Annotated in this window: 52 protein-coding genes and 2 tRNA genes (1 of these 54 running past the window's edge); 23 read left to right on the top strand and 31 right to left on the bottom strand. The window is 70.4% G+C overall.

From position 1 onward, the window contains the following. Positions 1-198: the start of a helix-turn-helix domain-containing protein gene (locus tag VM889_07310; protein ID HVL48346.1), read on the bottom strand. It extends 438 nt beyond the left edge of the window; 198 of the gene's 636 nt are visible here — the first part of the coding sequence; it begins with the start codon at positions 196-198; its stop codon lies off the left edge, out of view. 124 nt (positions 199-322) lie between these two features. Here VM889_07310 and VM889_07305 point away from each other — a divergent pair, with 124 nt between their 5' ends. Next, positions 323-1,624 (top strand): aminotransferase class V-fold PLP-dependent enzyme, encoded by a 1,302-nt coding sequence (locus tag VM889_07305; protein HVL48345.1) that lies wholly within the window; start codon positions 323-325, stop codon positions 1,622-1,624. 29 nt (positions 1,625-1,653) lie between these two features. On the opposite strand, the gene VM889_07300 is transcribed toward VM889_07305, so the two are convergent. Beyond that, on the bottom strand, positions 1,654-2,061 hold the full coding sequence (locus tag VM889_07300; protein ID HVL48344.1) for an Lrp/AsnC family transcriptional regulator: 408 nt from the start codon (positions 2,059-2,061) through the stop codon (positions 1,654-1,656). 22 nt (positions 2,062-2,083) lie between these two features. Next, positions 2,084-3,229 carry a site-2 protease family protein gene (locus VM889_07295; protein ID HVL48343.1) on the bottom strand — a complete coding sequence of 382 codons (1,146 nt, stop codon included), beginning with the start codon at positions 3,227-3,229 and terminating at the stop codon, positions 2,084-2,086. 109 nt (positions 3,230-3,338) lie between these two features. Between VM889_07295 and VM889_07290 the strand changes: the two genes are divergently transcribed. Continuing rightward, a complete protein-coding gene (locus VM889_07290) occupies positions 3,339-3,656 on the top strand; it encodes a PRC-barrel domain-containing protein (protein ID HVL48342.1) in 318 nt (105 codons plus the stop codon). A gap of 97 nt (positions 3,657-3,753) precedes the next feature. On the opposite strand, the gene VM889_07285 is transcribed toward VM889_07290, so the two are convergent. Then, positions 3,754-4,332 carry a hypothetical protein gene (locus tag VM889_07285; GenBank protein HVL48341.1) on the bottom strand — a complete coding sequence of 193 codons (579 nt, stop codon included), beginning with the start codon at positions 4,330-4,332 and terminating at the stop codon, positions 3,754-3,756. 121 nt (positions 4,333-4,453) lie between these two features. After that, positions 4,454-4,684: a hypothetical protein gene (locus VM889_07280; protein HVL48340.1), complete on the bottom strand. Its 231-nt coding sequence runs from the start codon at positions 4,682-4,684 to the stop codon at positions 4,454-4,456. A 144-nt stretch (positions 4,685-4,828) separates the two neighbouring features. Here VM889_07280 and VM889_07275 point away from each other — a divergent pair, with 144 nt between their 5' ends. The 4 genes from VM889_07275 (at position 4,829) to VM889_07260 (ending at position 10,094) form a co-directional block, all read left to right on the top strand. Further along, positions 4,829-5,131, top strand: a complete 303-nt coding sequence (locus VM889_07275) for a hypothetical protein (GenBank protein HVL48339.1) — start codon at positions 4,829-4,831, stop codon at positions 5,129-5,131. Positions 5,132-5,234: 103 nt separating this feature from the next. Continuing rightward, on the top strand, positions 5,235-7,667 hold the full coding sequence (locus VM889_07270) for an amino acid permease (protein HVL48338.1): 2,433 nt from the start codon (positions 5,235-5,237) through the stop codon (positions 7,665-7,667). 53 nt (positions 7,668-7,720) lie between these two features. Next, the gene (locus VM889_07265) at positions 7,721-9,232 is read left to right on the top strand and encodes a hypothetical protein (protein HVL48337.1); all 1,512 of its coding nucleotides are present in this window, start codon (positions 7,721-7,723) and stop codon (positions 9,230-9,232) included. Between the two features lie 49 nt (positions 9,233-9,281). Then, a complete protein-coding gene (locus VM889_07260) occupies positions 9,282-10,094 on the top strand; it encodes a DUF72 domain-containing protein (GenBank protein HVL48336.1) in 813 nt (270 codons plus the stop codon). On the opposite strand, the gene VM889_07255 is transcribed toward VM889_07260, so the two are convergent. Then, positions 10,095-11,828: a right-handed parallel beta-helix repeat-containing protein gene (locus tag VM889_07255; GenBank protein HVL48335.1), complete on the bottom strand. Its 1,734-nt coding sequence runs from the start codon at positions 11,826-11,828 to the stop codon at positions 10,095-10,097. 78 nt (positions 11,829-11,906) lie between these two features. Next, entirely contained in the window at positions 11,907-13,616 is a 1,710-nt protein-coding gene (locus VM889_07250) for a right-handed parallel beta-helix repeat-containing protein (protein ID HVL48334.1), read from the bottom strand. A gap of 103 nt (positions 13,617-13,719) precedes the next feature. Here VM889_07250 and VM889_07245 point away from each other — a divergent pair, with 103 nt between their 5' ends. Next, positions 13,720-15,060: a hypothetical protein gene (locus VM889_07245; GenBank protein HVL48333.1), complete on the top strand. Its 1,341-nt coding sequence runs from the start codon at positions 13,720-13,722 to the stop codon at positions 15,058-15,060. Between the two features lie 48 nt (positions 15,061-15,108). Next, the gene (locus VM889_07240) at positions 15,109-15,234 is read left to right on the top strand and encodes a hypothetical protein (GenBank protein HVL48332.1); all 126 of its coding nucleotides are present in this window, start codon (positions 15,109-15,111) and stop codon (positions 15,232-15,234) included. A 154-nt stretch (positions 15,235-15,388) separates the two neighbouring features. Here VM889_07240 and VM889_07235 read toward each other — a convergent pair whose 3' ends face one another. From VM889_07235 to VM889_07195, 9 genes are all read right to left on the bottom strand, one after another. After that, the gene (locus tag VM889_07235) at positions 15,389-15,814 is read right to left on the bottom strand and encodes a hypothetical protein (GenBank protein HVL48331.1); all 426 of its coding nucleotides are present in this window, start codon (positions 15,812-15,814) and stop codon (positions 15,389-15,391) included. 33 nt (positions 15,815-15,847) lie between these two features. Further along, positions 15,848-16,804: a fibronectin type III domain-containing protein gene (locus tag VM889_07230; protein HVL48330.1), complete on the bottom strand. Its 957-nt coding sequence runs from the start codon at positions 16,802-16,804 to the stop codon at positions 15,848-15,850. A 290-nt stretch (positions 16,805-17,094) separates the two neighbouring features. Continuing rightward, positions 17,095-17,167, bottom strand: a tRNA-Gln gene (locus tag VM889_07225). A gap of 133 nt (positions 17,168-17,300) precedes the next feature. Continuing rightward, positions 17,301-17,468, bottom strand: coding sequence for a hypothetical protein (locus tag VM889_07220; GenBank protein ID HVL48329.1), 168 nt, complete (start codon positions 17,466-17,468; stop codon positions 17,301-17,303). 88 nt (positions 17,469-17,556) lie between these two features. Continuing rightward, complete coding sequence (locus VM889_07215) at positions 17,557-18,465, bottom strand: aminotransferase class IV (GenBank protein ID HVL48328.1); 909 nt, start codon at positions 18,463-18,465, stop codon at positions 17,557-17,559. Then, complete coding sequence (locus tag VM889_07210) at positions 18,462-19,841, bottom strand: anthranilate synthase component I family protein (protein ID HVL48327.1); 1,380 nt, start codon at positions 19,839-19,841, stop codon at positions 18,462-18,464. Before VM889_07210 ends, VM889_07215 begins: the two co-directional genes overlap by 4 nt. Positions 19,842-19,865: 24 nt before the next feature. Continuing rightward, on the bottom strand, positions 19,866-21,527 hold the full coding sequence (locus tag VM889_07205; protein HVL48326.1) for a hypothetical protein: 1,662 nt from the start codon (positions 21,525-21,527) through the stop codon (positions 19,866-19,868). A gap of 58 nt (positions 21,528-21,585) precedes the next feature. After that, on the bottom strand, positions 21,586-23,025 hold the full coding sequence (locus VM889_07200; GenBank protein HVL48325.1) for a ferric reductase-like transmembrane domain-containing protein: 1,440 nt from the start codon (positions 23,023-23,025) through the stop codon (positions 21,586-21,588). 121 nt (positions 23,026-23,146) lie between these two features. Beyond that, the gene (locus tag VM889_07195; protein ID HVL48324.1) at positions 23,147-23,788 is read right to left on the bottom strand and encodes a PadR family transcriptional regulator; all 642 of its coding nucleotides are present in this window, start codon (positions 23,786-23,788) and stop codon (positions 23,147-23,149) included. Positions 23,789-24,005: 217 nt separating this feature from the next. Between VM889_07195 and VM889_07190 the strand changes: the two genes are divergently transcribed. The 8 genes from VM889_07190 to VM889_07155 all read left to right on the top strand — a co-directional run bounded on the left by VM889_07190 (position 24,006) and on the right by VM889_07155 (position 29,653). Beyond that, the gene (locus tag VM889_07190) at positions 24,006-24,239 is read left to right on the top strand and encodes a hypothetical protein (GenBank protein HVL48323.1); all 234 of its coding nucleotides are present in this window, start codon (positions 24,006-24,008) and stop codon (positions 24,237-24,239) included. Positions 24,240-24,313: 74 nt separating this feature from the next. Next, positions 24,314-24,490 carry a hypothetical protein gene (locus VM889_07185; GenBank protein ID HVL48322.1) on the top strand — a complete coding sequence of 59 codons (177 nt, stop codon included), beginning with the start codon at positions 24,314-24,316 and terminating at the stop codon, positions 24,488-24,490. An 87-nt stretch (positions 24,491-24,577) separates the two neighbouring features. Then, on the top strand, positions 24,578-25,249 hold the full coding sequence (gene rpe / locus VM889_07180) for a ribulose-phosphate 3-epimerase (GenBank protein HVL48321.1): 672 nt from the start codon (positions 24,578-24,580) through the stop codon (positions 25,247-25,249). A gap of 135 nt (positions 25,250-25,384) precedes the next feature. Further along, complete coding sequence (locus VM889_07175; GenBank protein ID HVL48320.1) at positions 25,385-26,284, top strand: CPBP family intramembrane glutamic endopeptidase; 900 nt, start codon at positions 25,385-25,387, stop codon at positions 26,282-26,284. 63 nt (positions 26,285-26,347) lie between these two features. Further along, complete coding sequence (locus VM889_07170; GenBank protein ID HVL48319.1) at positions 26,348-27,448, top strand: CofH family radical SAM protein; 1,101 nt, start codon at positions 26,348-26,350, stop codon at positions 27,446-27,448. Beyond that, positions 27,445-28,284: a menaquinone biosynthesis protein gene (locus VM889_07165; protein HVL48318.1), complete on the top strand. Its 840-nt coding sequence runs from the start codon at positions 27,445-27,447 to the stop codon at positions 28,282-28,284. The genes VM889_07170 and VM889_07165 overlap by 4 nt, the downstream gene beginning before the upstream one ends. Then, the gene (mqnC, locus tag VM889_07160; protein HVL48317.1) at positions 28,281-29,465 is read left to right on the top strand and encodes a cyclic dehypoxanthinyl futalosine synthase; all 1,185 of its coding nucleotides are present in this window, start codon (positions 28,281-28,283) and stop codon (positions 29,463-29,465) included. Before VM889_07165 ends, mqnC begins: the two co-directional genes overlap by 4 nt. A gap of 62 nt (positions 29,466-29,527) precedes the next feature. Continuing rightward, positions 29,528-29,653 carry a hypothetical protein gene (locus tag VM889_07155; GenBank protein HVL48316.1) on the top strand — a complete coding sequence of 42 codons (126 nt, stop codon included), beginning with the start codon at positions 29,528-29,530 and terminating at the stop codon, positions 29,651-29,653. Here the strand turns inward: VM889_07155 and VM889_07150 are convergent. Next, entirely contained in the window at positions 29,650-30,555 is a 906-nt protein-coding gene (locus tag VM889_07150; GenBank protein HVL48315.1) for a UbiA-like polyprenyltransferase, read from the bottom strand. The two genes, VM889_07155 and VM889_07150, sit on opposite strands and share 4 nt — an antisense overlap. A gap of 85 nt (positions 30,556-30,640) precedes the next feature. On the opposite strand from VM889_07150, the gene VM889_07145 reads away from it, so the two are divergent. After that, positions 30,641-31,072, top strand: a complete 432-nt coding sequence (locus VM889_07145) for a hypothetical protein (protein HVL48314.1) — start codon at positions 30,641-30,643, stop codon at positions 31,070-31,072. Here VM889_07145 and VM889_07140 read toward each other — a convergent pair whose 3' ends face one another. Next, positions 31,073-32,914 (bottom strand): menaquinone biosynthesis decarboxylase, encoded by a 1,842-nt coding sequence (locus VM889_07140; protein HVL48313.1) that lies wholly within the window; start codon positions 32,912-32,914, stop codon positions 31,073-31,075. 88 nt (positions 32,915-33,002) lie between these two features. Here VM889_07140 and VM889_07135 point away from each other — a divergent pair, with 88 nt between their 5' ends. Further along, entirely contained in the window at positions 33,003-33,839 is an 837-nt protein-coding gene (locus VM889_07135) for an MqnA/MqnD/SBP family protein (protein ID HVL48312.1), read from the top strand. A gap of 108 nt (positions 33,840-33,947) precedes the next feature. Beyond that, a complete protein-coding gene (locus tag VM889_07130) occupies positions 33,948-35,288 on the top strand; it encodes a hypothetical protein (protein HVL48311.1) in 1,341 nt (446 codons plus the stop codon). On the opposite strand, the gene VM889_07125 is transcribed toward VM889_07130, so the two are convergent. Then, complete coding sequence (locus VM889_07125) at positions 35,289-37,052, bottom strand: hypothetical protein (GenBank protein ID HVL48310.1); 1,764 nt, start codon at positions 37,050-37,052, stop codon at positions 35,289-35,291. A gap of 160 nt (positions 37,053-37,212) precedes the next feature. Here VM889_07125 and VM889_07120 point away from each other — a divergent pair, with 160 nt between their 5' ends. After that, positions 37,213-39,528 carry a DNA polymerase domain-containing protein gene (locus VM889_07120; protein ID HVL48309.1) on the top strand — a complete coding sequence of 772 codons (2,316 nt, stop codon included), beginning with the start codon at positions 37,213-37,215 and terminating at the stop codon, positions 39,526-39,528. A 6-nt stretch (positions 39,529-39,534) separates the two neighbouring features. Here the strand turns inward: VM889_07120 and VM889_07115 are convergent, their stop codons facing one another. Next, positions 39,535-40,437, bottom strand: coding sequence for a hypothetical protein (locus tag VM889_07115; protein HVL48308.1), 903 nt, complete (start codon positions 40,435-40,437; stop codon positions 39,535-39,537). Between the two features lie 100 nt (positions 40,438-40,537). On the opposite strand from VM889_07115, the gene VM889_07110 reads away from it, so the two are divergent. Beyond that, complete coding sequence (locus VM889_07110) at positions 40,538-40,876, top strand: nucleotide pyrophosphohydrolase (protein HVL48307.1); 339 nt, start codon at positions 40,538-40,540, stop codon at positions 40,874-40,876. Between the two features lie 58 nt (positions 40,877-40,934). Here the strand turns inward: VM889_07110 and VM889_07105 are convergent, their stop codons facing one another. The 11 genes from VM889_07105 to VM889_07055 form a co-directional block, all read right to left on the bottom strand. Continuing rightward, positions 40,935-41,357, bottom strand: coding sequence for a NusA-like transcription termination signal-binding factor (locus VM889_07105; protein HVL48306.1), 423 nt, complete (start codon positions 41,355-41,357; stop codon positions 40,935-40,937). A 55-nt stretch (positions 41,358-41,412) separates the two neighbouring features. Then, positions 41,413-41,715: a 50S ribosomal protein L30e gene (locus tag VM889_07100; GenBank protein HVL48305.1), complete on the bottom strand. Its 303-nt coding sequence runs from the start codon at positions 41,713-41,715 to the stop codon at positions 41,413-41,415. Positions 41,716-41,814: 99 nt separating this feature from the next. Further along, complete coding sequence (locus VM889_07095; protein HVL48304.1) at positions 41,815-42,828, bottom strand: hypothetical protein; 1,014 nt, start codon at positions 42,826-42,828, stop codon at positions 41,815-41,817. Positions 42,829-42,839: 11 nt separating this feature from the next. Continuing rightward, on the bottom strand, positions 42,840-43,436 hold the full coding sequence (locus VM889_07090; GenBank protein ID HVL48303.1) for a hypothetical protein: 597 nt from the start codon (positions 43,434-43,436) through the stop codon (positions 42,840-42,842). A gap of 234 nt (positions 43,437-43,670) precedes the next feature. Further along, complete coding sequence (locus tag VM889_07085) at positions 43,671-45,386, bottom strand: hypothetical protein (protein ID HVL48302.1); 1,716 nt, start codon at positions 45,384-45,386, stop codon at positions 43,671-43,673. 259 nt (positions 45,387-45,645) lie between these two features. Further along, entirely contained in the window at positions 45,646-47,919 is a 2,274-nt protein-coding gene (rpoA2, locus tag VM889_07080; GenBank protein HVL48301.1) for a DNA-directed RNA polymerase subunit A'', read from the bottom strand. 2 nt (positions 47,920-47,921) lie between these two features. Then, positions 47,922-50,693: a DNA-directed RNA polymerase subunit A' gene (locus tag VM889_07075; GenBank protein HVL48300.1), complete on the bottom strand. Its 2,772-nt coding sequence runs from the start codon at positions 50,691-50,693 to the stop codon at positions 47,922-47,924. Between the two features lie 8 nt (positions 50,694-50,701). Further along, on the bottom strand, positions 50,702-52,525 hold the full coding sequence (rpoB, locus tag VM889_07070; GenBank protein HVL48299.1) for a DNA-directed RNA polymerase subunit B: 1,824 nt from the start codon (positions 52,523-52,525) through the stop codon (positions 50,702-50,704). A 2-nt stretch (positions 52,526-52,527) separates the two neighbouring features. Then, the gene (locus VM889_07065; GenBank protein HVL48298.1) at positions 52,528-54,099 is read right to left on the bottom strand and encodes a DNA-directed RNA polymerase subunit B''; all 1,572 of its coding nucleotides are present in this window, start codon (positions 54,097-54,099) and stop codon (positions 52,528-52,530) included. Next, a complete protein-coding gene (locus VM889_07060; GenBank protein ID HVL48297.1) occupies positions 54,100-54,342 on the bottom strand; it encodes a DNA-directed RNA polymerase subunit H in 243 nt (80 codons plus the stop codon). A 157-nt stretch (positions 54,343-54,499) separates the two neighbouring features. Next, positions 54,500-54,573 (bottom strand) — tRNA-Lys (locus tag VM889_07055). Positions 54,574-55,218: 645 nt separating this feature from the next. Between VM889_07055 and sucC the strand changes: the two genes are divergently transcribed. Both sucC and sucD read left to right on the top strand, forming a co-directional pair. Further along, positions 55,219-56,388, top strand: coding sequence for an ADP-forming succinate--CoA ligase subunit beta (gene sucC, locus VM889_07050; GenBank protein HVL48296.1), 1,170 nt, complete (start codon positions 55,219-55,221; stop codon positions 56,386-56,388). 1 nt (position 56,389) lies between these two features. Then, the gene (gene sucD, locus VM889_07045) at positions 56,390-57,466 is read left to right on the top strand and encodes a succinate--CoA ligase subunit alpha (protein ID HVL48295.1); all 1,077 of its coding nucleotides are present in this window, start codon (positions 56,390-56,392) and stop codon (positions 57,464-57,466) included. The last annotated feature ends 205 nt before the right edge of the window (positions 57,467-57,671 follow it).

Below are 57,671 nucleotides of genomic sequence, written 5' to 3'. Positions count from 1 at the left end.
GACGCCGGGATGCTCCTGCAGGGTCTTCGCGACCGCCGCGAGCGTTTCCGCGGACTCGGCCCGGACGGAGAGCACGTCGCGCGCGCGACCCTCGAACGGGACGGAGGAGCGCAGCGCGAAGGAAACGCTCGGCCACCGCGCGCTCAGGTCCGTCGCCCAGCACCCGCGATGCGCGATGTCGAACGAGAGCCGGAACATGGGCCTGCGAACGTCCTCCGGCCCCTTCAAGATAGGCCCGTCCTGGCCGGGTTGGGCGACCGCCCGTCCGGCCCCGACCCTGGCCGGGGGAAATGGAAAGGTCCACGGTCGCGCCTCCACGCGCATGGATATCGCGGCCATCCGCGACGCGTTCCCCGTCACCCGCGCCCGCGTGAAGGCCCCCGACGGTCGGGAGCATCCGCTCGTCTACCTCGACCACGCCGCAAGCACCCACGCGCCCACGCCCGTCCTCGAGTACGTCCAGCGCTTCATGTCGGAGACGTACGCGAACGTGCACCGCGGCGCCCACCAGCTCTCGGAGCGCTCGACGGACGCCTTCGAGGACGCGCGCGAGACCATCCGCCGCTTCCTCAACGTGCCGGACGACCGCGACATCGTGTTCACGCACAACACGACGAGCGCGCTCAACCTCGCCGCGCACCTCGCGCACCACGACGCGAAGCGCCTCGGCCGCGACGGCGCGACGATCACGTCGTGCCTCGAGCACCACTCGAACCTGCTCCCGCACCGCGCGCGCGGCCCGGTCGAGTGCGTCGGCATGACGCCCGAGGGCCGCCTCGACGTCGCCGACCTCGAGCGCCGCCTCGCGAAGAATCCGAAGACGCGCCTCGTCGCGATCACCGCCGCCTCGAACGTCACGGGCTTCCGCACGCCGGTCGACGAGATCCTCGCGCTCGCCGCGCGCCACGATGCGCCGACGCTCATCGACGGCGCGCAGGTCCTCGCGCACGGCGGCCTCGACTTCTCCTCGCTCCCGAACGGCGGACCCCAGTACTTCGCGGCCGCGGGCCACAAGGCGTACGCGCCGTTCGGCTGCGGCTTCCTCGTCGCCCCGCGCGCCGCCCTCGAGGCCGCGCCGCCGTTCCTTCCCGGCGGCGGCACCGTCCGCCTCGTGACGGACACGGAGACGTACTGGACCGAAGGCGTCGAACGCCACGAGGGCGGCACGCCGCCCGTTGTCGGCGCGGTCGCGCTCGCGGAGGCGCTCCGCTTCATCGAGCGCGCGGGCCGCCACGAGGCCGAGGTCCGCGAGCACGCGCTCCTCGCGCGCCTCCTCAAGGGCATGAGCGGGATCGACGGCGTCCAGGTCCTCGGCTCGACGAGCGACCGGGACCGCGTAGGCGCCATCTCGTTCATGGTGGACCACCTCCCGCCGCCCGTCGTCGCGAAGCGCCTCAACGACACGGCCGGCGTCGCCGTGCGCCACGGCTGCTTCTGCGCGCACCCCTACCTCCTGAAGCTCCTCCAGGTTCCCGACGACGACCCGCGTCTCGTCCACCTGCGCCACCACCCGGCGGGCGACGAGGACCCCGGCGCCGTGCGCGCGAGCCTCGGGCTCTACACGAACGAGTCGGACGTGAACACCTTCACGCGCGCGCTCGGCGAGATCGCGGCCGCGCGATAGGGGCAGCCACCCCGCGGGCGCGCGACTCCTCAATACTCCTTGAGGATGAGGCGACTGCGCGTCGCCTGCGTCTCCTTGAACTGCCGGATGCGCTCGATGATGTCGTTGAGCGCCGCGGTCGACGGGACGTCGACCATGACGAGGAGGTCCTGCTCGCCCGTGACTTCCCACACGCGCTCGACGCCCTCCCATGTCGCGATCTGGGACGAGAGCGTCGCCGTGTTGACGTTGGTCTCGATTCGGACCTCGATGAGGGCCTTCACGTTCTGGCCCGCCGTCTGGATCGTGAAGCGGCGGATGATGCCCTCGTCCTGGAGGCGCTTGACGCGCGCGCGGATGGTCCCTTCGCTCGTCCCGAGGACCTGGGCCATCGCGACGAAGGATTCGCGCGCGTTGTCCTTGAGGATGCGCAGGATCGCCGTGTCCAGGTCGTCCACGCGGTGGGAGCCGCCCCGCGGCCTATGAAACGCTCGGTCCGAGCCCGGCCGTGCGGTCGACCTCGAGGATGTCGATCGCGCGCACGAGGTCGGTGCGCGAGACGAGGCCCGCGAGATGGCCGTCCTCGGCGAGGACGAGGACGGGTTCCTTCCCCTCGCGCGAGATGAGGCGGAGCGCGTCCGCGGCGGGCGCGTGGAGGGGGAGGCTCGCGAAGTCGGCGCGCATGACGTCGCGCACGAGGAGCGCGTCGCGCTCGAGGGGCGTGACCTTCGCGAGGTCGTGGAGGCCCACGACGCCCACGGGCCGGCCGTCGTCCGCGACGGGGAGGACGACGTGGCGCGTCTCGAACATGACGTCGAGGGCCCGGTGGACGGGGTCGTCGGGGCGCGCGAGGGCGACCTCGCGCGTCATGATGCGGTCGACCTCGAGGTCGCCGAGGGTGCTCTTCGCGCGCATGCTCGACTCCTCCTGGGTCGCGCCCGCGTAGACGAGGAACGCGATGAGGAGGAGCGTCCAGCCGCCCTGCGTGAACGTCACGAAGCCGACGCCCGCCATCGCGAAGGCGAACACCCGACCCACGCGGGCGGCCCACTTGGTCGCGGCGAGCGCGGGGAGGCGGAACGCGAGGAGGGCGCGCAGGACGCGGCCGCCGTCCATCGGGAAGGCGGGGACGAAGAGGTTGAAGGCGCCGAGGACGACGTTGAGGAATCCGAGGCTCTGCACGAGCCGCGTCGCGCCCGGCGTCACCTCCGGCACGAGGCCCGCGAGCGCGACGGCGAGGATGGGAAAGCCGAGGGCGAAGCTCACGAGGGGTCCCGCGGCCGCGATCGCGAGCTCCCGGCCGGGGGTCTTCGGATCCTCCTCCATCGAGGTCACGCCGCCGATGGGCAGGAGCGTGATGCCGCTCACGGGCACGCCGAGTCGGCGCGCGACGAGGGCGTGGCCGAACTCGTGGAGCGTCACGGAGACGAAGAGGAGGACGGCGAGCGTCCCGCCGAGCGCGAGGCCGCGCGCGTCGACGGCGCCGTCGCCGGGCGCGGGGAAGGTGCCGGCGGCGATGAACCAGGCGAAGAGCGGCAGGACGACGAGAAGGGTCCAGTGGACGCGCACCGGGATGCCGGCCACGCGGACGAGGGTGATGCCGCCGAAGGCGCCCCCGGAGGGCATGGGGTTCCTTCGCCGTCGCGAGGTAAGGCGCTTTCGTCTTCCCGGTCGCGCGAAGCGAAAAACAAGCGTCTTATACCGCCGCCCGCGTTCCCGAGGAGCGGGATGCACCTTGGAAGAGATCACTCGCTTTGTCAATCTCCACGTCTACACGGCGAACGGCACCTTCGTCGGTGACGTGAAGAACGTCATCCTCGACGTGAGCAACCGCAAGCTCGACGCCCTCCTGCTCGGCAAGACGAACCCCGCGCTCGTCCAGGGCGGCGTGGACATCGCCGTGCCGTACCGCTGGGTGCGCGCCTTCGACGACATCCTGCTCCTCAGCTACTTCCCCGCCCACGTCGACCTGCCCCCGGAGGCGACGGGCGAGGTCCGCCGCGGCGACGCGGAGGCCGAGGACGAGGAAGAGACCCTCGTCGCGGTCCGCTGAACCCATCGCGAACGAAACCATCGGCGCCGCAACGCGGCGCCCGACTCTTTTTCACGACCTCGAATGGACGAGCGGCGGCCCCGCCGCGCGTTCGCGCTCAGGCCTCGCCCCAGAGGCCGACCTCGCCGTCGCGGATGAGCTCGCGCACGGCCCGGTCGACGCTCGACGTCCAGCGGAACGTGAAGATGCGCGACCCGAGCCAGAGGCCGAGGCCCGCGCCGTTCGCGGCCGAAAGCGCGAGGCCGAAGGCGGCGGCGGCCGCGACTTCCCACCAGAGCGCGGCAAAGAGCGCGACGTTCGCGACAAGGGCCGCGCCCGCCACGAGGCCCCACGCGGCGGCCGGGAGGGGCGCCTTGCCGCGAGCCTTGCGGTCGACCTCCGCGACCGAGGTGCTCGAGACGCTGAAGCGCATCCATGCGCTCCAGCGCGCGCGGAGCGACTCGCTCCAGGCCGCGGTGCGCCGGCGCGCGAGGAGCACGCCGAGGACGGCGCCTGCGACGAGCGCGACCGTGAAGAAGCGGCTCGCCCAGCCGTAGAGCGGCTCGTCGGCGAGCTCCGCGAGGAAGAGCCCGAGGAGGGCGAGGACGCCGCCCGCGACGAGCGCCCGGATCGCGTGCCGCCGTTCAAGGTCGAGAATGTGGAGGAACTGGTCCGTGACGCCGCGTGGCATGTGCATCCCCAGGGCTTGCGCCCGTCGTGAGACGCGGCTCTCGCGTCAAGAGCTTTGTGAAAAGGATCGGGGCCGGCCGCCGAACGGCCGACCCCAGGATGGACGCCTCGCCTCAAACGCGTGGGCGTCAGTTGTTCTTGGCGCGATACAGGTTCGCGCCGACGACGCCGTCGAGCTTCGCCATGTGGCGCGCCGTCGGCTCGATGGACTCGCGGGGGCACTCGATCTTCACCGCGATCGCGGAGCCGAAGAGGATGTGCTTCCCGGTGACCTCGGGCAGGCGTTCCAGTCGATCGTACACGTCGCGTTCCCGGCCCGGTTGGGTCTGAACGAGAAGGAATCCGCTGCTCATGTGCATCCCGGCGCCGTGGGAGGATGGCGGCGATTATAACCATTCTCCTTTCGAGCACGTCCCCAGGATGACCGGGGGACACGCCGCGTCCCTCCGACCGCGCGCGCCGCGCGCGATCGAAATCAACAGCTTGAAGCCGACGTCCTCGCCATGGAGATGCGGGATGCGCACATGCACATGGTGACGTCACGCTTCGACCGGCGCGACACGAAGAAGATCCTCCTCTACGTCGACCTCGCGGTGATCCTCGTCTTCGCGGTGTCGCTCGTCCTCCTCGTCAAGGACGCCTACGCGGCCGGCTTCTACGAAGCGAGCGCCGCAGGCGAGCGCCTCGGCCAGAGCCTCTGGTTCATGGCGCGCGAGACGGCCTTCCTCGTCGCGAGCCTCGCGTGGATCTTCTTCCGCTTCTTCAAGGACAAGCTCGTCGAGATCCAGAACCCCTGGAACGCCTGATCGCGAAGCCGGCCCGCGCGCGACGCGCGGGCCCCGATTTTTCTCCGCGCGCGATCATCGCGGCTAGACAGACATAAAAAGGGCTTCGCTCTTCCCCGTTTCCGTGTCCACCCCCGAGGCCGGCGGCGGGACGGGCGCCCCGTCGCCGTCCCACGCGCGCGAGGGCCCTTCCTATCCTCGCCCCGCGGTCCCGCGCGCGCCCGCGGACGATCCGTCGCGCCACGTCGAGGGACGTCCCGACGTCGAAGAGGTGAGCCTCGCCCGCGAGATCACCCTCATGGACGCGACCATGATGGGCGTCGGCGCCCTCATGGGCGGCGGGGTGTTCGTCCTCCTCGGGCTTGCGGCCGGCGTCGCGGGTCCCGCCGCGCTCCTCGCCTTCTTCCTGAACGGCCTCATCACGATCCCCACCCTCATGATCTACGCCGAGCTGGGGAGCGCCTACCACGACGCGGGCGGCGGCTACCTCTGGGTGAAGGACGCCCTCGGGCAGCCCTTCGGGTTCCTCGGCGGGTGGATGGGGTGGTTCAGCCACGCGGTCGCGTGCGCCCTCTACAGCATCGCCTCCGCCGCGTTCATCCTGTTCGTCGCGGAGGCCGCGGGATGGGTCCATGGCCACGACGAGAACCTCATGAAGATGATCGCGGTCGGGGTCGCGACGTTCTTCGTTTTCCTGAATTATATCGGCGTCAAGGTCAGCATCAAGAGCGAGAACGTCGTGAACACGCTCGTCCTCGTCGCCGTCCTCGGCTTCATCGTCGCGGGCCTCTGGGCGGTCTCGCAGCGCCTGCCGCTCGTCGCGGACAACTTCGACCCCTTCTTCATCGAACCCGGCCTCGGCGGCGCGCTCTCGACCACGATCCTCGCGATGGGCGTCACCTTCGTCGCGTTCGAGGGCTACGAGATCATCAGCCAGGCCTCCGAGGAGATCAAGAACCCGACCCGCAACATCCCGCGCGCCATCTGGTACTCGATGCTCATCGTGTGGGGCATCATCCTCCTCGTCACCTTCATCGCGATCGGGGCGGTCCAGGCGCCCGCGGGGCTCGCGACGTGGGAATGGCTCGGCGGCCTCAAGGAGCGCGGCCTCATCGAGGCCGCGTCCCAGATCATGCCGCTCGGGTCGACGCTCATCGTCGGATCCGCCCTTCTCCTCCAGCTCACGGCGCTCAACGCGACCATCTACTCGTCCTCCCGCGTCTCGTTCGCCATGGGCCGGGACGGAAACCTCCCGACGTGGTTCGGGAAGATCCACCCCGTGCGCCGGACGCCCCACCTCAGCGTCTGGGCCTCCGGCGTCATCATCGTCGGCATGGCGCTCCTCCCCATCGAGGCCGTCGCCGCCTCGACGAGCCTCATGTTCCTGCTCCTGTTCGTGCTCGTGAACATGAGCTACGTCAAGCTCAGGAACACGATCCCCCGGGAGCGATTCGGCTACCGCGCGCCGCTCTTCCCCGTGATCCCGATCCTCGGCATCATCGGGAACGCGGGCCTCGCGCTCTATCTCTACCTCTACGAGCCCATCGCGTGGTACGCGTCCATCTTCTGGATCGTGGTCGGCCTCGGCGTCTACTACGTCTACGTCAAGCCCCGCGAGGAGAAGCAGAAGGCGCACGCCCTCAAGGCGTCCATCGTGCACCGCACGCACGCGCCCGTCCGCAAGAACTTCCGCGTGCTCGTGCCCGTCTCGAACCCCGCGACGGCGCGCGTCCTCGCGCGCACGGCGGGCGACATCGCGCGGAGCCTCGACGGCGAGGTGCTCCTCCTCAACGTGGTCGTCGTTCCCGAGGTGACGCCGCTCTCCGAAGGCCGCGCGTTCGCGCAGGCCGCCGCGCCCGTGCTCCACGAGGCCGCGCGCGCGGTGCCCGAGGGGATTCCGGTGCACACGCTCGTGCGCATCGGCCACAACCTCCCGAGCGTCATCGAGGAGACGGCGGAGCAGGAGGGCGCCTCGCTCCTCCTTCTCGGCTGGCGCGGGTCCGGGCATGTGCGCGACTGGCTCATGGGCTCGCCGACGCACACGCTCGTCGAATACCCGCCCTGCGACGTCGCGGTCCTCCGCGTGAAGAGCGAGCGCACGATGGGCGACGTCCTCATCCCGACGCACGGCGGCGCGCACGCCCCGCTCTCCATCCGCCTCGGCACCGCCATCGCGAAGGGCCACGGCGGTCGCGCGACGCTCTACCACGTGATGGGCATCGACGAGGAGGGCGCCGGCGCCCGCATGGCGCGCGGCCAATCGCTCCTCGAACAGAACGCCATCCCGGGCGTCGAGGCGCAGCTCGACCTCGACCGCGCGCCCCGCGTCATCAGCCGGCTCGTCGAGAAGTCGAAGGAGTACGGCCTCGTCGTCGTCGGCGCGACGACCGAATCCGCGTGGCGCAACTATCTCTTCGGCCACAAGACGGAGGAGGTGAGCGACCGGGCCCACGGGAACGTCCTCATGGTGAAGGCGCACCACGGCCCCGCCGCGCACCGGACGCGCCAGTTCTCCCGCCGCCTCAAGGCCATCCGGCGCTACCTCATGCCCAAGTAGCGGGCAAGGCGGGCGCCACAAGGTTCATGCTGTCCCTCCCCGGGTGACGAGGCGTGTCCCGCGTCCTCGCCGTCCTCGCGCTCGCCGTCCTCGCCGCCCCCGCCCTCGCGGGCTGCGTCGCGCCCGACCCCGGACCGGTCGGCGGGCTCGACCCGACGGGCCTCCCCGCGAACGAGGCGCTCCCCTACCTCGACATCGCCGAGGGTCACGACCACGCGGACCTCGCCTCGCACGACGCGGGCTGGAACCTCGACGTCGTTGCGTGGTCGCTCTACGGCCACGACCCCCAGGCGCCGGGCCGCTACAACCAGGTGCACCTTGCGGGCGACCTCGCGCTCGTCTCCGCCTACGCGATCCCGCCCTCGAACAAGCCGGGCCTCATCGTCGTCAACCTCTCCGACCCGCTCGCGCCCCTCGTCGTCGGCACGTGGGTGAGCGAGTTCACGACCACGATCGACGTGCACGCGACGAAGGACGGCCGCTACGTCGCCCTCGCAGGGCACCGGCACGCGACGGTCAACCCGCCCCCGGGCGTCGCGCCCGGCTGCACCTCGGTGCCGCTCCCCGGCCGAGCGCCCGTCCTCTGTCCGCCCTTCGTTCCCGCAGGCGTCACCCTGCTCGACCTCGCGGAGCCCGCGAAGCCCAAGAAGGTCGCCGAGTGGGTCTCGGCCCCCTCCGGCGCGCACACGGTGAAGCTCCACGAGATCGGCAACAAGGTCTACGCGTTCATCGCCTCGTACGGGCTCTCGTACGTCGACCGCATGGCAAGCGCGGTCGAGATCGTCCAGTTCGACAGCGGATTCCCGGGCGGCTTCCGCCCCGTCACGCGCCTTTTCCCCTCGGAATCGAGCGGCGGCCGCGTGTTCGTCCACGACATCTTCGTGCAGCGCCACCCCGCGACCGACCAGACGATCCTTTACGTCGCGTACTGGGACGGCGGCGTCCTCGTCGCCGACGTGAGCGACCCCTCGAAGCCGCGCGAGCTCGCCGCATGGAAGGACTTCGACGTCGCGGAGTACGGCAACATCCACTTCGTGCAGCCGATGCCCGGTCTCGTCGACGGCCGGCACTACACCGTCGCCGCGCCCGAATACGCCTCCGCGCAGCACGCGGGCGAGAGCTACGTCCTCGACACGACGGACCCCGCGAAGCCGAAGCTCCTCGCGAAGTGGCACCTCCCCGGGAACCCGCTCAACCCCGAGGGCTACCTGCACTCGCCGCACAACTTCGACCTCACCGCGGACGGGAAGCTCGTCATGGGCCACTACCACGCGGGCGTGTGGGTGCTCGACCTCAACCCGGTCTTCCGCGCCGCGGGCGGGAACGCGACCGCCGAGGCCGAGGGCGCGAACGCGACGGCGGAGCCGCGCGTCCTCGCGTACCGCTTCCCCGTCCCGCCGAACGGCACGAACGTGACCGTAAGCGACTACGCGCCGCACGTGTGGAACGCGCAGTGGCGCCACGACGGCCTCGTCGTCGCCTCGGACGTCATCACCGGCCTCTACGTGATGCGCCTCGCGGACGTCGCGGACGACGCCGTCGCGCCGTACGCGGCCCACGTGTGAGGCGCGCGCCACCGCCAAGCTCATGACCGCGCGCCGCCTCGACGGATCCGTGACGAGGCGCCTCCGCATCGGCTGCTCCGGGTGGGGCTACGACGACTGGCTCGGCGTCTTCTACGCAAGCGGCACGCCCGCGGGCGAGTATCTCGAGCGGTACGCGCGCGTCTTCGACGTCGTCGAGGTGGATTCGAGCTATTACCGCATGCCCACGCTCGAGCAGACGGAGCGTTGGGCCCGCGCGACGCCCCCCGGCTTCACGTTCGCGCTCAAGTTCCCGGGCGAGATCACCCATGAGGCGAAGCTCGAGAACGTGGAAGGCGCGGTGGCCGCGTTCCTGCGCGTCCTCGAACCGCTGCGGCGCGCGGGAAAGCTGGGACCGCTCCTCGCGCAGTTGCCCGCGAGCTTCCGCGCCGAGAAGGGACGCAAGGCGCTCGAGGCGTTCCTCCCGCTCGTGCCGCGCGACCAGCCTCTCGCCGTCGAGCTCCGCCACGCTTCCTGGTGGACGGACGAGACGTACAAGGCGCTCGAAGCGGCGGGCGCGGCGCTCGCGTGGAGCGTGAACGCGGACGCGCCGACGCCGCCCGTCGCCACCGCGGACTTCCTCTACGTGCGCTTCATCGGCGACCGCGAACTCACGCGGTTCGACCGCATCCAGCGCGACGGCTCGAAGGCGATGGAGGAGATGAGAGAAAGGATCGCGGAGGAAGGCCGGCGCGCGGGCCACGTCTTCCTCTTCGCAAACAACCACTACATGGGCTTCGGCCCGGGAACGGCCGCGCGGCTCGCCGAGGTCCTCGGCGAGCCGGCGATCGACCTCGCCCCCGCCGCCCGCCCGAAGGGGCAGCGGGGACTCGGCGATTTCTGATCAGTCCGCGGGCGGCGACGTCGCATACGGCACGTAGGTGACGCCGTCCGAGACGCGATCGCCCGTGCCGAGCGGATTGAGGGCGTGACGGGGACCCGTCGAGGCGCCCCACCAGCCGTGGCGCGCGTCCACCTTCGACGTCGCGTCGAGGTTGCGGACGCCGAACTCGCCGTTGCCGACCCACGATCCGCGAAGCGCGGAGGTCGCGCCGGCGGCATTGCGGAGCCCGTCCCGGGCGTTCCCGTGGCCCTTCGGGCCGTCGAGGACGAGGTCGCGACAACCGACCTCGACCGCGAAGCCGTCCTGGTTGCCGCTCGCCACGGGCTTCACGAGCGTCGCGCGCTCCACGTTCGCGACGCGGAAACCGGCGCCGCCGTTCGCTTCGGACGTCGGCTCGTGCGCCGTGATCCGCGCGGCGTCGGCGATCGAGAAGCCGTCGCGTCCGTTCGAGCGCGCCTCGCCCGTTTCGAGGACGAGGTCGGCCCCCGCGATCGAGAAGCCGTCGAGCGCGTTCGAGGCCGCCGTGTTCTTCGAAAGGCGCGCGTTCGAAACGCCCGCGCCGAGCGCGAAGCCGGAGGCGCCGTTCGATTCCGCGAGGTTGTTCTCGACGACGAGCGCGGACCCGCTCGCGAGCCGGACGCCGTCGCCACCGTTTCCGGCGATCGTGTTCGATAGGATCGTCACGTTGGAGACGCCTTCGCCGTACACCCCGTGGCCCGCGTTCCCCGTGATCACGTTGCCCTCGACGGGGATCGATGAGGCGCCGACGAGGCGGACGCCGTCGCGGCCGTTGCCGCGGATCGTGTTGCCCGTGATGTCCATCGGGGCCGCGTTGCCCTCGATGCGGACGCCGTCGAAGACGTTGCCGTGGATCGTGTTGTCGCGCACGAAGCCGCGGGCGTTGCGGATGAGGATGCCCGTGCCCCAGTTCGAGATGTCGTTCCCCCCGATGATGGGGGACATCGTGTCCACCACCGAGATGCCGGTGCCCGGCGGGTCGGCCTTGTCGACGATCTCGTTGTTCGTGATGATCGATTCGCTGCGCTCGTGCCAGATGCCGTAGGAGCAGCCGACGAGGCGGTTGCCGTCGATCGTCGGGTCGGAGTACCAGTCGCGGATGCAATACGTGCCGCCCTCGAACGTGTTTCCGCGGAGGACGGGGAAGCCGCCCGTCTGGTTCACGCCGACGCCGTTCGCGAGGAACGTGTTGCCCGAAAGCGTGATGCTCGTGTGGAGGAGATGGACCGCGAGCGGAATGGCCTCGAACGTGTTCCCGGTCACGATCGCGAGCTCCGTCGCGATCGACGCGCCCTGGCCGCCCTTCAGATGGGCGCCGTCGAGGCGGAGGTGCGACCCTGGATCCGCGACCACGCGGTACGAGGAGGAGAGACTTTCGGGCTGAAGCGTGCTGTCGAGGATGCGCAGCGTCCCGCCCGCAAGAACGTGGAAGCCGTTGCTTCCGGAAGCGAACAGGGCCGAGGCGTTCGAGACGAGCGCAAGACCGCCCGACTCGATCGTGACCTTCCCCGTGAACTTGTACGTGCCGTCCGACCAGTTCCCGAACTCGCCCGCGCGGATCGTGTGCGATCCGACGGTCGGAACCGACCCGCCCTGGTGGTGCTGGCCGCCGCGGTCGTTCGGGTTGTTCTTCGGCTTGTCGGGCTGGTGGAACGCCGCGGCGGTCGGAACCAGCACGAGGAGCGCAATAAGGAGGGCCCAGGATCGGGAACGCATGGTCAGCCTCACCGGCCCAGCATCCCGGAACCGGTTTAGCCGTTCTCGATCAGCCATTTGATCGCCGACAAAACGTTCTCAATTCAAGCGGCCCGGCGCGAACGGCGCGAAGAGGACGCCGGTCGAGACGCGATCGCCCTTGCCGACGGTCGCGGGCGCCACCGTAGGACCCGTCGGCGCGCCCCAGTATCCGAGGATCGCGTCGACCACGTTCAGGGCGTCGAGGTTCTGGATGCCGTATCCGGCGTTGCCGACCCAGGCGCCCTCGCGCGCGCTCGTCGGGCCCGCGAGGCTGCGCAACCCGTCGCGCGCGTTCGCGTAGGCCGTGGGCCGCGCGAGGACGACGTTCTCGTTGCCGTGCTCGACGAGGAAACCGTCGCGGTTCATGTTCGCAAGCGGCGCGGTCATCGAGACGCCCTGCGTGGCGGCGAAGCGGAAGCCCGCGCCGCCGTTGCTGTACGCGCGGGGCGCCTCGCCCGTGACCTCATAGGCGTTCACGACGGCGAAGCCGTCGCGGCCGTTCACGCCGGCCTCCCCGCCTTCGAGGTGGACGGAGGCGCCCCGGATCTCGTAGCCGTCGAGCTTGTTGTACCAGGCAAAGTTCCAGTCGAGCGTCGCGGTCGAGACGGCGCCGATCACGAACCCCGTGCCGGCGTTCGAGCGCGCCATGTTGCCTTCGAGCACAAGGTTGTTCCCGGGCGAGATGCGGACGCCGTCGCCGCCGTTTCCCGAGAACGTGTTGTCGCGGACCTCGGTCGACGCGATGAACGCGGCGTAGAGTCCGTGCCGACCGTTGCTTCCGACGCGGTTGTCGGTGACGGGGACCTTGGACACGAACGAGAGGTGAATGCCGTCGCGGCCGTTCTTGTAGATGTGGTTCGACGTGATGTCCATCGGCGCGGAGTTGCGCTCCACGCGAACGCCATCGAGAACGTTCCCGTGGATTGTGTTCTCGCGGATGTAGGCGCGGGCGTTGCGGATGAGGATGCCCGTGCCCCAGTTCGAGATGTTGTTCCCGCGGATCACGGGGGACATCGTGTCGACGACCGCCATGCCCGTTCCCGGCGGGTCGGCCTTGTCGATCATCCGATTGTTGACAAGCAGGGATTCGCTGCGCTCGTGCCAGATGCCGTACGAGCAACCGAGCATCTCGTTCCCGTCGATCGTGGGGTCCGAGAGCCAGTCGCGCACGCAGTACGTGCCGCCCTCGAAGCGGTTCGCGCGGAGGACGGGAAATCCGCCCGTCTGGTTCACGCCGACGGCGTTCGCGAGGAAGGTGTTGCGTTCGACCGTGATGCTGGTTCCGACGAGGTGCAGCGCGAGCGGGATCGACTGGAACGTGTTGTCGTCGACGGTCGCCTTCGACGTCTCGACGCGCACGCCCTGCCCGCCCGTGACGGTGCTGTTCGCGAGCACGAGCGTCGATCCGGCCTCCGCGAGGACGCGGTATGCGCTTCCCGCGGCGGGGTCGAGCGTGGACCGGAGGACGTCGAGCGTCCCGCCCGACCGGACGAGGAACCCGCCGCTTCCGGCCGCGAACTCGGCCGCGGCGTCGAGGAGCGTCGCGCGGCCGCCCATTTCGATCGTGACCGTGTGCTGGAAGCGGAAGGACCCGTTCGACCAGATCGCGTGCTCCCCGCGCTTCACGACCGTCGTGTTCACCGGGACCGGGTTCAGCGTCGAAAGCCGCTCGAAGCCCCCTTCGGCGAGCGCGACGGGCGCCGCGACGAGGACGGTCGGGACGACGAGGATGAAGACGGCGAGCGACGCCTTCCCACGGATACGCATGCTTCAGCTCCCGGCGCCTAGCGATCGGGGCCCTTCATGAAGGTTTGCCCCCGCAGGCCGGAAGGCTGCAACGCCTTATGCGCGACGAGCGCGCTTGCGCCGCGTGGACCTCGACTGGAGCGCGGGGAATCTCCTCGGCCTCACCGCGGGGGCCCTCATCCTCGGCGTGGGCGCCTTCATCCTGGTCGCGCGGCCGAACGCGTGGCTGAACCGCGGGTTCTTCCTCCTCGCGCTCGCGGACGGCGGGAGCACGGTCATCTTCGTCCTCCGCAACATGACGACGGACCCCGTCCTGCGCGTCTATCTCATGAGCGTGTACTGGTACTTCTTCATCGCCTTCCTCGCGGCGCTCGCGCTCTTCGGCCTTCTCTTCCCGCGCCCCCTGTTCGGCGACGATGCGCGCGGTTGGCTCGTCGCTTCGGCGCTCGCGCCCGCCGGCGTCCTCGTGGGCGCCTACGCATGGGACCACACGCTCTTCTGGGCCCCCGTCGTTCGTCCCGGGGGCGACGTCGCGTTCCTCTACACGCCGCTCGGAAACCTGCTGCTTGCCGCCTTCGTGGGCGCGACGGCGCTCGTCATCGTGAAGCTCGCCTACGGCCTCGTGCACGACCGCGCCGCGAGCTGGCGCCGGCAGGGGGCGTACGTGCTCGGCGGCATGGTGGTCGCCTACGTCCCGTACTTTACGACGTCCTTCGTCGCGTACGCGCTCGTGAACCCGCAGTTCTACTTCCTCACGCGCGCCGACGTGGGCCTCCTCTATGCCCTCTTCGGCGTCCTCGGCCTCGTGGCGCTCGCCGTCGCCGTCGTCGTCCTCCGGCTCGACGACGACGCCTTCCGCGCGGAGCGCCGATTCCTCCTCGCCGCCTTCGCGGCCGTCCTCGCGCTCACGCTCGCCTCCGCCGCGGTCCCGACCGGCCTCGTTGCCGACCTCCTGCAGAACGTCGCGCTCCTCGCCTACCCGATCCTCCTCGGCTACGCGATCGTGCGCTTCGAGGTCTTCGACATCGACGCGCGCGTGCGCCGCGTCGCCGCCGCGACGCTCGGCGGCCTCGTCGCCGCGGGCGCGTTCATCGTGCTCGAGAACGCCTTCGAGGGCGTCCTGCAGGAGAACCTCGCGGGAATCCTGCCTGGAGAGTTCGCCGCGGGGTCGCTTGCGGCGATCGGCGCGACCATCCTCTGGTCCCCCGTCTCGAAAGGCGCCGACAAGCTCGGCCGCCGCCTCTTCCCCGACCTCAAGGGCGAAGCGCGCCGCAGGCGCCAGCTCGAGATCTACCGCCACGGCCTCGAAGGCGCGCTCGCGGACGGCATCCTCGTCGACCGCGAAAGCCGCACCCTCCAGGCCCTGCGCGAGAGCCTCGGCGTGACCGACGCGGAGCACGCGGCGATGGTCGCGGAGATCACCTCGCGCGACCGGCGCGAGGCCGCCGTCGCGACCGCTGCGTGAGCCGTGATGCCATCCTTCTTCATGCTCCCCCACGCGTTTCGCGCTCGCGTGCCCAAGCCCAACGAGAACCGGCCGGGAGCCCGCAACCCGAACATGCCCATGGGCAACCCCATGGAGGAGCGCGAGCGCGAGCGCGAGAAGGGGAAGAGCGGGAAGCCGCAGAAGAACCGTTAGAAGCCGACGCACACACGCGCGGGCGGCGGGGCCGTCCGCGCGGGGAATTTTCAGATCGAGCCTTCACGCGGACGTCTCGCTTTCGGATCCCACCTCGCGCTCGGCGGCCGCGGACGCGGGGCGCTCTCCGTCGCGCGCGGTCCGACGAGGGCCGTCAGATCCGGATCGTCGCGACCTGCGGCTCGACGAAGCAGACCTCATCGGCGTCGAGGCAGCGGAAGGCGACCGCGTAGGTGCCTTGTTCGAGGATCGCAGAGGCCTCGCGCGCGCGGGCGACGGGTTCCAGGCAGGCCCAGCGTTCGACCGGCTCGTCGGCGCGGGATTCGGTCGCATCTGCCGCGAGGATGAGACATCCGGCCACGGTCCCAGTGACGTTCGTAGCGAACCAGGACACGTTCGACGGGTGGAGGAACTCGAACTCGAAGAATTCGGCGTGGTCGGGCGGGATGGTGATCGGCTCGAGCGGGCCGCGGATCGTCTGCGAAGGCGCGAGCGGTTCGGGCGCTGCGAGGCAGCCGGTGAGGACCAGGGACAGCATCAGGGGGATGACCTTGAGCCTGGAAACCTCGATGCGGACCATCTTCCCGCCATCCTCAAGTCACTCCGTACACGGTCAATCCCAACGGGCGCCCCACGCCCACGACGGGTCCGAGGAACAAAGGCGATACCAGGGGGGAGAGGGAATGAGAAACCCATAAAGAATGCTGGCCCCCACCCATTGCACTTGTCTCGTCGGCGAACTCAAGCCTCCGCGGTCGTCGAAGTCGCGTTCGAAACATGCGATCGAGCCCGTCGCCATCACCCCGAATCCCGCACCTTCCGTCAGCACCGCTTCGTGAGTGCAGGCCTTGTTCGGCCCGGAAGCTTCGAGGCCGCCGTATTCCACCTTCGCGCAAAATTCGAAGCGCCCCACGCGCCCGAAGGCGGGCCACGTCGTCTGGTACTCGAGCGTAGCGTTCGGCGCAAGGAGGCCCGCTTGCCGGTAGCCCACGAGTTCGCACGTTTCCAGAATCGCGCCATCGCACGCCCACACGGTGAGGTTCGTCTTCATGACCGTCGCGCCCGCGCCAAGGTTGGCGACCGTGACTTCCACGAGACGGTCGCCGAGCGGGTTCTCGCTGCCCGCGACCGCTGGTTCGCAAACGCTGAGGCAGTAGAAGCTGGGCGAAATGTCGAGCCGCGTGACGACGAGATCGGGAACGGGCGGCACGGTGAGCGTGACGGGGGCGCTCGGCGCGCTCTCGCCGAAGCGGTTCTCGGCCGTCACGTAGTAGCAGTAGGTGGTTTCGAGCGCGACGCTCTTGTCGACGAGGGTGCGCGCGGATTCGCGCACGGCGAGAAGCGAGGCCGCGTCGCAGGTCGGGGACCCGCGGTAGACCCTGTAGGCGAGCACGGGCGCGCCGGACTCGGTGGCAGGCGCGGTCCAGAAGAGGGACACGTGCTTCGGCACCGCGGTGGCCGTGACGACGGGCGGTTCCGGCGGCTGGCCCGCCTCGACCGTCGAGAGCATCGTGGGCGTGAGCGTCAGGAGTGCGATGGCCGCCGCGAGACGGAAGGGGCGCGACGTCAAGGTGAAGCCTCCAGGCCACGGAACGGATGTGAACATATGAAAGTATTGAGAGTCGTCGAGGCCGCGAGCGGAGGGTTTGACGCGAACCAACCCTTTTCGCTCGCTCCGCTCGCAAAAGCGTTGACGGAAAAGCGCCAACCCTGGCGGGGCTGGCGCAGCCATCTTCGATGGCTGAGTATAGCCCCGACAGGATCCGAACCAACCCTTTTCGCTCGCTCCGCTCGCAAAAGCGTTGACGGAAAAGCGCCAACCCTGGCGGGGCTGGCGCAGCCATCTTCGATGGCTGAGTATAGCCCCGACAGGATTCGAACCTGTGTCGCAGGATCCAGAGTCCCGAATCATTGGCCACTAGACCACGGGGCTGATGAGAACGTCCGGCCGGGGCCGGGCGGTGGCGCCGGATATTCGCTCGCCGTAAATAGCCCTTCCGGTGGCGGGCGGGCGTGGTTGGAAGAAAAGGACGCGGAGGCGCGAGGGCCTCCGCGTTGGGCGGTCATCAGTTCGCGCGCTTGAGCCAGCCGCCCTGCTGTTCGGCCATCGCGACGTGGGCGGTCCACGCCGCGAGGTCGGCGAGGACGCGCTCCGCGACGTCCCCGTCGAACCGGAGCGTCAGCTCCAGGAACCCGGCCTCGGTTTCCACTTTCGAATCGGCGATCTTCAACACAACGAAACCTCCTTGACGTGGCCGTCTTGCATCCCAATCCCATCCGGCGACCCGAACCGGGTCGCACGCGGCGAAAGGCGCCCCGACCTTAGTTAATGGTTTCCCAAACTCCCCTCGCCCCCTGCGAAAGCGACTGTTTCACATGGAGCCGGTAGAGGTCCGCGATGCGGCGCGCGACCGCGCCCACGCGGCCGTCGCCCACGGCGCGGCCGTCGAGGCGCGTGACGGGGAGCACCTCGCCCACGCTCGCGGTGAGGAGGATCTCGTCCGCCGCGGCCGCTTCCCGCGGGTCGATCGCGCGCTCCTCGACCGCGAGGCCCTCGGCGCGCGCGAGGCGGAGGACGTCCGCGCGCGTGAGGCCGTCGAGGATGCCGGTCGCGAGGTCGGGCGTCGCGAGGGCGCCGTTTTTGACCAGGAACACGTTCGCGGTGGTCGCTTCCGCGAGGCGGCCGTCGGTCGAAAGGAGGAGCGCCTCGTCGGCGCCGCGCCGCTCGGCTTCGCGGCGCGCGAGCACGTGAGGGAGGTAGGCGAGCGTCTTCGCGCGCGGGTCGAGCACCTCGGGGGGCGCGCGGCGCGGGCGGTCGAGGAGGACGGCGCGCAGGCCCTCCTCGTAGAAGCGCGCCGGATAGGGGACGGGGATCACCGTCGCCACGAGGGTCGGCGCCGCCGCTTCCGCGCGCGGGCCCGCCACGCCGCCCGCGACCCCGCGCGTGAGCGTGACGCGCAGCATCCCGTCCTCCTCCGGGCCCCACGCCTCGGCGAGCGCGCGCACGACGGCGGCGGGCCGCGCAGGGGCGCGGTCGAGCGGGATGTCCAGGAGGCGCGCGCTCGTCGCGAGGCGCGCGAGGTGCCGGTCGAGCGCGTACGGCAGGCCCGCGTAGAGGCGCATCGTCTCGAAGCAGCCGTCCGCGAGCGTGAAGCCGCGGTCGAGGACCGACACGCGCGCGGCGGCGGCGTCGACCACGTTCCCGTCGACCCACGCGAGGGCGCGCCTCATCGGGCGACCCCCAGGGCGTCGAGGACACCTTTCGCCTTCGCGAGCGTCTCCGCGCGCTCGCGCGCGGGGACGGAGTCCTCGACGATGCCCGCGCCGACCCTGAGGTGCGCGCGGCCGTCCTTGACGACGAGCGTGCGGATGAGGATGTTGAGGTCCATCGAGGCGGGCGCGAGGTAGCCGAGCGCGCCGGTGTACGGGCCCCGCCGCTCGCCCTCGAGGTCGGCGATGATCTCCATCGCCCGCACCTTCGGCGCGCCCGTGATCGTGCCCCCGGGGAAGGTCGCGCGCCACGCGTCCACCGCGTCGGCGCCGTCCGCGAGGTCGCCCACGACCCGGCTCACGAGGTGGTGGACGCTGCGGTACGTCTCGACGAACGCGAGGCCGTCCACGCGCACGCTCCCGAAGCGCGCGACGCGGCCGAGGTCGTTCCTCGCGAGGTCGACGAGCATCGCGTGCTCGGCGCGCTCCTTCTCGTCGCGCGCGAGCTCCGCCGCGAGCGCGCGGTCGGCCTCCGCAGTCGCGCCGCGCGGGCGCGTGCCCGCGATGGGACGCGCCTCGACCTCGCGGCCCGCGACGCGCGCGAGGCGCTCCGGAGAGGCGGAGAGGACGTGGAAGTCGCCCGCGTCGAAAAACGCGGCGAACGGGGCCGGGTTGCGCGCGCGCAGGCGCGCGTACGCGGCGACGGGGTCCTCGACGCCGAGGACGACGAGGCGCTGGCTGAGGTTCGCCTGATAGACGTCGCCCGCGGCGACGTGCGTTTTCGCGCGGGCGACGGCGGCCTCGAACGCGGCGGCCGGGGGCGGCGTGTCGAGCCGGCACGGCCCGAGGGCGGGGACGGCGGGAGCGGGGCGCGCGAGGCGCTCGTGCGCGTCCGCCGCCGCGTCCTTGTCGCGCGCGAGGAGCCAAGCGCGGCCACCCGCGTGGTCGAACGCGAGGACGCGGTCGTAATCGCCGAGGAGGACATCGGGGACGCCGAGCGGGTCCGCGCGAGCGGCGGGGACGCGCTCGACGAGCCGGAGGGCCTCGTACGCGAAGAGGCCCGCCGCGCCGCCCGCGAAGGGCGCGGGCGCGTCGCCCGCGTCGAAGCGCGCGGCCGCCCCGCGCACGAAGCGCGCGAGCGCTTCGCCGGCATCGCCCGCGACGGCGCGGCCGTCGACCTCCGCGCGTCCGTCGCGGATCGCGAGGACGCTTCGCGGCGCCCAGGCGACGAAGGACCAGCGACGCAAGGCGCGCTCGGCGTCGGTCGTCGCGGCCTCGGGCGTGGAATCGAGGAAGAGGGCGCGCTCCCCGGGGCGGTGGACCTTGAGGAAGGCCTCCCACGCGGTGAGCGCGTCGGGAAGGCGTTCCACGAGGAGCCCGGGGGTCGGGGCCGTCACGCGCGGGGAGACGTCACCGTCTCGTTAAACCTGCGGCCGTGGCTTGAAGCCCGCAAGCCACTCCGTGGGCGGCGCGCCGCGGGCGACGCTCGCCCAGAAGCGCTCCGCCGTGGGCGCCGTCTCGGTTGCGCCGGACCCGGCCGCAACAAGGACGGCCGCGCGCGGCGCGTCCCAGGGAAGCGACGGGCGCGGGGCCCACGGGAGGGTCCAGCGCGTCTCGGGCGGCGTCGCTTCGCCGAAGAGGTCGCCGAGGCGCTCGGCGCGCGCGGCGGGGAACTGGACGCGGCGCACCGGGTGGGGTCGGCGCGCGGGGCCGAGGAGGGTGACGAGCGTCTCGGCCGCGGGTTCCGGGAAGCGCACGCGCGGCGTCGCGAGCGCGGGCTTCGCGGCGCCGTAGAGCGCGACGAGCGCCTCCGGCGCGGGCGGCGGGCGGGCGCGCGGGGGCGGCGACGCGGCCCCGAGGAGCGCGACGAGCGCGGCGGGCTCGCTCGCGAAGCGCGGCCCGGGCTGCGGGCGCTTCGCTTCGCCGAAAAGCGCAAGGACGACGTCGGGCGCGGCCGCGAGCGCGCGCACGCGGCGCGGCGGGAGGCGCGCCTCGCCGACGAGCGCGACGAGCGCGTCGTAGGCGGGCGGCGGCGCGGCGGGGCGCGCGGGCGGCGCGGCCTCGCCGAGAAGCGTCGCGATCGCGGCGTCGTCGGGCTCAAAGGCGACGGCGACGGGCGCGGCCGCGACGCGGGGTTCGGGCGCCACGGGCGCGGGAACCGTTTCGGGCTCGGTGGCGCCGACCGCGGGCGCGTCCATTCCGAGCGGGGCGAGCGCGACGGGCGGCTCGCCGGCCTCGAGCGCTTCGACGAGCGCGAGCGTCTCGGCGGGGTCGAACGCGCGGTCGGGGAAGTCGGGCAGCGCTTCGAGGACGGGCGCGGCGCCCGTCTCGAAGAGGACCTCGGCGAGCGTGGGCGCGGGCGCGTCCGCGTCGTCGTCGGCGACGTCGTCCGCCGCCGCGACGCCCGCGAGCGCGGCGTCGGCGACCTCCTCCCAGGGGGTCGTGTGCACGAGGTCGCCGAGCGCGGCGACGGCGTCGACGGGCGCGGCCGCGACGGCCGGGGGCGCGTCGAAGACAGCTTCCGAGACGAGCGTGAAGGGCTCCGCGGCCTCGAGAACGGCAGGCGTCTCGAACGCGGGCTCCGGGATGAGCTCCGGCATCGGCGCCGGCGCGGCTTCGGCCGCGTCCGGGACGGGCGCGAGGAGCGGCATGGGCTCGACCGCGGCAAAAAGCGGGATGGGCTCGGGCAGGTCCGCGGGCTCGATCGTGAACTCCTCCGCCGGGTGCACGGCGACGTTCGCGGCGAGGGCCGCGTCGAGCGCGGCCGCGGCGCGGGCGGCGGCGCCGAGGGGCGAGAGGTCAAAGGCCTCGACCGGTTCCTCGGGAATATCGAAGAGGCGCACGCCGAAGCGGTCGGCCCAGCGGCGGGCGTCGCCCTGGATGGCCCCGGCGAGGCCGGGCGCGACGCCCGTGGAGAGGGCGCGCACGTAGGCGTCGACGACGGCGGTGGCGGTGATGGGGGCGTCGAGGAGGCGGACGGCGACGCGCCGGCCGGACTCGGTCACGAGAAGGTCCCCGTCGGCGAGGCGCTCGACGGTGGCGCCCGAGTCCCCAAGGTGGCGGACGAAAGTCTCCGCTCGCATGTGCATCCCACCTCAGGGACGAACGGAGTCCGCCTTCAAGGTGTCGATGTGGTTCGCGTCAGTTCGCGCCGCTCACCCCGAACATCTCGCGGATGCCCGCGAAGTGCGTGCCGTCGAGCACGAGGTGCGCGAGCACGAACACGACGACGGCGACGCCGAGCGCGAAGTGCACGTAGCGCCAGCGCTCGAAGCCCCATCGCGCGACGAACGACTTCTGCATCGCGCCCGTGACGCCGAGGCCGATCATCGCGGCGAGCGCGAGGCCGCCCCAGAGGGCGCCATGGCTCCAGTTCCAGAACTGCTCGACGAGGAAGAGCAGCATGTGGATGGAGGCGACGCCGAGGAGGCTGAAGCTCGTCGCGTTGTGCCAGAGGACGCGACGGCGGGGGCCGAGGACGCGGTTGAAGACGGAGACGCTTCCAGGCCCGAAGGTGCCGCCGAAGACGAGCGCCGGAATGAGGAGGATGGAGCCCGCGAAGCCGAGGGCCTGGCCCCAGGAGCGGAGCACGGGTCCGGCGTCGCGCGTGACGCCGATCCTCACCTGGGTGCCGACGAGGCGCTCCTTGCCGATCGCGAAGGTGAGCGTGTCCCACTTCGTGAAGTTCCCGTAATCTTCCGCGTTGGGGTCGCTGTGGAGGTTGTGCGCGACGCCCATGCCGCCGTAGATGAGGTTCACGGTCGAGGTCGCGTTCGAGGCCTTGAGCTGGAACCGGAAGGTCGCGGACCCCCCGGGCGGAATCTCGCTCGGCCCTTTCACGACCTGCATCGGGACGCGGCTCGCGTTGTAGTAGACGCCCGTCGTCAGATCGAACTTGCCCTCCGGGGGAAGGCCGCGGAAGTACACGACCGCGGTCCACGACCCCGTGCCGCCCGCAAGCACGTCGGCCTGGGTGAGCTTCAGCGCGTCGTGCGTGTTGCCGCGCGTCGCGGTCGTCGTCGGGCCCTGACCCTTGAGCTTGCGCGCGCCGGGCGAATCGATGACGGCCCCGTCGGGCGTCTTGATCCCGACGAAGAAGTTGTTGTTCGAGAGGGCGCCCGGCTCGCCGACGACCGCGAGGGTGATCTCGGTCGCGTTCTCCTCGACCTCCAGGGGGAATGTCTTCTCGGTGACGCGTTGGGGGTCGGCCGCGACGACGCCCGGGATGCGGTGGATGACGGGGTCCTTCTCGCCGAGGAAGGAGATGCCCTCGGCGCGGCTCACGTTCACGAGCGCGCGCGGCTCGAGCAGCGTGTGCAGCCAGGGGTTGACGAGCGTGATGTTGAAGGTGAAGACGCCGCCCGCGGGCACCTCGATGAGGGGCTCGGGGACGAGGTCCATGCTGCGGAAGCCCTCCTCGCGGTGGTGGCCGTAGCACTGCGCGTCCGAGACTTCGCCCGCGGGGTCGCGGAACGCCTTCGAGGCGTTGAGGGCCCCGAGCGCGGGCGAGGCGAGGAAGCCGACGGCGACGACGGAGAAGACGAGCATCGCGACAAGACGGCCGCGGCGGGTCGACCTCACGGACGCGCTACCGGGAGGCCGCACTAAAAGGCTGTCGGGCGCGTCGTGAAACGATGGTTCGGCAGGCCTGGGTCTTCCGAGGTCAGGAGGAACGATGCCCCGGGGCGCGGCGCGCGAACCGTCAGCGGCCGTCGGCGCCAAGCGCGAGCGCGTCGAGCGCCTTCGCGCCCTTGTAGACGGGACACAAGGGGCAGTAGTCGTAGGCGCCCATGGGGCACCCGGTGAGGACGAGCGCGAGGCGCCCCGTCCGGGGTTCGCGCTCGACGGCGACGCGCGCGGTCGCGCAAGGGTAGGGGGCCCCCGCGGGCGGCGGGCCGTCGACGGCGACGCGCGCGGCGGAGGCGGCGGGGACCGCGGTCGCGGGCGGCGCGGTCGGAAGCGACGCGGTCGACGGCGTGGACGCGGGCGCGGCCTGAACGGGCGGGGCAGCTTCCGGCGGCGGAGCCACGCTCCAGAGGCGACCGAGCGCGTCGCGGAACGGGCGCGGCATGCGCCGGTACTCGCCGAGCGCCTCGACGCCGAGCTCGGTGATCTCGTACCGCGTGCGGCCGCGCGTGTCCTCCGGGTCCTCGACCGCGCGCACGAGGCCCTCGCTTTCGAGCCTTTGGAGAAGCGGGTAGATGCGGTTGCGGTTCGGCTCCTCGCCGAAGATCTCCTCCATCTCCTTGAGGAGGGCATACCCGTGCTTCGGGGCGGAGGACAGGCTGTCGAGGACGAACGCCTCGAGAAGGCCCCGCATGACCTTCGGGCCGACCTCCGCCATGTTCCCGGCTTGGTAGGTCCAGAATTTATACCTTCTCTCCCCACGCGGGTGACACATATTCAAGTCTCCCCTGGAGGCCGTTGAGAACTGGAACAAGACCCGTCCTCTCAGTTACAACAGGTCAAATCTTGGGGTGAATGAGAACGTCCAAATAGCCACGATGTTATAGAACGGTCCCCAACCGCTTCGCGGATGGGGAACAAGGGAAGGGTAGGCAATGACTGAACTGGAACAGGGCGATGCGGGCCGCATCGTGGACGCCAAGGAGATCAAGGTGAAGATCCCCGTGGACTACCACATCAAGCTCCACACGCTCAAGGTTCTCAAGGGCCAGAGCATCAGCGACACCGTCGAGATCGCCCTCCAGAAGTACTTCAAGGACTTCGGCGAGAACGAGGGACGCGACTACCAGGCCGTGGCGGAGCGCGCCCTGCGCGTGTTCCAGTCGTGAGTTCCCGTCCCGAACACGTGAACTAACCCATCCGCTTATCCTCGCCGCGGTCGCATCGGCCGAGCGGGAGAAGCATGGGATTCTCGACCACCATCACCGTTCCGACGAAGGACGTCAAGCAGTTCATGAACGTGCTCGCGCACGCGGGCGCGGTCGTCCTCGACACGGGCGAGCGGATCCACACGGACGAAGGCGTCTCCGCGGAGGCGTACCTCAACGTCCTGTTCCTGCCGCGCGAGTCTTCGAACTGAGCCTCCGGGCCCGCGCGGCGTCGTACGGCCGCCGCGCGCCGCGCAAGGGGCGAAGCCATAACTAGCGGACGGGCGATGGCCGGGTCGATGACCCCGGCCCCACGCCCGGTCAAGGTCGCCCCGTCGATCCTCGCCGCCGACTTCGGACGCCTCGCCGAGGACGTCCGGCGCGCGGACGCGGGCGGCGCGGACTGGATCCACGTCGACGTCATGGACGGCCGCTTCGTGCCGAACATCTCGTTCGGGGCCCCCGTCATGGCCGCGGTCCGGAAGGCGACCGCGAAGCCGTTCGACGTCCACCTCATGATCCTCGAGCCCGAGCGCTACCTCGCGGACTTCGCGAAGGCGGGGGCCCAGATCATCACCGTGCACCAGGAGGCCTGCCCGCACCTCCACCGCACGATCCAGATGATCCACGACCTCGGCTGCAAGGCGGGCGTCGCGCTCAACCCGTCCACGAGCCTCTCGACGGTCGAGGACGTGGTCGGCGATCTCGACCTCCTCCTCGTCATGACCGTGAATCCGGGGTTCGGGGGCCAGAAGTTCATCGCCTCCATGCTCCCGAAGATCGAGCGCGCCCGCGCCCTGCTCGATCGCGCCGGGAGCGGCGCCGAGCTCGAGGTGGACGGCGGCGTCACGGCCGAAAACGCGCCGCTTGCCCGCAAGGCGGGGGCGACCGCGCTCGTCGCCGGGTCGAGCGTCTACGGGAACAAGGGCGACCTCGCGCCCGTCATCCGGGCGATCCGCGGCGACGGGTGAGCGCGCACGCCCGACCTCACCTACTGGCAATATCAGGCGGCGCTCGTCACGCTCGCGTGGATCGGCGGGTTCCTCCCGCTCTTCCTCGGCTGGCGCAGGGAATGGCGCTGGAGCCAGGCCGTCGGCCTCGCGCTCGTGCTCTCGCCCTTCATCCGGATGGCGCTCAACGTCTACGAGACGATCGACCTCCTCTTCCGGTACACGGTCCTCCAGCCCATCCCCGAGCAAGTCCTCTGGGCGAGCGCGTGGCGGCACTATGTCGACTACCTCGTCATCCCCGCCCTCGGCCTCCTCCTCGTCGCGAACCGGTTCCCGTTCGTGCAGACGCGCGACGCCCGGGCGAGCCTCGCGGCGTGGGGCGCGGCGCTTCGCGAGCAGGGCCTCCGGTGGCGCTTCGGCGCGGTCCACGACACCGCGAACGGCCTCGCCCTCTTCCTCGTCCTTCTCGTCGCCTACATCGGCTCCCTCATGGTGGTGCTGAACGCGCTCAAGGGCGTCGACCAGGGCGACGAGACGCGGGTGTTCGAGAACCTCACGCCGCCCCTCATCCTCGTCCTCGCGCTCGCCGCGGGCCTCACCGAGGAGTTCGTGTTCCGCGGCATCCTCATGAACGCGCTTGCGCGCTGGATGCCGCTCGGACTCGCCGTGACGCTCCAGGCCGCGTTCTTCGGCCTCGTCCACGCCGGGTACGGAACGATCAGCCACGTCGTCGGGCCTTTCGTCTTCGGCCTCGCGATGGCGTGGGTGACGCTGCGGCTCGGCCTCGTCCCCGCCATCATCCTCCACACGAACGTGGACGTCCTCGCCTTCAGCCTGCACGTCGTCGGGAAGAAGCCGGAGGTCCTCTGGTTCGTCATCCTGCTCGTCGTCCTCAACGTCGCCGCCGCCTTCGTCGTGCGGGGCGACCCGTACCGGGCCCTCCTCGGCCGCCCCACGAAGCGCCTCGCGGACCGCGAGGCGCCGCCCGTCGCCGCCCCCGGGACCATCACCGTCGCGGGCGACCGCGAGGCGGTCCTCGTGCCCTTCGACGGCTGACCCCCGGAATTCCGTGGATCGCGGTCGGCAAGGCTTAAGGCGGCCGTTCCCTTCCGCGTGCCCATGAGCCAGGCCCTCGACCAGGCGGCGCGGCGCCTCGAGCGCCGCGAGCGCCTCCCGGACGACGAGGCCGAGGCCCTCTTTGCGGAGCGCGACGTCCTCGCCCTCGGCGCGCTCGCGGACCGCGTCCGTCGCGCGCGGCACGGCGACCGCGTCTACTACCGCGACGACCTCAACCTCAACCACACGAACGTGTGCGCCGCGGACTGCGGCTTCTGCGCGTTCTACCGCAAGCCCGGCGAGAAGGGCGCCTACGTGCTCTCGCTTTCGGACATCGAGGCGAAGGCGCGCGCGGCCGTCGAGGCCGGCATCACCGAGTTCCACGTCGTGGGCGGCATGACGCCCGAGTGCGACCTCGAATACCTCGAGGCCATGTTCCGCGCGCTCAAGCGCGTCGCGCCCGAGGTCGAGATCCAGGGCATGACGGGCGTGGAGGTCGACTTCCTCGCGAAGCTCGAGAAGCTTTCGATCGAGGCGACGCTGAAGCGCCTCGTCGCGGCGGGCCTCGATTCGATCCCCGGCGGCGGCGCGGAGGTCTTCCACCCGGAGGCGCGCAAGCGCATGATGGCGACGAAGATCGCGGGCGACCGCTTCCTCGAGGTCCACGAGACGGCGCACCGTCTCGGGATCCCCACGAACGTCTCCATCCTCTACGGCCACGTCGAGACGCCCGCGGAGCGCATCGACCACCTTCGCCGCATCCGCGAGCTGCAGGACAAGACGGGCGGCTTCCGCGCCTTCACCGCGCTCCGGTGGAATCCCGAGAACACGGCGCTCCACGCGAAGACGGGCGCGCCGGGGTCGACCGCGTTCGACGACCTGCGCATGGTCGCGATCGCGCGCCTCTACCTCGACAACGTCGACCACGTCAAGCTCCCGTGGATCACGATCGGGAAGCCGATGGCGCAGGTCGCGTTGAACTGGGGCGTCGACGACATCGGCGGCTCCGCGTTCGAGGAGCGCATCCTCGACGCGGCCGGCGCGCGCACGTGGGCGCTCGTCAGGAACTCGGACGTCCCGCGCTACATCCGCGAGGCCGGCTTCGAGCCCGTCTACGCCTATGGTTCGTACCGGACGATCCGCCGCGAGGAGGCGGTCGCGTGACGCGCCTCGGCATGATCGACTTCCTGAACTCGCGGCCCGTGTACCACGCGCTCGTGGCGGGCCACGTTCCGCGACCCGTGGGACTCGAGCTCGTGCGGGGCCCGCCCGCGGCGCTCAACCGCGCGCTCGTCGAAGGCGCCGTGGACGTCGCGAGCGTTTCGAGCGTGCATTACGCGCGCCACGCGGACGACCTCGTGCTTCTTCCCGGCCTCTCGATCAACAGCACGGGCTTCGTGCACTCCGTGAACCTCGTCTACCGCGGAAGCCGCGAGACGCTCCGCGGAGGCCGCATCGCCGTCACCGACGAGTCCGCGACGAGCGAGGTGCTCCTGCGCATCCTCCTTCGCGAGTCGCTCAAGGTCGACGCGACGCCGTTCCAGACGACGGTCGACCCGGAGGAGATTGGCGTGTCGGTCGAGGGCGCGCTCCTCATCGGCGACCAGGCCCTCCGCGCCGCGCTCGCCTACCCGCACCTCGGGCGGACGGACCTCGGCGACGCCTGGACCGCGCTCACGGGAACGCCCATGGTGTTCGGCCTCTGGTGCGCGCGCCGATCGTGGGCCGAGGCGAATCCCGCCGCCTTCCGCGAGGTGCGCGACGCGCTCGTCGCCTCGAAGGCGTGGGGCGACGCGAACCGCTTCGCGATCGTCGAGGCCGCGCGACGCGACCTCCAGTTCGCCTACTCGCGCGCCTTTCTCAGCGCGTACTTCCGCGACCTGCGCTACGACCTCGGCGCGAAGGAATCCGCGGGCCTCGCCGCGTTCTTCGAGCGCGCGCACGCGATCGGCGCGATCCCTCGCCCGCCGCGCGTCGTCGTCCCGGAGGCCGCGCCGTGACGGCGATCGCGCGCGTGCTCGGCGAGGTCGCGCGCGGCGAGCGGCGGCTCACCGACGCGGAGGCCGCGGAGGCGTGGCGCGCCCCCTTCCACGTGCTCGCCCGCGCCGCGAACGCCGCGCGCGAGCGCGTGACGGACCCGCGCGTCGTCACGTACGTCTGCGACCGCAACATCAACTACACGAACGTCTGCAACGCGTTCTGCAGCTTCTGCGCGTTCTACCGCACCGAGAAGGACAAGGACGCCTACGTCCTCTCGATCGACGAGATCCTCGCGAAGGTCGAGCCCCTCGTGGCGCTCGGCGGCACGCAGGTGCTCCTGCAGGGCGGCCTCAACGAGAAGGCCGCGCTCGGCTACGTCGAGGACGTCTTCCGCGCCGTGAAGGCGCGCTTCCCGACGGTGGACCTCCACAGCCTCACCGCGACGGAGATCGACTTCTTCGCGAAGACGGAAGGCATCACGCACGAGGAGGTCCTCCGCCGCCTCAAGGCCGCGGGCATGCGCTCGCTTCCGGGCGGAGGGATGGAGATCCTCTCGGACCGGGTGCGCGCGCGGGTTTCCCCGCTCAAGTCGCCCGCGGACGTCTACATCGACATCCACCGCACGGCGCACCGCCTCGGGATGCCCACGACCGCGACCATGATGTTCGGCATGGGCGAGGCGCTCGAGGACCGCATCGAGCACTGGCGGCGCGTGCGCGCCCTCCAGGACGAGACGAAGGGCTTCACGGCGTTCATCCCGTGGACGTTCCAATCCGACGGGTCCACCGCGCTCAAGCACCCGACCGCGACCGCGGACGAGTATCTGCGCGTGATCGCGCTCTCGCGCCTCTACCTCGACAACATCGCGCACGTCCAGAGCGGGTGGGTCACGGAAGGCCCGAAGGTCGCCGAGGTCGCCCTCGCGTGCGGCGCGGACGACTGGGGCGGGATCCTCATGGAGGAGAACGTGATCAGCGCCGCGGGCACGCTCTTCGGCATGAACCCGGCCGCGTGCCGGCGCGCGATCCGCGATGCGGGCTACGTCCCCGCGCAGCGCAACACGTACTACGAGATCCTCAAGCGCTTCGACGCGCCGACCGAGGACGAGCGGCCCGTTCCCCCGGGCGACCGCCTCGCGGTGCACCTCGGCGCGGTCGGGAACCGGGGCCGGCCCGCCCGCGTGACGCTCGGCGGACGGTGAGCGGCGAACCTTCGCCGCCCGTTCCAGAGGCCTGAAGCACGACCGCTCCCGGCCCGCGCCCGATGTATCGCTTCGAATGCCGCGCGTGCGGGTCGGCCTGGACGCCCGTGCCGCCGCCCGATCCGGATTCGATCCGCTCGTGCTTCAGGTGCGAGGATCGCGACATCGTCGCGTGGCCCATCCTCTAAAGCCCGAGAAGGAGGCCCGCGAGGACGATCCAGCCGATCCCGGCGTTCACGTTGAAGAACGCCTTGTTGAGCGCGACGGGGTCCTTCGGATCCGCGATGAGGTGCTCGTACGCGAGAAGGCCCGCGACGAGCGCGACCGCGACCCAGTACGGCCACGCGAGCGCGAGCACGAGGCCGGCTCCGGCAAGCGCGAGGACCGTGAGCGCGTGCAGCGCCCTCGCCCACGCGCGCGCGCCCGCGACCCCGAAGCGCGCGGGGATGCTGCGGATGCCGTGAGCCCGGTCGTGCTCGACGTCGAGGAGCGCGTAGACGACGTCGAAGCCCGCGACCCAGAAGAAGGCGGCGAACCCGAAGAAGACGCCGAGCCACGTGGCGTCGAAGCTCCCGGTCACCGCGAGGAAGCCCCCGCCGGGCGCCGAGAAGAAGGCGAGGCCGAGGACGAAATGGCAGGCCCACGTATGGCGCTTCGCGTACGGGTAGGCGAAGAAGAGGCCGACGAGGAGCGGCGCGAGCGCGAGGCAGAGGGGGTTGAGGAGCGCGGCCGAGACCGCGAGGACCGCGAGCGACGCGGCCGCGAGCGTCCACGCCGTCGAGAGGCCCATCGCGCCGGAGGCGAGCGCGCGCGAGGCGGTGCGAGGGTTCGCCGCGTCGATTGCGCGGTCGAGGATGCGGTTGAGCGTCATCGCGAGCGTCCGGGCGGAGACGGCGGCCGCGAGGACGAGCGCGAGGAGGCGCGCGTTCTCCCAGGAGGCTTCGAGGGGCCGTCCGACGGCGACGAGGCCGACCACCATGCCCGCAAGCACGAACGGAAGCGCGAAGAGCGAGTGCTCGATCTTGACGAACTCGAGGATCGTTCCCAGGGACGTCCGTGTCCGGGCGCTCGCGGCGGGGAGAACGGCCACGGCCAGGGGAGGCCGGTCCGTCCCTTGAAACCTCCCCCGGGCCGGGGTCGAAAGGTTCACGTCAGGGCGTGCGAGAACGAGGACCATGGGCGCGCTCGACCCCGAGGCCTTCGACCGCCACGTCCGCATCCAGGGCGACCTCCACCTCGACGCGGCCGAGGGCGTCCAGGTGTCGGCGACGTGCGTCGACGTCGCGGCGCGCGGCTCCTTCCGGTCCCCGGAGGGGCCCATCCACCTCTTCGTCGAGACGAGCCTCGGCGAGGTCCGGCGCCTCGCGAAGGACGGAGGACCCGCGTGGTCGTTCGTCGGCGAGGCCGCGGGCCCCGACGCGGCGACGGCGCGCCTCGCGCTCGCCGCGACCCCCGACCTCATGACGCGGCTCGCGGAGGCGACGCCCGCGCTTGAGGGCGAGCCCCAGGCGCGCGACCTCCTCGCGTCCGCGGGTTGGCTCGAGGCCGCGCTCGCGCTCGCCGCGTACGAGCCCGTCGAGCTCGCGCTCGAGACGTGGGAAGCGTGATCAGACCGGGTCGCGGAAGCGCTCCGGGAGGCCGTACGCGCTCCACCGCGCGGTGACCTTCGCCTTCGTCGCGTCGTCCATCACGACGAGGCCAGGCCACGGGTCGCGGCCGCCCTCCTCGGGCCGCTTGCGCGTCGCGTCGAGGCCCACGCGGGGCCGGTCGCCCCGCGCGCCGGCGCCGTCGCGCCGGAGAACGAGGTCGCGCGCGGGGTCGAGGTTCGCGAGCGCGTGGAAGAGCGCGAGGTACTCGTTCTCGACGGGCACGTCCGCGTCGAGCACGACGACGAGGTCGTCCGTCGCGACACCCGCGTCCCAGAGCCGGTCGAGCGCCGCGCGCGCGGCGCCGGCCTTCTCCTTGCGCACCGCGACGAGGAGGAGTCCCGGCCCGGGCCGGTGGACGGCGACGGCCCCGGGAAGCGTCGCGCGGACGCGCGCCCCTGAGGCGGGCTCGCCCGCGCTTTGCGGCGCCCGCGGCGCCTCCGCGCCCACGGGCCGCGTCGCGTCGAGGCCGAGATGCGACCCGAGGTCGGGGAAGGGCGAGGCGTGGTCGAGCGTGTCCGTCGGCATCTGGTCGAGCACGAGCAGATCGCGGGCGGGGTCGAGGCGCGCGACGGCGCGCAGGAGGGCGGCGCGCGCGTCCGAGATGTCCTCGTCGCCGTCGTAGACGACGAGCACCTTCTCGAGCGCGATCATGCCCGCGCCCCAAAGCGACATCATGGCCTTGCGGGCGTGGCCCGGGTAGGCCTTCTTCACCGAGACGAGCATGAGGTTGTGGAACCCGCCCGCCACCGGCATGCGCATGTCGACGAGCTCCGGGATCTGGAAACGCAGGAGGTGCAGGAACATGCGCTCGGTCGCGCGGCCGATCGCGGCGTCCTCGTGCGGCGGCACGCCGACGACGGTGGACGGATAGATCGCGTCCTTGCGCATCGTGATCGCCGTGACGTGGAATGCGGGGAAGTCGTCCGCGAGCGAGTAGAATCCCGTGTGGTCGCCGAACGGGCCTTCGCGGCGGAAGGGCTCGTTCACGTCGACGTGGCCTTCGAGCACGATTTCCGCGGAGGCAGGGACCTCGAGGTCGTTCGTGACGCACTTCACGATCTCCGTGCGGCGCTTGCGGATGAAGCCCGCAAGGAGCAGCTCGTCGATCCCGGGCGGAAGCGGCGCCGTCGCCGCGTAGATGAGCGCCGGGTCGCCGCCGAGCGCGACCGAGACGGGAAGGCGGTCGAGGCCCATCGCGCGCGCCTTGTCGAGGTGCATGCGGCCGTGCTTGTGGGTCTGCCAGTGCATCCCGGTCGTATTCCTGTCGAACACCTGCATGCGGTACATGCCGATGTTGCGCTCGCCCGTCTCGGGGTCCCTCGTGAACACGAGCGGGAGCGTGACGAAGCGTCCCGCGTCCTCGGGCCAGCACTGCTGGATCGGGAGGCGCGCGAGGTCCACCGCGTCGCCCGTGAGCACGACCTCCTGGCACGCCGCGCGGCGCACGCGCTTCGGCGGCACGCGGAGGAGGCCTTTGTACTTCATCGCGAATCTCCAGGCTTCGCCGAGCGAGCGCGGCGGCCTGGGCTTGAGGAGCGAGGCGGCCTCGACGCCGATCTCCTCGGGCGCGCGCCCGAGCGCGAGCGCCATGCGGCGGTCGGTGCCGAGGGCGTTCAGGAGCACGGGGATCCCGGACCCCTTGGGGCGCTCGAAAAGGAGCGCGGGCCCGCCGCGCTTCACGACGCGGTCGTACACCTCCGTCATCTCGAGGACGGGGTCCACTTCCGCGCGGACGCGGACGAGCTCGCCCTCGGCTTCGAGGGTGTCGATGAACGCGCGGAGGTCCCGGGGGCCGGCCACGCTCCGCGAAGCCCGGTCGGCCCCAAATAGCCTTTCTCGGCGCGGACGATTCCGGGACCTTCAAGGCGGGTCCGGACGTTGCGTCGCCGTGGCCCGGGCCGTCTCGTTCGCGCACAGCCCCGACCCCGACGACGCGTTCATGGCGTGGGCGCTCGCGACCGGGCGCGTCGCCGACCCGGCCGTCGCCGTCTCCGTCGCGGCGCGCGACATCGCGACGCTCAACCAGGAGGCGCTCGCGGGCGCGGGGCCCGACGTGAGCGCCCTTTCCGCCGCCACGTTCCTGCGCGTCGCGGAGCGCTACACGCTTCTGCGCCACGGCGCCTCGTTCGGCGAAGGCTACGGGCCCATCGTCGTCGCGCGCGCCGGCGCGCCCGTCGACTGGAAGGGTCTCGTCGCGATCCCCGGACCCTCGACCACGGCCGCCGTCGCGCTCGCGCTCGCGAAGCCCGGCCTCCGGACCGTCACGCGTCCGTTCGACGCGATCCTCGACGCGGTCCGCGACCAGGAAGCGGACCTCGGCCTCGTCATCCACGAGGGCCAGCTCACCTTCGCGAAGGAGGGCCTCGCGAAGGTCCTCGACCTCGGCGCCTGGTGGCGCGACGAGACGGGCCTCCCCCTCCCGCTCGGCGTCGTCGCCGCGAAGCGTGCGCTCGGCGACGCGCTCGCGCCGGCAAGCCGCGTCCTCAAGGCCTCGATCGAGGCGGGCCTCGCCCACCGCGCCGACGCGCTCCGGCACGCGCGGTCCTTCGGTCGCGGCCTCGACCGCGAGGAGACGGACCGATTCGTCGCGATGTACGTGAACGCGCGCACCCTCGACATGGGCGACGACGGCCTCGAAGCCCTCCGCGCCTTCGCCCGCCGCGCGGCGGAGGCCGGCCTCCTCCCGACGGGCGCCGACCGGTTCTCGGTCGAGCCGCGCGATTGACCCGCGCGGGGCCGGGTACCTGGGCCGTCCCAGGAATTCTTATCCCCTCGCCACGCGCGTCCAACCTGAACGCCTCGTCTGGCTGGCGAGGCAAAGGGTGAGGTTGGCATGAACACTCCAGCGTACGCGCTCGCGCTCGCGGGCCTGCTCCTCGCGAGCCCAACGGCTATGGGCGCCGGCGACTCCCGGTACGACTCCGAACCCGCGCTCGTCTTCCTCGCGCCACGCGAGGACCTTCCGCCGCCGAGCGCGAGGCTTCTTCTCGAAGGCGCCATGGTGGCGGTCCGCATCCACAATCTCGATCGCGTCGAGACCGCCCGCATCGGCGACCTCGACCTGGGCTCGCACGAAATCCGTCGCAGCGACGCCGCCTTCACGTTCGCCTCCGCGCGCGGCGTCGCGGACCGCATGGGCGGCGGCGTCGTCCTTGCGGTCGAGCGCCTCGCGAACGCGGCGCCGTACCGATACGCCTTCGAAGGCGAGGGCGAGCCGCGATTCTCGAGCGCCGCAGACGTGACACCGCGCCACGGCGCATGGCGCGAGCTGCCCCGCGACGCCTTCTCGTCGGACGTGGGAAGCGACCACGTCGTGCTCGACGCCCGGGAGGGCCGCCACGTCGTCGAGGGGACCTTCGCGGTCTATGTCTGGGACGTCGAGTTCAACCTCGCGAACGCGGGCGAGACGCGGGCCGTCAAGACCGGCGTGACCTGGGCCGCCCCCACGCCGCTCTCCTCCGTCGAGCGGTGGACGTGGGCGCGCATCGAAATCGCGGACGGCCGTCTCGTCCTCGACGGTCGCGCCGCGGTCGAGGCGCGCGGCGACGTCTTCACGCTGACCGACGCGACGGGGTCGACGCGCTTCGAGGCTGTCGGGGGACGGCTCGCGGGCGGCCCCGTCGCGTCCGCGGACCGGCGCGACGCGGCCCTCGTCGCACCGGCGGGATCGGGGCACGGGATCGATCTCGGCCTCGTCGCGCTCGCGGTCGCGCTCACCGTGCCGGCGGGCGCCGCCGTCGCGGTCCTCGCGCGGCGCCGCGCTCCGACCCCGGCGCCCGCGTCCACCGCCGACGCCGCGTCGTTCCTCGCGCGCGGCCGCGCCGCGGCCGTCGAGCGCGACTTCGCGACCGCGCTACGATGGTTCGACGCCGCCCTCGCGCTCGCGCCCGACCTCGCCGTCGCGCACCTTTCGCGGGGCCTCGCGCTCGAAGGCGTGGGGCGCGCGGACGAGGCGGCCGAAGCCGTCGCGCGCGCCGCCGCCGCGACGCCGCCCGACGCGTGGGCCCTCTACCACCACGCGCGCCACCTCGCGATGCGCGGCGCGACGGCGGACGCGCTCGCGCGCCTCCAGCTCGCCGCGGGTCTCGACCCCGCGACGGGGGCGCGGGCGCAAACGGAGCCCGCGTTCGAGGCCCTCGCGGACCACCCGATCTTCGCGGCGCTCGGGGGATGATCAGACGAGGGACGCGACGTGGTCGCAGTCCCAGACCTCATCGCGAGCCGGAGCTCCGTCGTCGACATAATCGATCGAGGCGCGCTCCGTGCACATCCTGAACGGGATGCCCGCAGTCCCCTGCGGGAAGAACACTGTCCGCGAGAACGAACTCCAGTAGTGACCCTCCATCGCTGGGTTGGGATCCACGTAGAGGCCGAATGGGCGGTTTCCGGTGACGTGCCAGACCGAGGTGTCGCGATCGACCTGTTCGCGGTTCTGGAGCGACGGGTCGCAGGGGTTGGTGCGCGCCGAATATCGCGTGCCGACGGAGGGAACGCCCACGGTTGTCCCGATCACGACCCCGGCGGGACCCCAATCGCGGTCGGGCGTGAAGAACACGCAGAGGAGGCCTTTCAACGCGCCGTTCTCGTTGATGGCATAGTGCGGCCTGAACTCGCCCCGCGAGCGACCGTAATCGTCCGCGAGGGGCCGGTTGCCGTATTCGTGCGGATCCGGCGTCGAGGCGGTGCCGATGTAGCCGTCCCGGTTGAGATCCTTCCAGGCGCCCGTGAAGATCTCGATGTTCAGCCAGCCCGGCATGTGGGCCTGATCGCTTCCGGGAGATACTCCGACCATGGGCTTGTGCGTCTGCGAGCCGGCGGGGATGAAGTAGCTCGGGATGAGATCCAGCCACCCGCGGTAACCGTCCTGGAACGCGCTCAACCGGCCCGACGCGCTCGACGCGTGCGGACCCGAGGCGTCTGTGGACGTTTCCTGGGGATACTCCGCGAAGAGCGCGCCGAGGGCGGGCCCGGCCGCGCGCTGGCCCTCGGGCGAAAGGGGTAGGGGGGGCACCCAGCAGTTGTTGGGGCAGAGGAGGTTCACCGCGGGCGGCGGAAGCGCGTCGACGAATGGCGCGGCGATTGCGCCGTAGAGGCTAGCGACGGGCGCGGGCGCGACCGCCGGATAGCGGTCGATGTCGGCGAGGCATCGCCCGATATCGCAGAAATATGGGAGGCCGTCCATTTGCGGCACGAATGTTCCGTTCGCGACCGTCGTCACGACGAACGTGCGGAGGATGCTACCGTCGTAAAAGAAGGCGTAGGTGTTGGTGCTGACGAAACCGCGTCGTTCGATGGCGTCGGACCCGGTCGCGCCCGGCGTGTTCGTGTTGTACGTGAAATCAGCCTCGTCCTCGGAAGGCATGACGGCCGCATCCTGCGTCGGATGGTTCCCGGGTTCCACGAACGCTGCGATGGGCACGTGCGGGATGCCGAGCATCTCGTTGTCGGGAGCCGCGCTCTGGCGGTTTCCGGTCGCGCCCGGATAGACGTGGATGCGCACGTCGAGCACCCCGTCGCGGTTCTTGTCCTCCCACACGCCGTACCACGCGGTCCACCATCCGCGGCCCGGATGGATCACGGCGGGAACAGCCCCGCCCGTTCCGCGCTCGGTCGAGAAGCGCTGCATTGACGAGACCGAATACCCCACGTTGCTCCCGTCTGCGTGAAGGGTGGCGGGCGGCGAGTCCGGAAGCCCGTCGCTTGCGAAGAACGCGTCGAGGATGCGGATCCCAGTCACTTCCGCGTCCGGCGTCAGAACCCCCGGCGAGGACCGGCGGAGTTCGAGCGGACATGCGGGAGACGGGGTGGGTCCCTGGAAGGCTTCGACCACGCAGTTCAACTGGCCCTGGGCGTCGAGCTCAGCGCGGTTGGTCTCAAAAGCCTCGACCCGCATCTCGCCGATGCCGGCGGCGAGGGCGAACGGGGCGAAAACGGCCATCGATGCGAAACCTGCGGCGACAAGGACGGACGTGGAGCGGATCATAGGCCTCCCGACTTGTCAGGAGGCAGACGGATACATGATCGTTCGCCTGCTTCGTCAGCCACCTTCGCCCCACCCCCCCGGCCAGGGTTTTCCCCCGGAGGCGCCGATCGTCGCCGTGGACGGCTTCGTGCTGGACGCGCACCCGGACCCCGGGAAGCGGGCGATGGTGCTCTGGGTCAAGGACCGGGAGGGTCGCGTCCACGCGTTCCGCGAGCCGTTCACGCCGCGCTTCTACGTGCGCGGCGCCGAGGCGGACCTTGCGGACCTCAAGCGCGCGCTCGAGGCGAGCCTCCCCGCCCTCGGGCCGCTCGCGTTCGTCGAGCGCACGTGCGGCCTCGAGTTCGCCTCCTCGCGCCTCCTCGAAATTCCCGTCCCGGACCACGACCAGGTGCATCGCCTCGCGGCGATGGTGGACGGACGCGGCGAGCACAAGCGCTTCGAGCTCTTCGACGTCGACCTGCGCATGAGCCAGCGCTACTTCATCGCGAAACGGCTCTTCCCCTTCGCGGGCCTGCGCGTGTGGGCCCCGGGCCGCTACACGCCGCGCGACGACCCGTGGAGCGTCGACTACCCGTTCCCGGACCTGCGCGTCGCGGACGTCGCGGCGGACCCGGACGCGCCGCGCGGGCGGCCGCCGACGCACGACGACCCCGTGCGCGCGGTGACCGTCGCGGGCGAGACGTACGCGGGGGGCGACGAGGCCGACCGCCTGCGGTGGCTCGCGCGCGAGGTCGCCGAGCGCGACCCCGACGTCGTGATCACGGAAGGCGGCGACGCGTTCCTCCTCGCGTACCTGGCCCACCGCGCGCGCGTGGCGGACGTGGCCGGCTTCAAGCTCGGCCGCGAGGCCGACCCCGCCCCGCGCCGCCGCGAGCGGTCGTACTTCACGTACGGGAAGATCAAGTACCAGCCGGCCTCGCGCGCGCTCGCGGGGCGGCTGCACCTCGACCGGCACGCGTCGTTCTTCCTGCGCGAGGCGGGCCTTGCGGGCGTCGTGGACCTCTCCCGCGTGAGCGGCATCCCGCTCCAGGACCTCGCGCGCCTCGGCGCGGGCACGGCCGTGACCGCGGTGCAGATCGACCGCGCCGCGCGCGAGGGGCGCGTGATCCCGTGGAAGAAGAACGCGCCGGAGGCGTTCAAGACCGCGCGCGACCTCCTCGCCGCGGACCGCGGCGCGTACATCTACGAGCCTGTGGTGGGCCTGCACGAGGACGTCGTGGAGCTGGACTTCGCGAGCCTCTTCCCCAACATCATGATCAAGAAGAACCTCTCCGCGGAGACGATCCTCTGCGAATGCTGCGCGGGCGAGCCGTCGCCGCTCGTCGTGCCGCAGCTCGGCTACCACGTCTGCTCGAAGCGGAGCGGGTTCGTGGGGCGCACGATCGGCCCCATCGTCGCGCGGCGCGAGCGCTTCAAGCGCCTGCGCAAGGAGGATCCGGCGAACCGCGCGCGGTACCAGTCCGTGAGCGACGCGTACAAGTGGTGCCTCGTCACGAGCTTCGGCTACCAGGGGTACCGGAACGCGAAGTTCGGGCGCATCGAGTGCCACGAGGCGATCAACGCGTGGGGTCGCGAGATCCTCCTCACCGCGACCGAGGTCGCGCGCGACCACGGCTTCGAGATCCTGCACGGCATCGTGGACTCGCTCTGGCTCAAGCGCGTCGAGCCTTGGGCGGACGCGGAGAAGCTCTCGGAGGCCGTCCACCGCGAGATCGGCATCCCGTTCGAGTACCAGGGCCGCTACAACTGGATCGTGTTCCTGCCGAACCGCTCGGGCCTTGCGACCGCGGACGCGCCCGCGGTGGGCGCGCTCAACCGCTACTACGGATGCTTCGACGCGCCCCCCGACAAGCCCTCCCGCAGCCAGGCCGGGCAGTCCGTGGACTACATCGCGAAGGGCGCCGTGAAGGCGCGCGGCGTGGAGCTGCGCCAGCACTCGACGCCCCGCCTCGTGCGCGAGGCGCAGGAGCGCGCGCTCGAGACGCTCGCGGGCGCGACGGACGCGGCCTCGTTCCGCGCGCGGATCCCGGCCGCGATCGAGGCGGCGGGCGAGGTCGCGGCGCGCGCCGCGCGCGGCGACGCCGCGCTCGCGGACCTCCTCTTCGTGAACGCGGTCGCGCAGGACCTCGAGGACTACCGCGCCCGCACGCTCGCGCAGGCCGCGCTCACGGGCCTCGCGAAGAAGGGCGTGCGCGTCGCGCCGGGCGACGTCGTGCGGTACGTCGTGCTCGACAACGCCTCGCGCGACGCGACGCGGCGCGTCGTCGAGGCGCGCCTCCTCAAGGGCGACGAGGCGTACGACCGCGCGTTCTACGAGCGCGCGGTCCTGCGCGGCGTCGCGTCGCTCCTCCTCCCGTTCGGATGGACGGAGGAACGCCTCGCGGACGCGCTGAGGCCCGGCCGTCAGCGGTCGCTTGCGGCGTACGCGTGAACGCGCTCAACCCGTTCGGACGAGCGGGCCCTCCGCAACAAGGCGCGCGAGGGGACCGGCGATGGGCGTCGCCGTCGCGTTCGAGGCCGGCGCGTTCGTCGCGTCCGCGAAGTCGACGCGCGTGATGTTGTAGGTGTAGGTCTGGCCCCAGATGTGGAGGCCCAAGCCTTCGAAGAACAGCGGGACGTTCCCGATGAGGCCGTTCGCGAACTCGATGTGGCCGCGACCGACCACGAGCGCCCGCGCCGTGTTCCACGAGAGGTCGAACGCGGCGACGACTTCGCCCTGGTCGGCGCGGAAGAACCGGAAGAGGCCGCCGTCGTCGACTGCTTCGCGGCCGGTGGCCTGCGTCGTGAGGGTGACGTCGTCGAGCGTGATGAGGCCGCTGCGCACCGGCGCGCCCGTGAGGAAGTCGGTGACGGTGCGCTTCGCGGGCTCGAGGGCGCTCACGTTCCATTCCTTGAGAAGCGCGGCGATCGCGGGGTTCGCGGTCGAGTAGCCGACGAGGACGAAATGCATGGTCGCGTTCGCGGACTTGTATTCCGCCGTGGGCGTCACGAGAACACCGCCCAGGATGCCGACGTCGCCCTCGGACTCGTTCTGGCCGGGGACGTCGGAGGACTTGCACTTCCAGCCGATCACGATGAGCGTCGCGGTCGCGTCGGCGGGGTCCAGCGACTCGACCTTGAACCCCTTCGGAATGTTGTCCGCGAAGTCCGCGGGGACCGGGAAGACGCCCGCGATCTCATCGCAGCCCGACACCGCATAGCGGTCGGGGACGAGCGTGAAGTTCCCGACGCCCTCGGCGGGCGCGAGGTCGTCGACGCGCCCCGCCCCGATGCGGGGGCCGAGACAGCCGGCGAGCACGGTCGCAAGGGCGAGCGCGAGAGCGAGGACGGTCCTGTTCAAGGTGGGCCTCCCGCCGCGGCAGTGGGAACGCCGGCGCATGTACCTTTCGCGGGCCCGGTCCCCTCGGTGGCCTTATGGCGGGCGGGCTCGATGCCCCGGCGTGCCCGCCGATCCCCTCGAGGCCCTCCGCCGCGACCTCCGCGCGTTCGTCGACGAGCGGGATTGGGCACAGTTCCACGCTCCGAAGGACCTCGCGGCGGCCGTCTCCGTGGAGGCCGGGGAGCTCCTCGAGGAGTTCCTGTGGAAACCGGACGTCCCGGCCGACCGGCGCGCGGCCGTCGCGGCCGAGGCCGCGGACGTGTACCTCTACCTGCTCCTCCTCGCGGACCGGTGCGGGTTCGACCTCGTCGAGGCCGCGCGCGCGAAGCTCGAGGCGAACCGCGCGAAGTATCCCGTCGAGAAGGCGCGCGGGTCCGCGGCGAAATACGACCGGCTTTAGATGGACACGGGCCGCCCCGGCGCCTGCCTCGGTCGAACCGAGGACGATCGCCCTGGGCCTACTCCACGATGATGTCTCGCACGCCGTGGTGGCGGTCCGCGAGGAGGCGCGCGAGCTGCACGTTGCGGCCGCCCTTGCCGATGACCTTGCCCTTCGCGGCGGGGTCGACCTTCACGCGGGCGACCTCGACCCCGCTCCGCTGCTCGAACGTCACTTCTTCGAGCTTGTGGCGGTGGAAGAGGTTCTCGATGAACTGCTTCTTGTCCGCCGCGTAGCCGAAGATCTCGACCTCCTTGTTGAGCATCTCGCGCAGGCGCTTCAGGTTGACCGCGCCCTTGCCGACGGCCTTGCCGACGAAGCCCTCGTCCACGACGAAGATGACGCGGTCGGGCTCGTCCATGAGGTCCTTGAGGCGGGCGCGGGTCACGCGCTCGAAGAGCGTGAAGAGGCGGAGGGTGTCCGCGTCGAGCTTGATCTCCAAGGAAAGGACTCCAGGAAAGAAAGGATGATCGGGGGCGTCGCGCCCCCGTCGCGGATCAGCCCTCGCGCGCAAGCGCGAGGACGTCCGACTCGCCGGCCTCGAGGACGCTCAGCATCGAGACCGAGAAGGGCTTGCCGCACGCGGGGCCCAGCTCGGCGTTCGTGCCGGCGAACTTGTAGATCGGGACCTTGTTCTTCGTCGCGAGCTTCGTCACCTGGTCGACGGCCTCGGAGGGCGCGTTCGACGAGAGCACGATGAGCTTCGCCTGCTTCGCGGTCACGGCCTTGAGCGTCTCGTTGACGCCGAGGCCGACCTTGCCCGACTGCGTGGCGCTTCGGAGAGCGCGGTTCACGTCCATGTCGATGTCTCCTTCTCCGCGCGCGGGTTGCGCGACTCCGGAGAATTCTCGCACACCCGCCACTGCCTTAAAGGCTTCGACCAGGGCGAGATTCCGACTTCAGCGATCGAAGCGGACGTGACCGTTCAATCGCGCTTCGGCAACGAAGGGTGACGTCGCGACCACCCCGGGGTATGCCACAGCGGATTGGTTGGTTGGTTGGAGCCTCCCCTCACCCTCCTGCGCAGCTTCCATCGGAAGCGCTCGGTCCCAGATCTCCCAGTGCGAGGCCGTTCCGCCGGCGGAGAGTTCCCTCCGGACGATCAGCGAGACGTCGCCCGGTGGCGCCCACGGGAGGTCGATCAGACAATGCTGCGTTTGTTGGCCTGTCGACGCGAACATTTTCTGATCGATTCGGACCTCCAGTTCGCAAACGGCGGCGGGGCCCATGACGATCCTGAATGAACCCCACGTGCCATTCTCCGTCCTCACAACTTTCACCGATTGTTCCGAATAGCCCGCCGCGAGGGGCCAAGCGCCCACCGATAGACGATCACCCTCGAAGTCGAAGAAATTCGAGCCACAACTGTACGCCTCAGACTTGCGCTCGACGACGGAGAAGCGCGCACTCGATCCCACCACACGCACTCCGGCTGGAATGAACGCGCCATCGATCGACCCCGCCGCGAGTGCCATGGCGATGCGATCACCTGCATGGAATTCCGCTTCAAATTCGGATTTGTAGTTGATTCGAAATTGGGAATTCTCCCTCGTTCCTGAAACGTTGTAAACCTTGGGTCGACCCTCGGTTCCGATCACGAGCGCATGACCTGATGATGCGGCCCAGATCCATCCCTGGATCTCATCGGGGAGTTGGAGCGCGAGCCGACCACAGTCTTCGACAATCTCATTGCCGGGGTGGATGGCCGAGACGTTGATGACGGCTCGCCCCGCCTCGACGACGTCCACGAGGAGCGTGACCGCGCCGCCCGCCGACGTCGTATCCGCCCTGGTCAAGCCAACCTCAGCCATCGATGACGATCCTCCTCCTGCCTCGTCAGGGGTGGCTGTTTCGAAGCAGCCGGAGAGTCCCGAAGCGAGGAGAATGAGGACGAAGAAGCTCGGCCGGGCCATAGTCGCCTGCCTCAGCAGATGAATACGCACGTCGTCCCTCTCAATTCAATCAGTGGGAGGTCGTCAATGAGCGGGAATCCGAGGCCGTGGTGGTCGGCGCTGGTGATGATCCCTTGGCTCGAATCGAGCGGGTTCGGTGTGCAACGTACGTGGACGCCAAAGTAACCTTGCACGGGAAGGGCAGTGAATGTCCACGTCCAAATCTCCTTCGATGAATAGGTCACCGAATGGGTGGGAGTCCTGACGTGCCCGTACATGGACTTCAACTCCCAGGGGGCGACGCTGGAATCGAAAACGGCCGTCCAGTGGCTTGAGCCGGGTTCGTTCGTGAGATGGGCGCCAGCCAACTTGGTTTCCATGCTCATCGCGGTCGAGCCCCCACCCGAGCAAGTGATGATTTTCGGGGCCAAAAGCTCGTCAACGGCCCCGCAAGCCTCAACGATTTCCGGAGGGCACGTGAAGCACTCGATTTCGACACAAGGTCCGGAAAGGACGCACTCCACGGGAACACCTTCACCGAAGAGCAGGCAGTCAATGTCGAGGTATTCTTCGATCGGGTCAGCCACTGCAAGGGGTGCGCTCGCCGCGAAACCCGTGCCGACGATCAAAACGCACACCCACGCTACCGCAACCCGGGGGGGGGAGTCATGATAACCCGTATGATATGGTGGAATATATCGTTTTTGGCGGGCAGCACGTCGCCCTTCCTCTTCAATGCTTCCACCCCTGCGAGACGCGGTCCGCGGGGGCGCCGCGCCGACGCCCGTCGCGCGCGAGCCGCCACGGAGCGGTCGCGCCGTCCACGCCGACGCGGCCGCGCGCCCGGGGCGGACGCGCCGCCGTCAAGGCCGGAAGGCGACGATCGTGTCGCAGTCCGAGACCCACTGCTCCTGCGCCACGCCCGTCTCCTCGAACACGACCGCAAGCGGGGTCGTGCACACCGTGAAATCGACCGACCCCGCGGGGAAGAAGAGCGGCTGGAGGGGCCGAAGGTGGCCCGCCGTTCCGGTCAGCTTCACGTCCACCCGGATCGGCGCCGATCCGCCGACGTGGACGCAGGTTCCCGTGGGAAGCTGCAGCGGACACGCCGGGTCCGGCGCGGTCGAGGGAACGGGCGCGCCGCCCACGGTCGTGTAGACGCCGAGCGGGCCCCAGTCGGTCCGAGGCACCAGGGTCGCCTGGAATGTCCCCGACGGGGAGAGGTTCCGCGGACCGACGCCGATGAATTCCCCGCGGGGATTGTAGTAATCGTCCGGGAGCGGCCGGTTGCCGCCCTCGTAGAGGTCGCCGGCCCGCGCCGTCCCGACGGCCCCTTCGCCCGAAGCGTCGTGCCAGACGCCGACCCAGACGTCGAAGGAGAAGTAGCCCGGCGGGAAGGACTGGGAAGCGGCCCCCGCGAATCCGGGGGGCGCGGCGAGGGCATCGTAGCTTCCGGCAAGGGCGGCCGCGTACCCATACCGCGGGAGCAGATCGAGCCAGCCCGCATATCGCTCGAGGTACTCGTCGTGTCGACCCGCCGCGGAAGCGTCGCCTCCCTCGCGCCATTCGCGCTCGTAGGGCGCCCAGACGAAACCCTGGACGCGACCCAGGTCGGATTCGATCGGGAGGCCTCCCGCGCGCACCGGCTCCAGACGGCACGCGTTCGGACACGTGCCGTACGACGGACTGCCGATCGCCGTGACCGGCTTCGCCAGCTCGCCGTAGAGGCTGGCGATCGGTCCCGGGGCGACGGCGTGGTAGCGGTCGACGTCCACGCGGGAATCGGGACGACCCGTCCAGGCCCGGCCGTCGAGGCTGGGCGCGAGGACGGGATCACTCACCACCGTGACCTCGAGGGTGGAGAAGAGGCTGCCGTCCAGGAAGAGGATGTACCGGCCCCGGTCCGTCTGGTAGAGACCGCCACCGGTGGCGCTCGTCTGATCGACGTACCTGAAGACGAGGTCGGGCGTCGTGGACTCGGGCCGCGCGTACGCCTGGTAGGCCGGGTGGGAACCCGGCTCGACGTAACCGTACAGGGTCGCAAACCGGACGATCTCCCACTCGTTCTCCGGATGGGGCGGGGCGGCCCAGATCCCGAGCGCGTCCACGTTTTCGTCGCCGTCGACGTTGTCCCATCGGCCGAGGAAGGCGATGAATTGACCCGGGCCCGGGGTGATGATCGCCGGGAGGATGCCTTGCGACGCGCGCTGCGTGTTGGTTCCGCGCAGGACGTCGTAGCCCATGTGGTTCAGGCCCCCCGGAAGGTCGCCGTTCTGGGGCCCGTCCTTCGGGTTGCTCGGTCCGGCCGCCGTGACGTAGGCCGCATCCAGGACGCGGATGCCCGACGGGGGGTAAGCGCGCTCCGTCGGTTCGGACGGACACCCGAGGTCGGGGGCCCTCGCCTGGGCGGCCGCGATGCACGTCCGCTGGCCGGCCGCTTCGAGCGCCAGGGGATCGGCCTCGTCGATCTCGTAGGTCACGTCGACCTCGTAGTTGGACTGGTCGAGATACATGCAGCCCGCGAGCGCGAGGCAGACGAAGGGCAGGGTCGCCGTGAGGAGAAGACGCGACGGACGCATGGACGTGGCCTCCCGGGGGCGAGTTTGCGGCCCGCACGAAGAATGTTTCGTGCCCCTTCCAGTCCTTCCCTCACGGCCGCGCGGCCCGCGAGCGCGCGGCGTCGACCGACTCCGACGCGGGCGAGGCCCCGAGCTGGAGGGGATCGTGGCGGGCCCGGACGGGAGCCCGTGGATCTAACGTGGACGCCCCGCTCCTCCCGGATGCCATTCCGGCGGGAGGAGGGGGCGCGCCCGCGCGAGGCGGACGCGCCGGGTCGCCTTACTCGGCCTTCTTGTCGATGAGGCTCGGCGTCTCGTCCTCGCCGCCGGGCGTGATGGGCCCGGCGTCGCCCTCGGGGGCGACGGGCGGCGGAACGGGGGCGGCCTCGGTCGCGTAGAAGTCCGGCGGCGGGGTCCACTTCTTGACCTTCGCGCCCTTGAACGCGTTGGGCTTCATCTGGAGCGTCACCGCGCCCGTGCCGAGCGAGACCGGCTGGCCAACGATGATGTTCTCCGCGACGCCCTCGAGCGGGTCGATCTCGCCGATCATGCCCGCCTCGAGGAGGTGGTTGACCGTGATCTCGAACGCCGCGCGCGCGAGGACCGAGGACTTCTCGCCCGAGATGCCGTGGCGACCGATCGCGCGGATCGTGCCGTCGACCGTCATCACGTCCGCGACAAGCATGAGGTGGCGCTTGTCCACCGTGAGGCCCTGCTCGGAGAGCGTCTTGTGGGCCTCCTCCATGATCGCGAAGCGGGCGGCCTCGATGCCGAGGACTTCCCAGATCTCGCGGAAGTTGTTCGTCGTGGTGCGTGTCGTGTCCACGCCGTCGATCTTCATGACCTTGGCGAGGTTCGAGCCCTCCGTGTAGATGATGTAGCCCTCCGCCTCGCGGCGGATGACGACGCGCGCGATCTCGGGGATGCCCTTGATCTGCGTCTTCTTCGCCTCGGCGGCGATGAGCTGGATCGTCTTGTACGGCCGCTCCTCGCCCTCCGTGGGCTTGAGGAGGATCGTGCCGTCGGGCTGCGGGATGACGTCCGCGTTCTTGATCTTCCCGAGCTTGTCCGCGATCTCGTCGACCGTGATCGACTTGCGGTGGAGCTTCTTCTCGTCCGGCTTCACGACGACCTGGAACGTGCCGAGGTCCGTGTCGACGTCCGCGATGTCGATGAGCTCCGTCGTCTCGATCTCCGCCGCGATGCGCTGCACCTTCTCGGCGTCCTGGCGGTGGGACTCCTCGAGGTAGATCTGCATCATCGGCGTCGACGGGATGCGGCGCGCGTCCACGACCTCGATGAGGCGCGGGAGACCGAGCGTGACGTTGATCTCGGCCACACCGGCGTAGTGGAACGTACGCATCGTCATCTGCGTGCCGGGCTCGCCGATCGACTGGGCGCCGAGGATGCCCGCGGCCTCCGTGGGGTCGATGCGGTGGCTGCGGTACGAGTCCCAGAGGACTTCCGCGATCTTCGCGAGCTTCGCGTCGGGGATCTTCTGGGCCTCGACCTTCGTGATGAACTCGACAACGACCGAGGGCGGGAGGAACGCGTTCAGGGCCTCGAGGCGCTTGCGGAACGGATCGTAGACCGCCCACCAGGCCTGCATGCGGGGCTTGAGCTCCTTGTCGGAGATCTGGCCCGCGCGGAGGCGCCGGGAGAGCTCGTCCGCGAGGTACGTCGGGAAGGACGCCTTGATCGCGGCCGAGACGTCGCGCACGCGCTTCTCCTCGGGCGTGAGCTCCTGCGGCCGGTACTCGGCGTACTCGACGCCCTCGTACTGGACGCGGGTGTCGACGAACTCGCCGACCTCGTCCTTGATGCGCTCGGCGAGCTCCTCGCCGATGCCCTGGACCTCCGCGAGCTCGTCGAGCGAGGCGCGCTGGAGGTCGTAGATCGTCTTGTAGCCGGCCTCGACGAGGGCCTCGGCCTTGGAGCGACCGACGCCGGGGATCTCCGTGAACTCCTCCACGGTCTCCTCGAGGTCCGTCACCTGGTTGATGAGCGACTCCGCGAGCTCCTCGTCGATCTCGTCGATGTCGAGGATGTACTCGATCGGGGTCCGCTTGATGTCCTCCTTCGTGCGGAAGCCGTGGCGATAGAGCGCCTCGGCCTTCTTCTTGTCCACGCCCTTGAGCGCGAGAAGCTCCGTGATCTGGGACTCGGTGACCTCGATCTCCTTCGGGAGCGCGTCCTTGATCGCCTTCGCGAGCTTCGCGCCGATGCCCTCGGCGGCCGCGATGACGTCGACGGGGGCGACGATGAGCGACTCCTTCGTCTTGAAGCCGGCGTCGAACAAGGCCTCGGCCTTGCTCTTGCCGACGCCCTGGATCTCCGTGAAGAGCTTGATCGCGCGCTTGCGCTCCTCGGCGGGGGTCAGCGGCTTCGCGGGCTCGACGGGCGCGACGGCCTCCTCGGCCTTGCCCTTCTTCTTGCCCTTCGCCTTCGCGGGGGCGGCGGCCTCGACGGGGGCGACCGGCGCGGTCTCCTCCTTCTTCGGCTTCTTCGCGTCCTTCGGGGCGGCCTTCGGGGATGCCTTCTTCTTGTCCGCCATCTTCACTCGCCTCCGTAGTCCGTGTCGCCCTCGTTTTCTTCGCTGATCTCGTCGAGCATCGAGCGCGTGAGCTCGACGTCCTCGCGGTCGTACGTACTCTTGCCGCGCGTCGTGCGCTCGGGGCCGACGTCGATGCCGAGGACCTCCTGGATGGCCTCGTTCACGTTGACGGCCTTGCCCTTGAGCGAGCGCGTGGGGTCGATGCCGTCCTCCCCGTACTCGAACTGGATGATCGTGCCGGCCGTGTTGCGCACGGTGCCGTCGTACTCGATCTTCAGGTCCTCGAGCGCGTTGATGAGACGGCGCTGCATGTAGCCGGACCGCGACGTGCGGACGGCCGTGTCGACGAGGCCTTCGCGGCCACCCATCGAGTGGAAGAAGTACTCGGTGGGCGTGAGGCCCGACTTGTAGGAGTTCGTGACGAAGCCCTTCGCGTCGGCGCCGAGGTCGCCCACCTTGAAGTGGGGGAGCGTGCGGCCCTGGTAGCCTCGCTTGATGCGCTCGCCGCGGACGGCCTGCTGACCGACGCAACCGGCCATCTGCGAGAGGTTGAGCATCGAGCCGCGGGCGCCCGACTTGGCCATGACGACCGCGCTGTTCTCGAGACCGAGGTGAGACCCGGCGATCTTGCCGGCCTTGTCACGGGCCCGGCCGAGCTCCTGCATGATCTGCAGCTCGAGGGTCTCCTCGATCGAGCGGCCCGGCATCTGCTCGAGGCGACCCGTCGTGAAGTCCTCGACGAGCTTCTCGACCTTCGAGCGCGAGTCCGTGAGCATCGCGCGGATCTCGGCCTGGGCCTCCTCCGGGATGTCCTCGTCGTCGATCGCGGTCGTGAAGCCCACGACCATGATCGCGCCGATGCAGAGTCGCGTCACGTTGTCAATGAACACGCGGGCCCCCGTCGCGCCGTAGCGGCGGATGATGCGGTTCAGGATCTCGCCCTTGAACGCGCCGATCGCCTTCTCGTCGATCGGGCCGTGGATGACCTCGCCGTTCTCGATGACGGTCATGCCCTCGTGGGCGCAGTCCTTGACCGCGCAGTTGCACTCGACGCAGATCTCGGGGTCGCGGATCTCGGGGTGGAACTTCAGGGAGAAGTCCGCCGGGAGGATGTGCGAGAAGACCTGCTTGCCGGTCCAGTGCGGGACGCCGTCGATCATCTTCGGCTTGAAGCGCTCGTCGATGCGCCGGAGGCCGATGACCGAGAGCATCGAGAGGACCTCGCTCTTCGCGAACGTCCGCTCGCGGAACGTCAGCAGGAACGCGCCCGTGATCTCGTCGTGGATCGCGCCGATGATCGGGCCGCCGAAGCGCGGGGACAGGATGTGCTCCTGGACGCGCATGAGGATCTTGGCCTCGGCGCGCGCCTCCTCGCCCTGCAGCACGTGCATGTTCATTTCGTCGCCGTCGAAGTCGGCGTTGTACGGCGGGCAGACGCTCAGGTTGACCCGGAACGTCTTGTACGGCATGACGCGGACCTCGTGCGCCATCATCGACATGCGGTGGAGCGAGGGTTGCCGGTTGAAGAGCACGATGTCGCCGTCGAGCAGGTGGCGCTCGACGATGAAGCCGGGCTCGAGGCGCTTCGCGACCTCCGCCGCGTTGATGGGCGTGACCTTCAGGCGGCGCCCGTCGCTGCGGATGACGTAGTTCACGCCGGGCCACGTGCTCGGGCCGCGGGCCACGAGCTCCTGGGCCTTCTCGATGTTGTACGGCGTGACCTTCATCGGGACCGTCAGCTCCTTCGCGGCCTCCTCCGGCACGCCGACCTCGTTGATCGAGATGTTCGGGTCCGGGGACACGACCGTCCGGGCCGAGAAGTTGACGCGCTTGCCCGAGAGGTTCGAGCGGAAGCGGCCTTCCTTGCCCTTGAGGCGCTGCGAGAGCGTCTTGAGGGGGCGGCCGGAGCGGTGGCGCGCGGGCGGGATGCCCGACGTCTGGTTGTCCATGTACGTCGTGATGTGGTACTGGAGGAGCTCCCAGAGGTCCTCGACGATGAGCTGCGGAGCGCCCGCGTCTCGGTTCTCCTGCAGGCGCTGGTTGATGCGCAGCACGTCGACGAGCTTGTGCGTGAGGTCGTCCTCGGAGCGCTCGCCGGAGTCGAGCGTGATCGAGGGCCGCATCGTCACGGGCGGCACGGGGAGCACCGTGAGGATCATCCATTCGGGACGCGCGACCTGCGGGTTGACGCCGAGGAGGTCGAGGTCGTCGTCGCCGATCTTCTCGAGCCACTCGCGGACGTCCACGGGCGTGAGCTTGTGGCCGTCCTCGCGGAACGTCGTGGGCTTTTCGAAGTCGATGCGCTTCTGGGCCTCGCCGCAGTGCGGGCAGCCCTCGGCCGGCTTCGAGGCCTCCTTCACGACGTCCTTCACGAACTCGTTGACGTCCTTGCCCGCCTCCTTCCACCCGGAGAGGACCTGGCGGAGCTCCGCGAGGCGCTCGTCGGCGAGAAGGATGCGGCCGCACGCGCGGCACGTCGAGCGGAGGACGTTCTTGATGATCTTCGTGTAGCCCACGTGCACGACCGGCATCGCGAGGTCGATGTGGCCGAAGTGGCCCGGGCAGTCGCCGACCGTGCGGCCGCAGGTCTTGCAGCGCAGGCCGGGCTCGATGACGCCGAGACGCGGGTCCATGAGACCCATGTCGATCGGGAAGCCGTCGTCGTCGTACGTGTCGGCCGTGATGATCTTCGTGGCCGACATGTCGCGGATCTCCTGCGGGGAGAGCAGCGCGAACGCGATGCTCCCGATCTTCTTCGGGGCGTTCGTGATCATGGACGTCATTAGATCAGGTCCTCCAGCTGGAGACGGGGGGCGACCGTGAGACTCTTCAGCTCGTCGAGGAGCAGCTTGAACGCGTAGCTCATCTCGACCGGGTAGATGTCGGCCTCGTCACCGCACGTTGGGCAGCGCATGAAGCCTCGGCGGTCCTGCATGGCGACGTGGCCGCAGTGGCGGCACACGAGCTCCGTCACGCGGTCCGACTCGTCGAGCAGCCGGTCCTTGATGACCATGGCCGCGCCGTGCCCGATGAGGCAGTCCCGCTCCATCTCGCCGAACCGGAGACCGCCGTCGCGCGCGCGGCCCTCGGTGGGCTGGCGCGTGAGGATCTGGACCGGGCCGCGGGAGCGGGCGTGCATCTTGCCGCTCACCATGTGGTGCAGCTTCTGGTAGTAGATGACGCCGACGAAGATGTCCGCGGGGATCTGCTCGCCCGTGATGCCGTCGTAGAGCGTCTCCTTGCACGAGTAGTCGAAGCCGGCGCGCAGGAGCGCGTTGCGGAGGTCGATCTCGCCCTCGCCGCTGAAGGCCGAGCCGTCGATCGTGCGGCCCTCCATGGAGCCGACCTTGCCGCCGATCATCTCGAGCACGTGCGCGACCGTCATGCGCGACGGGATGGCGTGCGGGTTGATGATGAGGTCCGGGGGCACGCCCTGCTCGCTGAAGGGCATGTTCTCGGGCGGCACGATGAGGCCGATGACGCCCTTCTGGCCGTGTCGCGAGGCGAACTTGTCGCCGAGCTCGGGGATGCGCTGGTCGCGAACCTTGACCTTGACGAGGCGCGAGCCGTTCGAGGACTCGGTGAACATCACGGTGTCGACCGTGCCGTTCTCGCCGTGGCGGACCGTGACCGACGTCTCGCGGCGCTTCTGCGGCGTGAGGAAGTCGGAGGGCTCCTCGAGGAAGCGGGGCGGGCTCGTCTTGCCGATGAGCACGTCGCCGGCCTTCACGTCCACCTCGGGCGTGATGAGGCCGTCCTCGCCGAGGTTCGAGTACGCGTCCTCCGCGCGGGCGCCCTTCACGTCGGGCGAGGGGACCTCGAAGTGGTCCTCCTGCCCGCCGGGGTAGCGGCGCTCCTCCGCGGCGTACGTGCGGAAGAAGCTCGACCGGCCGAGGCCGCGCTCGAGGCTCGACTTGTTGACGATGAGCGCGTCTTCCATGTTGTAGCCGTGGTACGAGATGACCGCGACCACGAAGTTCTGGCCCGACGGGCGGCGGCTGAAGTTGATGTAGTCCATGCCCTTCGTCCGCACGAGCGGGGGCTGGGGGTAGTGCATCAGGTGGCCGCGCGTCTCGGGGCGGATGCGGAAGTTGCTCTGCCCGAAGCCGAGGGACTGCTTGCCCATGCCCGCGCCCATCGTGATGCGGGGCGACGAGTTGTGCTCGGGGTACACGACGATGTTCGATGCGATCCCGAGGATGACCATCGGGTCGATCTCCATGTGCGTGTGGTCCGGGTTGAGCGACGCCTCGTTGAGCGAGATGTAGAGGTTCTCCTCCTCTTCCGCGTCGATGTATTCGACGACGCCCTCGCGGATGAGGTCGCTCCACGTGATCTTGCCGTCGCGGAGGTCCTTGAGGTGCTCGTCCGTGACCATCGGGCGGCCGTCGCGCACGACGATGAGCGGGCGGCGGGCGCGGCCCGCGTCGCAGTTGATGATGACGTCGTTCGTGCTCTCGTCGAAGCGCACGTTGACCTCGTTCGTGAGAAGGCCCTGGCGGCGGCGGCCGCGGATCTTGTCGACGAGCTCCTTCGGGCTCTCGTGGAGGCCCGCGAGATCGCCGTTCACGTACACGCGCGCGCCTTCCATGTGCTCTCCGGCCATGCTTAGACCCCCAGGTCCACGTCGCGGCTGTGGATTTCCATGACGCCGAGGTCCCGCACCATCTGCAGGACCTCCTTCTCGTCGTAGCCCTCGCTGATCTCCGTCATGAGGGCCATGTTCTTCACGAGACCGCAGTTGGGCCCTTCAGGCGTCTCGTTCGGGCAGAGACGGCCCCACTGCGTCGGGTGCAGGTCGCGCGCCTCGAAGTGGGGCTGCGACCGCGTGAGCGGGCTGATGACGCGCCTCAGGTGCGAGAGCGTCGCGAGGTTGCAGGTCCGGTCGAGGAGCTGCGAGACGCCCGCGCGCCCGCCGACCCAGTTGCCCGTCGCGAGCGCGTGCAGGAGGCGCTGTGACAGGACGTCGCTGCGGACCGCCGTCGACACCTTGAGCTCGCGGTTGCGCGAGTGCGCGCGCTCGAGCTGGTACTTGAGGTCCTTCACGAGGCCCGTGAAGGCGACGCGGAACAGGTCCTCGCAGAGGTCGCCCGCGAGCTTGAGGCGCTTGTTCGCGTAGTGGTCCTTGTCGTCCTCGCCGATGTGGTCGAGGTGGAGCTCGAGCACCGAGCGCGCCATGCGGCCGAGGAAGATCGCCTTCTTCATGCGGTCGTCCGGGTCGTTGCCGAGGTGCGGCAGGAGCGAGCGGTCCATGAGGCTCTCGACGCGCTTGATGCGGTACTCCTTCGCCTGGCCGCCGGCGAGCTTCTTGCCGAGCCACGCGATGGCCTCCTCGCGGTTCGAGACGCCGTACTCGTTCACGGAGTCCTCGATGTTCGAGAGGATGAACGGCATCATCGCGGGGTCCGTCACGATGCCGTTCATGATGTCCTCGTCCGACTCCATCCCGAGGCCGCGCAGGAGCACGACGAGCGGGATCTGGCCCGAGGCCGCGGGGACGGACACCATGAGCGTCGAGTCCTTCTTCATTTCGACGATGACGAGCGCGCGGTAGCCCTCGCGCTGCGAGAACACCTTCGCGACCGGGACGTCGCGGCCGTAGCGCTTGTTGTACTCGACGAGCACGCGGTTCGGCGCGAGGTCCTCGAGGGAGATGAGGACGCGCTCCGTGCCGTTGATGATGAAGTAGCCGCCGATGTCCAGCGGGTCCTCCTGGAGCTCGATGAGGCGGCGGTAGTACTCCTCGGCCGTGAAGGTCGTGCCCTCGTGGCGCTCGAGGTTCTCCTTCGTGATGTTGCACTTCGCCGACTTGACCATGATCGGCATGTCGCCGATGCGGACTTCCTCGGGCTCGTGCTCGACGCCCTCGATGATCGGGATGAACTCGAGGTACATCGGAGCCTCGTACGTGAGGTTGCGCAGGCGCGCCTCCATGGGCGTGAGGAGACGGGTCGAGCCGTCGGCCTCCTTCACGATGGGGTTCCCGACGCGGATCTTGCCGAGCTTGACCTCGTAGCCCTCGATGTCCGTCGTGATGGTGCCGCGCTCGGCCTCGTCGTCGCCGACCTTGATGTGGTCGATGATGTCCTGCAACCAGAAGTTGATGAAATCGTTGTAGGACATGATGTGGTGGTTCGCAAGGCTTCGCTCACGGTAGAAGGCGTCAACAAGCTCGCGCATTCAGTCACCCACCACGAAACGGTACGCCACGGCCTCGCCGGCGGTCGGGGACTTCCGCCGGATGCGCAGGATCTGCCCGGGGCGCGCGCGGATCGACCGCGCGACCGGATCCGACGCGTAGATGCGCGGGAGCTGGTCCGGGTTCACGCCGTACTTCTCGAGGACGGCCCGCGCGTCCTCATCGCTCAAGACCTCGTGCTTCGGAACGAGGTCGTGCTTCATGACGTCGAAGACCTTGGCCATGACGACAACACCTCAGAAAGCCCCGGCCCGCGGCCGGCGCGAATGAATGCGATCCACCGTGCGTTGCATAGCGACTCCCCGCGTGATCCCAGACGCCGCCGGCCGACCGCCGGCTCCGCTCGGCGCGCACGGCGCGCGCAAACGCGGGGGAGGGGCACGGGCTCAGGGGGATTCGAACCCCCGGCCATCGGGTTAAAAGCCCGACGCTCTACCTAGCTGAGCTATGAGCCCCACGGGGGACCCCGATGGCCCATGCTCGGCGGCTCGTCCACGGACAAGCGACGGCAACACGCACCAAAGGAGACCTTCCTCGACTCGACGACCGGACCCTGCGTTCGCGCACCCCGCGCCACACCGATGGATGGCGCGCTCTGGGATGGACTGGCCGTCCGAGATACGCCTTCCCCTATTCAAAGCTTACGCAGGCTAGCGTCGTCCGGGTCTGGATAGGCGTGGGGGAATAAAGGGATGTCGTCAGCGGGGTCCGGAGCCTTCAGCGGTGCACTCCGTGGCGCGCGTTTCACGCCGAAGGTCCCGCTGCGGCGGCGCGCGCCACGCCGTGCCGGGACGCCCGCCGCACCGTAAGCCGTGCACAAAGGGGTGAACACACCCACTCATGCGCGCGCGGGCGAGCGTTCCTCCATCGCCCTTGGACGACTCCGAGTCTCCACCCACTCATGCGCGCGCGGGCGAGCGTGTCATCGGACACCCGGATCCTGGCGCGAATCCCGGCGCGGTCCCGGTTCCGGCCCGGACCCGGTCCCGGACCCGACGCCCAGCGCCCGGACCCGGGCCCCTGCGCCCGATCGTGGCGCGCGCGAACGCCAAGCAATGCTTTTATCGGACCCGCCGATTCCCGCGCCGGTCGTGCGCTAGATGAAGCTCTATGAGTACCAGGGACGCGAGGTCTTCGAGCGCCTCGGCGTCCCGACGCCGAAGGGCATCGTGGTGTCGTCGATGGAGGAGTTCGCGCGGGCGAAGGCCCAGCTCTCCTATCCGCTCGTGATCAAGGCGCAGGTCCTCGTGGGGGGCCGCGGCAAGGCGGGCGGCATCCAGTTCGCGGACAATGCGCAGGAAGCGGAAAAGAAGACCCGCCAGGTGCTCGGGATGGACATCAAGGGCCTCACGGTCGAGAAGGTCTTCCTCGTGGAGAAGCTCGACTTCGCGCGCGAATTCTACCTCTCCGTCCTCCTCGACCGCTCGACGCGCACGCCCCTCGTGCTCTTCTCGACCGAGGGCGGCGTGGAGATCGAGGCCGTGCCGGACGCGAAGATCCGCCGCGTGCACGTGAACCCGGTGACGGGCTGGCAGCCGTTCCACGGCCGCGCGCTCTTCGACGGCCTCGGCCTCGACAAGAACATCCGCTCGCAGCTCGAGTCGATCGCGCAGAAGCTCGTGAAGGGCTTCTCGACGATGGACGCGGAGCTCCTCGAGATCAACCCGCTCGCGGTGACGCCCGACAACCGCGTCCTCGCGGCCGACGCGAAGGTCATCCTCGACGACGACGCGGCGTTCCGGCACACGGACATCGCGGCGCCGAAGGAGGACAAGACCCCGCTCGAGTGGGAGGCCGAGGAGCAGGGCATCGCGTTCATCCAGCTCGAGGGCGACATCGGCATCATCGCGAACGGCGCGGGCCTCACGATGGCGACGCTCGACGCGATCAACCACTACGGCGGCAAGGCCGGGGTGTTTCTCGACCTCGGCGGCACCGACGACCCGGAGAAGGTGCGCGCCTGCGTTCTCCTCATGAAGAAGGCGAACCCGAGCGTCATGCTGCTCAACCTCTTCGGCGGCATCACGAAGAGCGACACCGTCGCGAAGGGCCTCAAGATGGTCCTCGACCAGGAGAAAATCCCCTTCCCGATCGTCACGCGCATCAAGGGCGTGAACGAGGAGGAGGCCCGCGCGATCCTGCGCGAGGCCGGACTCTACACGGCCGAGACGCTGCGCGACGCCGCGGCGCTCACGGTCAAGGTCGGCCGCGCCGTGCGCGACGGCCAGCCGCTCCCGCCCGTCGCGGCGGCGAAGGCGGGGGTGAGGTGAAATGGCGCGCATCGTGAAGAAGACGAAGTCGAAGGCGAAGGCCGCGAAGCCGAAGGGGCTCGTCGCGAAGGCCGTGAAGCAGGCGAGGAAGGTCGCGCGGACGGCCGAGAAGGAGGTCCGCAGGACCGCGAAGCGCGTGGTCGCGCAGGCGAAGGTCGCGGCGCCGAAGCTCGCGCCCGGCGTCTTCGCGCCCGGGCCCGGGTTCCCCGTCGACGAGAACACGCGCGTCATCGTGCAGGGCATCACGGGCCACCAGGGCCAGTTCCACACGGAGAAGATGCTCGAGTTCGGCACGCGGATCGTGGGCGGCGTCACGCCCGGCAAGGGCGGCGAGAAGGTGCAGGGCGTGCCCGTGTTCGACGCGTGCCGCGAAGCCGTCGAGAAGACGGGCGCGAACGCGAGCGTCGTGTACGTCCCCGCGAAGTTCACGAAGGACGCGGTCCTGGAGGCGATCGACGCCGGCATCAAGACCGTCGTCGTCATCACCGAGCACATCCCGTACCATGACGCGATGCAGTTCGTCTGGTACGCGAAGACGAAGGGCGCGCGCGTCCTCGGCCCCAACTGCCCCGGCATGGCGAACCCGCGCGCGAAGGTCAAGCTCGGCATCCTTCCGAACAAGATCTTCAAGCCCGGCGTCGTCGGCGTCGCCTCGCGCTCGGGCACGCTCACCTATGAGATCGTGAACGCGCTGAGCGAGAAGGGCGTCGGCCAGTCCGGCGTCCTCGGCCTCGGCGGCGACCCCGTGAACGGCACGAACTTCATCGACGCTCTCGAGATCTTCAACGCCGACCCGCGCACCGAGGCCATCGTCCTCGTGGGCGAGATCGGCGGCACGGCCGAGGAGGAGGCCGCCGCGTACGTCGCGAAGCACGTGAAGAAGCCCGTGTTCGCGTACATCGCGGGCCGCAGCGCCCCGGAAGGCAAGCGCATGGGCCACGCGGGCGCCATCGTGAGCCGCGGCATGGGCACGGCCCAGAGCAAGATCGAGGCCTTCCGCAAGGCGGGCGTCGAGGTCGCGGAGTTCCCGGGCGACATCGCGGAGATGGTCACCCGGACGCTGAAGAACAGGAAGTAGGGCAGCGCGCCGCTTCGGCGGCGCGCGGGGTTCGGGGCCTTCAGCGGTGCACTCCGTGACATGAGTTTCACACCTCGGCCTCGCCTGCGGGCGAGGCCTCGGCGCATGTCCGCCCGACCTGCGGGTCGGGCTCTCCGCGGCGGTTGCGACCGCCGCGGATCACTCCGTGCCAGAGGAGGGGCGCTGCGCGCGCCCCTCCTCTGGA

Source organism: Candidatus Thermoplasmatota archaeon, assembly GCA_035540375.1.
In the GTDB taxonomy this organism is placed as follows: Archaea; Thermoplasmatota; SW-10-69-26; order JACQPN01; family JAJPHT01; genus DATLGO01.
The sequence above is the reverse complement of the archived record's forward strand: the minus strand, read 5'-3'. Positions and strand labels throughout refer to the sequence as shown.

Bases quoted from the DNA above. Each gene is read 5' to 3' on its own strand.
- VM889_07305 (HVL48345.1), top strand. From the start codon at position 323: ATGGATATCGCGGCCATCCGCGACGCGTTCCCCGTCACCCGCGCCCGC.
- VM889_07295 (HVL48343.1), bottom strand. From the start codon at position 3,229: ATGCCCTCCGGGGGCGCCTTCGGCGGCATCACCCTCGTCCGCGTGGCC.
- VM889_07285 (HVL48341.1), bottom strand. From the start codon at position 4,332: ATGCACATGCCACGCGGCGTCACGGACCAGTTCCTCCACATTCTCGAC.
- VM889_07280 (HVL48340.1), bottom strand. From the start codon at position 4,684: ATGCACATGAGCAGCGGATTCCTTCTCGTTCAGACCCAACCGGGCCGG.
- VM889_07275 (HVL48339.1), top strand. From the start codon at position 4,829: ATGGAGATGCGGGATGCGCACATGCACATGGTGACGTCACGCTTCGAC.
- VM889_07255 (HVL48335.1), bottom strand. From the start codon at position 11,828: ATGCGTTCCCGATCCTGGGCCCTCCTTATTGCGCTCCTCGTGCTGGTT.
- VM889_07250 (HVL48334.1), bottom strand. From the start codon at position 13,616: ATGCGTATCCGTGGGAAGGCGTCGCTCGCCGTCTTCATCCTCGTCGTC.
- VM889_07235 (HVL48331.1), bottom strand. From the start codon at position 15,814: ATGGTCCGCATCGAGGTTTCCAGGCTCAAGGTCATCCCCCTGATGCTG.
- VM889_07215 (HVL48328.1), bottom strand. From the start codon at position 18,465: ATGAGGCGCGCCCTCGCGTGGGTCGACGGGAACGTGGTCGACGCCGCC.
- VM889_07205 (HVL48326.1), bottom strand. From the start codon at position 21,527: ATGCGAGCGGAGACTTTCGTCCGCCACCTTGGGGACTCGGGCGCCACC.
- VM889_07195 (HVL48324.1), bottom strand. From the start codon at position 23,788: ATGGCGGAGGTCGGCCCGAAGGTCATGCGGGGCCTTCTCGAGGCGTTC.
- VM889_07190 (HVL48323.1), top strand. From the start codon at position 24,006: ATGACTGAACTGGAACAGGGCGATGCGGGCCGCATCGTGGACGCCAAG.
- VM889_07185 (HVL48322.1), top strand. From the start codon at position 24,314: ATGGGATTCTCGACCACCATCACCGTTCCGACGAAGGACGTCAAGCAG.
- rpe (HVL48321.1), top strand. From the start codon at position 24,578: ATGACCCCGGCCCCACGCCCGGTCAAGGTCGCCCCGTCGATCCTCGCC.
- VM889_07170 (HVL48319.1), top strand. From the start codon at position 26,348: ATGAGCCAGGCCCTCGACCAGGCGGCGCGGCGCCTCGAGCGCCGCGAG.
- VM889_07155 (HVL48316.1), top strand. From the start codon at position 29,528: ATGTATCGCTTCGAATGCCGCGCGTGCGGGTCGGCCTGGACGCCCGTG.
- VM889_07145 (HVL48314.1), top strand. From the start codon at position 30,641: ATGGGCGCGCTCGACCCCGAGGCCTTCGACCGCCACGTCCGCATCCAG.
- VM889_07130 (HVL48311.1), top strand. From the start codon at position 33,948: ATGAACACTCCAGCGTACGCGCTCGCGCTCGCGGGCCTGCTCCTCGCG.
- VM889_07125 (HVL48310.1), bottom strand. From the start codon at position 37,052: ATGGCCGTTTTCGCCCCGTTCGCCCTCGCCGCCGGCATCGGCGAGATG.
- VM889_07100 (HVL48305.1), bottom strand. From the start codon at position 41,715: ATGGACGTGAACCGCGCTCTCCGAAGCGCCACGCAGTCGGGCAAGGTC.
- VM889_07095 (HVL48304.1), bottom strand. From the start codon at position 42,828: ATGGCCCGGCCGAGCTTCTTCGTCCTCATTCTCCTCGCTTCGGGACTC.
- VM889_07085 (HVL48302.1), bottom strand. From the start codon at position 45,386: ATGCGTCCGTCGCGTCTTCTCCTCACGGCGACCCTGCCCTTCGTCTGC.
- rpoA2 (HVL48301.1), bottom strand. From the start codon at position 47,919: ATGGCGGACAAGAAGAAGGCATCCCCGAAGGCCGCCCCGAAGGACGCG.
- VM889_07075 (HVL48300.1), bottom strand. From the start codon at position 50,693: ATGATCACGAACGCCCCGAAGAAGATCGGGAGCATCGCGTTCGCGCTG.
- rpoB (HVL48299.1), bottom strand. From the start codon at position 52,525: ATGGCCGGAGAGCACATGGAAGGCGCGCGCGTGTACGTGAACGGCGAT.
- VM889_07065 (HVL48298.1), bottom strand. From the start codon at position 54,099: ATGCGCGAGCTTGTTGACGCCTTCTACCGTGAGCGAAGCCTTGCGAAC.
- VM889_07060 (HVL48297.1), bottom strand. From the start codon at position 54,342: ATGGCCAAGGTCTTCGACGTCATGAAGCACGACCTCGTTCCGAAGCAC.
- sucC (HVL48296.1), top strand. From the start codon at position 55,219: ATGAAGCTCTATGAGTACCAGGGACGCGAGGTCTTCGAGCGCCTCGGC.
- sucD (HVL48295.1), top strand. From the start codon at position 56,390: ATGGCGCGCATCGTGAAGAAGACGAAGTCGAAGGCGAAGGCCGCGAAG.